The organism is Enterococcus saigonensis (assembly GCF_011397115.1).
GTDB classification, from domain to species: domain Bacteria; phylum Bacillota; class Bacilli; order Lactobacillales; family Enterococcaceae; genus Enterococcus_C; species Enterococcus_C saigonensis.
This window is the reverse complement of the sequence record NZ_AP022822.1, coordinates 2,323,015-2,376,563: the sequence shown is the minus strand read 5'-3', so window position 1 is coordinate 2,376,563 and position 53,549 is coordinate 2,323,015. Positions and strand designations below refer to the sequence as shown.

The window sequence follows — 53,549 nt, the reverse complement described above, 5'->3', positions numbered from 1 at the left end:
TGGAAACTTACGATGATATTTTGGCTGATTTCTCTGATATTAATGAAAAGAACTATGTTGCAGAAGCCTGGAAATTAGGGGAAATTGATGGCAAGCGCTATAGTTTGCCACTAGATATACACAATTGGGGGACCTATTACAACAAAGAATTACTGGAAAAATATGCACCCAATGCTTTAGAAGATAACATTTTAACAATTGATGAAATTAAAGAGGCTGGCGAAAAAGCTAAATCCGATAAAATTCGAGGAGTAGCAGTTACTTGGGTAAAACCAAATGTCTTATCTTTAATGAAACAAGAAGGTGGGCAACTAACTGAAGATGGCACGAATCCAACGTTAGATACTAAAGCGATGGAAGCAGCATTGGGCACATGGGCAGACTTGTATAAAGAAGGTGTCACAACAAAAGACGGAGAAGACCCAACGCAATTATTCCTAGCTGGTAAATTACTTTTCTTCCCTGAAGGTATTTGGATGAAAAATAATATTAAAGATGCAAAATTTGAATGGGGTCTAACAAATTCGCCTCAAATTTCAGATGATCCAACGAAAATTGTAAACTGGGCTTCATCTCATCAATTCGTGATGTTCAAAAATAAAGATCGTTCCGCGGAGAAAACAAAAGGGATCATGGAATTTATTAATTGGTTGCGAACAAATTCGTTAGAATGGGCTAAAGCTGGACAAAATCCTGCAACACTTGCCATTACAGAGGAAGCTGAATACAAAGAGATGCCACAATCTTTCTTTTTAAATACACCTGCAGAACAAGCATCATTGTCTATTTTTGACTACAAATATAATGGTTACGTATCAGAATATCTAGACGCCCACGGTTTTGATACAATTTTTGGCAAAGTATCAATTAAGGATACAACTAGTGGTATGCAAAAAGAGGTCGTTGACAAAATTAAAAAGGATTCGTCAAACAAATAACTTTCGTTTGGAGTAAATAAAGGACTACACCAATGGCTGAGAAAAGGAAATGAATCAGGTCTTATACCACAATTCCCTAAAATAAGACTTGTTTCGCTGAATTTTCTCAGCTTAATACATAATCTAAGGAAAGGATTTGTTTTTTTATGGAAGCAAGTTTGAGAAAGAATAAGACGATGGCAAAAAAACAAGGCAATAACAAAATATTACCTTGGCTCTTTTTAGCTCCACATTTAATTATATTTACAATTTTCTTTTTAATACCTGTAGTTTTTGGGATTTATATCTCTTTTACTGATTGGGATCTTTTTAATTCACCAACTTTTATTGGTTTAGGGAATTATAAAGAATTATTTTTCGATACGGATTCAACTTTTTATGAGCAACTTCGAATTGGTTTAAAAAGTACTTTCTTGTTTGTTTTAATCTCGGTACCGTTTTGTATTATTGTGCCGTTACTACTGGCAGCAGCATTGAATACAAAAACATGGTTAAGTAAAATTTTTCAGTCTATTTTTTATATGCCGTCATTATTTGCTATTTCAGCTGTAGTTATTATTTGGACTTTGATTTTTAATGTTAACTATGGTCCGATAAACACATTGACAGGTTCTGAAACTCCTTGGACAGGCACGCAACCTTATGCTTGGATTGCTTTAGTTGTTGTAACAGTCTGGTGGACAATAGGAGGTAATATGATCATTTACCAAGCCGCATTAAATGGGATTTCAAAAGATTATTACGAAGCAGCTGATATTGATGGTGCTACCTCTTGGCAAAAATTTATTAAAATTACATTACCAGCTATACGTGGGCAGATCTTATATACATTAGTCATGACGACAATTGCACAATTCAATATTTACGGGCAGCCACTAATGTTGACCGGAGGCGGACCTAATAATTCAACCCGCGTACTTTTAATGTATATTCAGCAAAATGCTTTTGGTTCTGGACAATCAATTGCCGGGATGGCTTCGGCTATGGCAGTCATTCTAGGAATTTGTATCATGATCGTTTCAGCAATTCAATTCAAATTCTTACGCAAATAAGGAGGTAATGATGATGAAAAAACGAAATACATCTAAAATAATCGCTTTTGTCTTTTTGATTGCAATGGCGATTATCTGGCTAATTCCACTACTCTATGGCATCTTTACTTCATTTAAGTCTGAATCTGAACTTATGACAGAAGGCTTTAAATTTATGCCAATTGAATGGGTATTAACCAATTACCAAGAATTACTTGTGAACAATACGAGTACACCATTGGTTAAATGGTTTATGAATTCGATGCTTATTTCTGTATCCCATACGTTATTAGTTTTGGTAGTAGTTTCTTTTTCTGCCTATGCCTATAGTCGTCTAAACTTTAAAGGTAAAAATGGCTTGTTTTCTTTCTTATTGGCCACCATGATGTTTCCTAGCGTTGTAAATTTGATTCCTTTGTACAAAATTGTCGATCTCTTAGGTTGGGTTAATACGCCTTTGGCCATGATTGTTCCGGGCGCAGCAGGGGTCTTTAATATTTTTTTAGTAAAACAATTTATGGATAATATTCCCAAAGATTTTGATGAAGCAGCTCGAATTGACGGTGCGGGAGAATTAACTATTTTTACTAAAATAATCTTACCGCTAATTAAGCCGGTTTTACTAGTAGTCGCACTTTTTTCATTTACTGGTTCTTGGAATGACTTCTTATGGCCGTCTATTGTCTTTAATGATATTGAGAAAATGCCAATTACATCTGGTCTGCAACTTTTACAAGGGATGTATCAAGCGCAACCGACTTTACTAATGGCAGGTGCTCTTGTAGCGATTATTCCCACTTTTATCTTGTACCTTTTTGCACAGAAATATTTCTTACAATCAATGTCGTTATCTGCCGGTGTGAAAGGATAAGTTGCTATGAATAGAAAAAAAGAACGATTGCTAATCCGTATTTTAGCTGCTTGGCAAATTACTGATGGACTTATAACTATTATCTATTATGGATTTTATCGCAGTTATATATTGCCCAACCACGGTAGTAAAGACATGCTTGTTTCACCTTACGGCAATATTTTCTTATTAGTAGCGACTTTTGGCATTTTGTTAATTGGTCTTGGCATTGCCAATTTATTAATTGCAAGATGTTCATTAAAAGATAATCAAATTAATGTGAAAATTGGTGTGTGGCTTCTGGCTCAAACAGCGCTATCTTATCTAATGATGGATATTCCAGGTGTAGTCTTGAGTGTTTGTACCGCAGTAATTTTATTAGCTAAAAATAAAACAATTAAATTGAATTTACAAAAAATTTGAGGGAATGAAGAGGAGTTTGTTTCATGAGTAAAAATGTGTATCCGCGCCCACAGTTTGCCAGAGAGCAGTGGCAGAATTTAAATGGTAGCTGGCAATTTGCTTTTGATGATAATAATGTAGGATTGCACGAAAAATGGTACCAAAAGCACGACTTTGATCAAGAAATTCAGGTGCCTTTTGTCTATCAAGCTAAGCTAAGTGGAGTTGCTACAAGAGATATCCATGATGTGGTGTGGTATGAAAAGCTAATTAATTGTCAAAAAAAGGCAGGTAAAAAAACGCTTCTCCATTTTGGAGCAGTTGATTATGAAGCCTTGGTTTATATAAATGGAAATTTTGTTGGTCGACACCAAGGTGGGCATACTTCTTTTAGTTTTGATATTACGAACTATTTAGTAGGTGATTTACAAAAAATTACCTTACGTGTAGAAGATCCGCATCTGGATGAAGAAATTCCACGAGGAAAACAATTTTGGGAAGAAACATCACGAGGAATCTGGTATACCAACAGCACCGGTATTTGGCAAACTGTGTGGATAGAGGAAGTAGACGAAGCTCATCTTGAAAATGTTTTTTTTACACCAGAATTAGATAACGGAAGTGTGACTTGTCGTTTTGTCTTTTCACAAGCTGCGGTGGGAGATAAATTAAGAATCGTTATTTCGTTTAAAGATCAAATTATTATTGAAGATGAAATACACATTATTGCAAAAGAAATGATTCGCAGTTTTGATGTTTATCAACAAAAAATATTTCGCACCAACTTTCATGATGCGGGCTATACTTGGACGCCAGAAAACCCTAATTTATTTGATGTATCTTTACAGTTATTAAAAGAAAATATCGTAGTAGATGAAGTAGTGAGTTATTTTGGGATGCGAAAAGTCCATACCGAAAATGGCATGGTGTATTTAAACAATCAACCTTACTATCAGCGTTTGGTTTTAGATCAAGGGTATTGGCCAGACGGACTAATGACGGCTCCTAGCGATGAAGATTTGATTCAAGATATTACTTTGGCAAAGGAAATGGGATTTAATGGTTGTCGTAAACATCAAAAAGTAGAAGATCCTCGCTTTTTATATTGGGCAGATCAACTAGGTTACCTTGTCTGGGGTGAATGTGCATCAGCACCTGTTTATAGTGAAAAGGCTGTGACACGTTTAACGGTTGAGTGGACTGAGATTGTTGAAAGAGATTATAATCATCCTTCGATTATTACTTGGGTTCCACTAAATGAAAGTTGGGGTGTGCCGGAAATACACGGTAATAAACAACAACAAAGTTTCTCAGTGGGAATTTATCACCTGTTGCATGCTTTAGATAAAACTCGCTTGGTGATTTCAAATGATGGCTGGGAAATGACAACCACAGATATTTGTGCGATTCACAACTACAGTCATGGACAAGCAGATGAAACACAAAAATATGCCCATTTTAAACGGTCCTTAGCTGACGTTGACGGTTTGCTTAATTTGCCGCCAGGAAAGTGGCAAACATTTGCTAGTGGCTTTTATTACGAAGGGCAACCTATTATGTTAACTGAATTTGGCGGTATTGGTTACAAAATTGGTGATCAAGGAGGTTGGGGCTACACAGCGGTAACAAATGAAGAAGATTTTATTACCGACTATGATCGCATTATGTCAGCCGTGTTTTCTTCTACAGCATTATGGGGTTTTTGTTACACGCAACTTTCAGACGTAGAACAAGAGATTAATGGTTTATTAACGTACGATCGCAAAGCTAAAGTTGATTTGGCTAAAATTAAGGCAATTAATTTACAATATTATCCCGCTCAAATTCATTTGGCTGGAAACATTAATTAGTAGTTAGGATGAATGAAAAAATGACAGATAAAAGATATAATCATCCCCGTCCGCAATTTATGCGAAAAAAATGGCAAGATTTAGCTGGACAATGGCAATTTGCTTTTGACGATCATAATCTAGGTGTTAAGGAAGAATGGTTTAAAGGCTTAAATACGACACAAGAAATTACGGTACCATATACTTATGAAACGAAATTAAGTGGTATTCATGATACTACCCACCACCAAGTTGTTTGGTATCAAAAAGAATTCGAAATTGAGTCAGTGAAAGAATTTAGCTTAGTTTTTGAAGGGGTAGATTATTTTGCGCAAATTTGGTTAAATGGGCAACACATAGGATCGCATATGGGAGCTTATGAACGTTTTACCTTTGAAGTTAAAGACTACTTACTTTCTGGCACAAACAAATTAGTAGTACGCGTAGAAGATTCTCTTGCTTGTGAACAACCAAGGGGAAAACAACGCTGGTTAAAAGATAATTTTGGCTGTTGGTATGTCCAAACCACTGGTATTTGGAAAACGGTCTGGTTAGAAGAACATCTTGCAAGTCAGTCTTTGGAATTAGTAAAACTAACGCCAGATTTGGATCGAGATAAAATTATACTTGTACCCAAATTACGAGATCAGTTAAAAGAATTTGGTAATCAGTATCACTTCGAAGTAAAGATTTATTTTGCAGATCAGTTGATTAACACGTATAAAGGGCTATTAAACCATGACTTAACCCCCATTGAATTAGATACTCGGGTAAAAGAAGATGCTTGTTGGGGGACAAAAGAGTGGTCGCCAGAAACACCGAACCTATATGATATCACTTTTTGTTTGTATGATTTGGCAGGGAATTTGTTAGATGAGGTAGAGAGTTATTTTGGAATGCGAAAAATTGCTATTGAAAATGGGCAAATCTTATTAAATAATCGTCAACTTTATCAACGCCTAATTTTAGATCAAGGTTATTGGGCAGAATCTGGCTTAACACCTCCATCTGTAGACGCTTTAGAAGTGGATATTGACCGTATTTTTGAGATGGGATATAACGGGTTGCGAAAACATCAAAAAATTGAAGATGAACGTTTCTTATACTTATGTGATAAAAAAGGGATGTTGGTTTGGTCAGAGATGGCAGCAACGTACACGTTTAACGATGCTGCAGCGCAAAAGATTACCACAGAATGGCAAAAAATTATCGAGCAAAATTACAATCATCCATCAATTATCACATGGGTTCCTTTTAATGAATCGTGGGGAATTAAAGATATTGCTTATGACAAACAGCAACAAGCTTTTACAGAAGGAATTTATCATTTAACAAAAGCTTATGATGCTATGCGCCCGGTCATTACTAATGATGGATGGGTTCATACAATTTCTGATATTATTACTCTACACGATTACGAAGAGTTCGGGGAATTATTTACACAACGTTATCAAGACAAAGATAAGATTTTAAATAATGAAATTCAATTTAATAAAGATTTTCATGCTTTTGCACAAGGTTATAGTTATAAGGGACAACCAGTTATTATTTCCGAATTTGGCGGAATCGCTTTTACGACAACAGATAAGGATGAATGGGGATATGGCCATCAAGTACAAGATGAGTCCGCTTTTATTGAGCGGTTTGATAAAATACATGCTGCCATTCAAAACTTAGATTATATTGTTGGTTTTTGTTACACGCAATTAACTGACGTGGAGCAAGAGGTTAATGGATTGTTAGATGTACAACGTAAAGCAAAAGTTGACTTAACTGCAGTGGCTAAAATTAATCGCCGCCGATTAAAATAACAACAAAATAAAAATGCGACAATACTTTCTTATGAATAAGAAGCGTGTTGTCGCATTTTTATTTCTAAGGTCAGGCTGTCAAAAGAAAATGATAAAGACAGTTGTTAGATTAAATGAGGTATAAAACCTTCTGCTTTTACTTACTCAAGGCATGACGTAATACTTGTTGTTGCCAAGCATTTTCGTAATGAGCCAATTGTTCATGGTAGTTACGACTTCCTTTTTGAATCCGGACTTGCATGAATTTGATCAAGAGTAAAAATGCGGTGATGATACTAAACAATAAAATAAATTGTAACATCTTCCTCACCTCCTGCATTTAGTCTACAGCCTTTTTTGTCTTTTATGTAGGACATATGTCATAATAAAAACGATTGGAGGCGGATACATTGCAAAAAAAAGCTTTAACAGTGAAACAAGAACAAATTTTAACAGAGTGGAATTTAGCAAAGGATAATTTAAGAGGATGTGAAGTATGGCAATTTGAGCAAAGAGAAGTGATCATTACCCAAGGTGCATTATTGGATCGACTACTTTTTGTCATAGTCGGAAAAGCAAAAGTTTGTACATTAGCAGATAACGGGAAAAATTTGGTTTTAGCCTATTACATTTCAGACGGTATTATTGGCGATATGGAGTTTGCAATGAGAAAAGATGAGGCCGCCACGACGATGGTAGCACTCTCTGACTTTCAATGTATTGCAGTCCCTATTTTACCAAATGAAGTGTACTTACGACAAAATAGTCATTTTATCAATACGATGGCAAAAGGCTTAGCAGAAAAACTACAATTAAGTTCAGAAAATTTTTTATCAGCAGCTTTTTATCCTGGTAAACAGCGTTTATGTGATTATATTTTACAGTCGGCATACAAAAATTTCTTCACCGATAATTTAACAGATGTAGCAGCAACTATTGGAATGAGCTACCGTCATATGTTTCGTTTGTTAAATGATTTAATAACGTCCAATGTTTTAAAGAAAATTGGCAATAGCTATGAAATTATACAGCCAGATCAACTAAGGCGTTTTGCTAAGGGATATTTATAGTGGGACATATGTCCTAATTATAAAAGTTTATTAGTCGACATTTCAGTCCCTTTTTGCAGGCGCATTTATTGTTCTGTAATCGTATTGCGGCTAAAATAAAAGCAAAGAAAAACGATGGAGGTGCTATGATGAATTTGGAATTGGTAGTGAAAATCACTGATGAGCTAACAGAGATTGTTTGGGAAAAATGGCAAAGTAAGTTGTATTTTGTGTCAGAAAAAAAACTTGTCCCTAAAATAGAGCGGGGTATTTATTTAACACTAGAAGAAAGACAAATTAAGACCGCGGAATTAACAAAAAGCAAGTCAGCAAATCAGGCGACAATTGGAATTGAAGTACCGTGGGAATTGGAACCTGCTCTTTTATTGCAACAATGTATAAATGCTTGGGAAGAAAATGGACTAAAAGTTACTACTAAAAATCCGACCGAAAAAATTCCAAGTAATCAATATGACAATTTAACAGCTTTTCAAAGCGATCTTTTTGATGTTTTGAAATTTTTAGGTTATCCGATGGAAAAAGTGAAAAAGAAGCCTGCTAAAGCGCAACACCGCTGGAATAAAAATGTCAGCGAGATTACTTTTTACATTGATTATGAAGGAGCGACAGGAAAGGCAATATGGCGCAAACGTAATGAATTGGTTTTATTAAAAGGTGCTAAATTAAAAGCTGAGGCGCCGTTAAATAAAGATGGTAGTATTGGTTTTGCAGTCCGTTTTGCCAACCAATTGCGGGCAGAAAAGGCGGATAAAGTAAAAGATTTTACTACCGTAGAAGATATTGTTTTTAAGAGTGTGAATGAGCTGGGAAACTTTTTATATTTTGCAGGTACCAATAGTTGGTTGGTGCTAAAAGACGATAAAGGGAATACCATTGATAGTTATACCGTGGTGAAATAATCAGGAGGAGAAAAAATGACTGAACGTATTTTTAACATGCCTTTTGCAAAAGTTTATCCGCTGTATCTGAATAAGGCAGAGAAAAAAGGGCGAACAAAGGCTGAAGTCGATCAAATTATCACTTGGTTGACAGGTTTTAGTCATGAGCAATTGTTAGAGGAATTGCAAAAGAAGACAGATTTTGCTACTTTTTTTGCTAATGCACCTCAAATAAATCCAGCTGCTCACTTAATTAAAGGCGTTGTGTGTGGTGTACGGGTTGAAGATATCGAGGATCCATTGATGCAAAAAATTCGTTATTTGGATAAACTGATAGATGAGTTAGCTAAAGGAAAAGCAATGGCGAAGATTTTGCGAAGTAGTTGATTATTGTACAATCTGTTGCAAAATTTGGCGAATGGATTTTTAGAAAATACATTAATTTTTCTGGTAATTAAACGATAGCAAGAAGCGTATTTTCTATGAACAGAAAGTGTGCTTCTTGCTATCGTTTTGAAGGCAAACAATTAGAAAAATGGTCTCCGCAAAGATTGGCTTTATTATAAGTCAGAGAGGGTTCACCTCTTTTTAGTAAGTGAAAAACAATGGCAAAGTAGCAGTACGCTAAAAGTCAGGCTACATTCTTTGTTTAAAACGTGCTTGGCCTTTTAAGTTCGTCTATTTCTCTGGCGGATAGGTAATTCCTGGTAGTTGCCCACTTTGACTTGTGAGAGGGAAAACGTCAACTTTGGTGATTACAGCACTTTTTATTGCGTCATTTCGCAAAATATTTTCTAATTCAAAGGCAGGTAAATATAACGTTACACCATATATTTTGAGGCCGTTTTTATTTACGTCAGCTAAAATATTTTTTAAAGTTGTAGCTTGTATTTTACTTGGATCTTGCGTCAGAAAACGCTCATTTTTGATTAAGTATTGAAGCAATGATTTGAAATGAGTAGTTTGCCGTTTTTCTTCAGTCCACTGATTTTGCTCTGTGTTTGCTAGATAGCTAATCAATAGAGGAAAATCTTCATTCAATTTTTTTTCATTTGTAATACCGACGCTGATACCAGAAAAGCTACCAGCAGGGTTAAAGCCTACGACAACAGGATTATTGGCCGCATCGCTTGTTTTTTGCGAAGGACGCACTGCTTGCCATAAAGTATCTGCACCAGTCGTATTGACGCGTAGCCACTCTTGGTAGGCATCGATACTTTTATCTTCTTTAAAAACAAGGTTTACATTGACGTAAGTGCTTTTTGGCAAAGGTTTGATGTTTTCCCTAAGGTTACTTTTAGCAAGTGCTTCATCAGCTTTGGCTATTTTTTGATCAGATAGTTGGTTTGACGGTGCTGTTTCCTGACTAAATGGTGGTGTAAAGGGATGAAAGTCAGAATTACGCAAGTAAAGTTTATTTCGCTTAATTTCGATTGTGTTAGAACCGACTATCTGATTATCGTATTTGTAACTATAAGTTTCTTTAATTTGATAAGTTCCAACTCCAGTTTGTTCTATCGTTACATCTGTCATATCATAATTTGGAAGCGTCAATTCATTATAAAACTGGCGATCGATGATATACTGATTATTCTCTACATAACTGTTTTGACTAGTCGGATTGTAAAAAAAATGATTCAAAATTTTAGGTACTGCTAAAAATAGTAGTACCGTCACAATTACAGCACTACATATGAGCAGTATTCCTTGTTGGTATTTTTTTTGCTGCACTTTTTGTTGTACTTTTTCAAAGTCAAAATTTTGTTGGTTCATCTTGTAACAGCTCCTTTAATTTTTTGCGGCTGCGATACAGACGCGTCTTTACTTGCCCAATAGATAATTCTGTAAAGGCAGCAATTTCTCTGATAGGCCAGTCAAAAAAGTAAAACAAATAGAGTAGTTCTTGTTCGGCTTGCGGTAAGGTGGCAAGAGCATGGTACAATTGTACTTTTTTCTCGCTATGTAAAAGTTGGTCCAAAGGTGAAAAGTCAGAATCAGAAATTGTTTGTGACGTTGTTTTTGTTAAGGGGATAATTTGCCAACGTTTTTTCTTACGTTGTAAATCAATGTAATGGTTTTTGATTACCCGTAACAGCCAAAACTTTACCTTATCTTCTGTTAAAGTATCCAAAGCATTTAAAAGCTTAAAAAAGGCATCACTGACTAAGTCTTCTGCAAGCATCACATCGTTTGTCAAGCTCAAACTATAAAGCCAGCATTCTTTGGCATAGCGTTGATATAAAATTGCCAACTCTGACTTCATCTTTTCCCCCCTTTACTATAAATACGTTTTTTTCTATCTCTGGTTACAGTCTTTTTTCTAATTTTAACATTTCTTTTAACTTTTGATAAAACCGCTTTTACGAAGCGTGAATAAAGGTATAAAAATTAAATATTTGTTACACTAACTTTAAATAAAAAGAGTTTTTGCAAAACATATTCTTGTGAAAGGGCGTGGAAGTATGACTGGAAAAATTGCAGCAGTAGGGTTTTATGAAGGATTACCACTAAGTAATTCTAATAGTTTTCAAAATGTCGAGGTGCCACGTCTTCAGCCTTTAGATAATGATTTACTTGTAGCAGTTAGAGCGGTTTCTGTGAATCCGGTAGACACCAAGTTGCGACAAAAAGCGCCGAAGACCGCAACACCACAAATTTTGGGTTTTGACGCTGTAGGTGAAGTTGTGGCAACCGGCGCTAACGTTCATGATATTCAAATTGGTGACAGAGTTTATTATGCTGGCACAACCAAACGTGCCGGTAGTAATCAAGCATTTCAATTGGTTGACCGTCGTATTTGTGCTTTGGCTCCTAAAACATTAACTGAAGCAGAAGCTGCGGCAATGCCTTTAACAACGTTGACAGCTTATGAATTATTGTTTGAAAAATTTGGCCTAGTAGCGGCAAAGAAAGCCAATGAAGGAAAAAAACTCCTTATTATTAATAGTGGGGGCGGTGTAGGCTCTGTTATGAGTCAATTAGCGCATTGGGCTGGTTTAACTGTTTATGGTACAAGTAGTCCACATAATTTTGAGTGGTTACGCTATAACAAAGTGGATTTTCCGATTGATTATCATGGGGATTTGCAAACTAATTTAGCGCGTACGAAAGTAGAAAAATTTGATTATATCGCAGTGCTTCATGCGATTACCCCATACTTTGATACCATTAGTAAGCTGATAGCACCATTAGGACACGTCGGTACAATTGTTGAAGTAAAAGATCCATTACCTTTAGTAGCATGGAAAAATCTGTCAGTCAGTTTTGATTGGGAATACATGTTTACAAAAACAGATTTTGATAGAGACGTTGCAAGTCAAGGCAGAATTTTGGCACATGTTGCGCAACTTGTGGATGAAGGCGAACTCCATACAACGTTAACTCAAACCATTAATGGCGGCATTAATGCTACAAATTTAAAAAAAGCAACGGCTTTGGTGGAATCAGGTCATATGAATGGTAAAGTTGTTGTCACAGGACCATTTTAGGAGTAAATAAATGGAATTTAAAACTAATAAAGATATTTCACAAATTGATTTACTCGCCTTATATGAAAGTGTGGGGTGGACAAGCTATACCAAAGATCCCATGAACTTGCAACAAGCTGTTTACAATTCAACTGCTGTTATTAGCGCATGGCAAGATAACGAGTTAATAGGTTTGACTCGAGGAATTAGTGATTGTATTTCTATTTTATATATTCAAGATTTATTGGTGAAGCCTGAATGGCAAACGCGCAAGGTCGGTACGCGTTTGTTAACGAGCTTAATGAATCAATTTCCTAATGTGCGGCAAACTGTTTTATTAACCGATAATACGAAAACGTTGCAATCTTTTTATGAACAAAGTGGCTTTAAAAGAGCAGAAACATCTGTAATGGGCTATTATCATTTTAAATAATTTTTGTCACGCCAATTCGATTAAAAAATAGGAATTTGCATTTTAATTTTTTTGTATAGCTATTTTATAATGATGTTATAGTTCAATCAAATGTAAAGGCTTACCGATGTGATTTATACTTAAGTGTAATAAATTTGTGAGAGGTTGTAGTTATTTATATAGACGACTGTTGTTATATTTTATAGAAAAAGTGAGACAAGTAACATTACAGGTGGCAATTTTTGTTTGGGTATTGGTTTGAAAACGGAGGGCATATCATGGACCAAAGAAAAATAATTGGAAAGATCCTGCAAATTATTGCGGCGATTCTTTTAGGCCTGATTGCTTATTGGGTATTAATACTATTAACAAGTGGAACGACACTTTAAAATGATGAAGTGAGGGGTTAGCGATGGGGAAAGTGCAGTGCTATTTTGGGTTAACATTAATAGGTTTTTTACTTGTATATTTTAATGATTTTCATGATTGGCGTCTCTTTCTACTTTTAGGATTACCTGCTGCCTTAACGGGATACTCTTTAGCTGCTGCACATCAAAATAGAGTTGTTGAGCAGTAAAGCTGGTCTATTTCAAATGAAATAGTAAAAATTTTAATCAAATAAAAAATGGAATGGTTGAAAAGTTAAGGTAAAATGGGATTTTCCTTAACTTTGAGCAATTCCATTTTTTTTATACGTTCTTTCACATATAATGAGCATGAAACTAACTTAAAGGAAGCTGCTTATGAAAACAATTAAAGAATTACTACATCAAGAAGCGGTGCAACCCTATCTTTGGCAAGCCCGTTATGGTGTTGAAAAAGAAAGTCAACGTATTACAACTGCTGGTACTCTTGCAAAAACAGATCATCCTCACGTTTTAGGCAATCGTGCCTACCACCCTTATATTCAAACCGACTTTGCTGAAACGCAATTGGAGTTAGTCACACCTGTGGCAGAAACAGTGACAGAATTAATGCGGTGGCTAGCGGCGCTTCATGATGTTGCTTACCGTTCCATGCCACCAGAAGAATTAATGTGGCCGATGAGTATGCCACCTGATTTGCCGGAAAAAGACGAAGAAATTATTATTGCGAAACTTGATACTTTTGAAGATGTCTTATACCGTCGCTATCTAGCTAAAGCCTATGGTAAAAGAAAGCAAATGGTATCAGGAATTCATTTTAATTTCGAGTTTGGTGCAGATTTACTACAAAATCTATTTGCGAACCAAACGGAATATACAGAATTTGCTGACTTTAAAACAGCAGTATATTTGAAAGTTACGCGGAACTATTTGCGGTATCGTTGGTTTTTAACGTATTTATTTGGGGCTACACCAATGAGTAATGAACGCTATTTTATGGCAGAAGATGCACCGGATGAACCTGTCCGCAGTATTCGTAACAGTCGTTTTGGCTATACTAATCATAATGATGTCCATGTTTCATATGAAAGCTTAGCAAAGTATCTAGCTGATATTGCACAGATGGTGGAAAGTGGCAAACTTTCAGAAGAAAAAGAATTTTATGCTCCGGTTCGTCTACGTGGTGGAAAAAAAGTCTCAGACCTAGCACAAACTGGTATTCGCTATATTGAACTACGCAATATCGATTTGAATCCTTTTACGCCTTTTGGTATTAGTCAAGAGCAAGTGGAATTTTTCCATGCTTTTATGCTGTATATGTTGTATTTGCCTGAAAATGCTGCGGCTGATGAATGGGTAGCAAAAGGAGATACAATTAATAATTTTGTCGCTTTAGAGCGTCCTGATCGCCTGACAGAATATGTAGAAGAAGGAATGGATTTAGTGGCAGGACTAAAAGCAATGGCAAAGGATTTGAGATTACCACTTCCAACCGATTTTTTTGCTTTTGTCGAGAATGCCTTTGTCGATCCGAACCAAACTTTTGCTGCTCGACTATATGAAGCAACAAAAGAAAATGCGATAAAGTGGGGAAGGGACATCGCAAAAGAAAATCAAGAAAAAGCATGGGCTAAACCTTATCAGTTAGCTGGGTTTACGGAGATGGAATTATCAACTCAAATTATGATGTTTGATGCTATTCAAAAAGGCGTACATGTAACAGTTTTGGACGAACAAGATCAATTTTTACAATTACGTTTTGCTGGTCGAACAGAATATGTAAAGAATGCAAATATGACTAGTAAAGACAGTTATGTTGTACCGTTAATCATGGCTAATAAAACTGTAACGAAAAAAGTTTTAGCTAAAGCAGGTTTTCGTGTGCCCGAGGGAATGGAATTTAGCGACATGGAGTCTGCAATGTTAGCTTATCCAAAGTTTGCCAAAACAGGATTTGTGGTAAAGCCTAAATCTACGAATTATGGTTTGGGGATATCTATTTTTAAAAATGGTGCTGATTTAGCAGATTTTAAAGAAGCATTGGCAATCGCTTTTGCTGAAGATACTGCTGTTTTAGTGGAAGAATTTATGGCTGGCACGGAATACCGTTTCTTTGTGTTGGATAACGAGGTTAAAGCTATCATGTTACGCGTGCCTGCGAATATTGTAGGTGATGGCAAACATACAATTGCTGAGTTGGTGGCTGTAAAAAACCAAGATCCATTAAGAGGAACACATCACCGTTCGCCATTAGAATTAATTCAATTAGGTGAGCTTGAAAAATTAATGTTAAAAGAACAAGGATACACGACTCAAAGTGTTCCAAAAGATGGCGAAATTGTGTATTTGCGGGAAAATTCTAATATTAGTACCGGGGGAGATTCTATTGATGTGACAGATGAATTTTCAGCAGATTATAAGAAGGTAGCAGCAGATGCTGTCGCAGCCTTGGGGGCTAAGATTTCTGGTATTGATTTAATTATTCCAGATAAAGAAAAGTCTGCTAATAAACCAAAAGCTTATGGGATTATTGAAGCTAATTTTAATCCAGCGATGCACATGCATGTCTATCCTTTTAGTGGGAAGAGCCGACGTTTAACAATGGACGTGCTACAATTTTTATATCCAGAGATAAATTAAATTTAGTAAAAGCAGATACCCGACTTAAATTGTCCGTAGAGTATCTGCTTTTACTTTTAATATTCAAAACTTTTAATTTCAATTGTTTGCTTGGTTTCTTCAACTTTTAAACCAGTAGTTGCTTCCCACCAGTCTTTCATTTCTTTTTCGTAAGTTGTAGGGAAAGCATCAACTATTTCTAATAGGCTTTTGTTATTGATTTTGGCATAAGGAAAGTTCAAGGTTAGATTGTATTTCAACTCTGTTAGTAAACTATAGTATTGAAACATCAAGTAATTCATTTCATCTGGATCATCACAAGATAGAACTTTTGGAGCACGGTCCAACATAAAGCCAAAGCTGCGCATCATGAACATGATTCCATCCAAGTGATCTGGTTGAATGTAAGAAGCGTCTTTTAAAATATCAATATGTGTATCAAGTGCTTCTAACAATTCGGTTTTTAGATCGGCATATTCTGGTTGTATCATAGCAATCCCTCCTAAATCAGCCGATTATTAACGGCATAATCTATTTTTTATTTTTACATTTCATTTAATGAAACAAACGATCAAAGAACCCAAGTTTCTTTTCAGGTGATTTATTAGAATTTTTCTTGTCATCTTCTTCAGGATACTTTTGCTCCACATCGATTACTGGCTCATTGACGGCTTCTTTGGCCACTAATAATAACCCGAAACTCTCAGGTTTAGCCTCCACAAAATCATTAACTACGGTAAATTTTGCATTATTTTTAGTTGCAAGTTGAATATATTCTCCTTGTAGGCTTTCAGGCATTTGACCATTTAAAAGAATAGTAGCGTCTTCGTGTTTTTTTAGCTCCGTTAAAAAGCTGTCTTTATCAGTAGAATTTTTCATTTGTGCAATTGTCATGCTTAAATAACAACGTTCACGAAAAGTTCCCATATATTTATGTTGTTCATCAGGATTAACTAACGGCGTACCATAGCGCCCTTTATCTAAGTGCTGTTGTAATTCGTCTGTCATATCGTCTCCCCCAATAATTCTGATAGCATAATTATAACATGTTTGAAAGAAAAGGTAAGAAAATGCTTGCATTTACTTGTTTAAAGAGATTGTGGTGAAAATTATCTTTTTTTCTGAAAATGAAAGGGGTATACTATTTACGACTAGTCTATGATCTTAACCTGAAGTTCATGTCATTAATAAGAAAGAAGGGGTCTTTTTTGGAAGAGTTGGGAGAAAAAATGTTGTTGCCGTTAGTTATTGTGTTTTTATTGGTCAGTACATATATCGACAGTCTTTCTCTTGTTCAAATCATCGGTTTAATCCTGTTGGTAGCTCTTATACCAGTTAGTTTTAGATTTTTTAAAATTCGCCAAATGAAACGTTCATAAGTAATAAAAAAACGCCTTATCCAGATAGCTGAAGGTTCATTTATAAATGTGCCTGTAGACAGCGTTAGGATAGCTGGCGTCTTTTTTTTAGTCCTTTTTGAAAGTTCGTTGTACTATAATAAAAAGAAAAGGACAAAGAAGGGATTTTTGTGAAGCGTATTTTATTAAATGGCAAAATTTTTACTGGTGAAAAATTTGTCTCTGCAATGGAAATAACTGACGATCATGTTAGTTGGTTGGGAGATAGTCGCTCGGCACGTTTGCGTCATGCAGATGAAGTGGTTAATTTAAATGGGCGTCTATCCTTGCCAAGCTTTTGGGATGTTCACACACATCCTCTATGGATTTCTGAAACGTTGGGAAGTATTGCTTGTACTCCACCGAATGTTGCGAGTATTGAAGAGATGATTAAAGCTTTAAGAAATTCTTCTCAAGTAGGCAAAAAGGATGCGTGGATCGAAGGTTGGGGGTATGATGAATCAAAACTTGCAGAAGGTCGTACGCCGACACTTGCCGATTTAGATAAAGTGTCTACAACGCAACCTGTCTATGTTTTACGTTCAGATTGTCATTCATGTGTGGTGAATTCGGTAGCTTTGAAGTTAGCCGGTATTACGGCAGATACCCCTAATCCAGTTGGAGGTATGATTGGACATTTTGCAAATGGAGAACCAAATGGTGTGATGTTGGAAAATGGTGCTAGTAAACTAATTAAAGAAGTAAAAGAAAAAGACACTTTTGAAAATCTGGTTAATCAAACGTTAAGACTAACAACGCATTATCGTCAACGTGGAATTGGTGTAATCAGTGATATGATTAGTTTAGTTGAGCCATATGATTATGCAAAAATATATGCTGAAGCGGCTCGTCGGGGTCTCTTACAAGACGTTTATTTGTATTATTCTATTGATGAAATAAAAAGGCTTAAGTTGTCTTGTTTACCGCGCTCTTCCCATCCGCGTATTCATGTAGCAGGCATTAAATTATTTATGGATGGAACAATTTCCAATCAAACCGCGCGGGTTAAAAAACCGTATAAAAATGCCACTACCACGGGTTTTGCAATTAATACAGTGGAAGATTTGAAATTTGCATATGAATTTGCGAAAGCAAATGAATGTCAAATTGCCATTCATGCCATGGGAGATGCCGCTATTCAGTTAATTTTAGATACTTACGGAAATTTAGAGCCGTGGCTAATGAATCGTCCTTCTGTCAGAATTGAACATGCGACGATATTAGATGATAAATTATTAAAACAATTTCATGATGCCAAAATGAACTTTGCTTTTGTCACCCAGATTATTTTCTTATATGCAGAGTACGCTTCTTATTTTCAAAATTTAGATGAAAAGCGTTTGAAGCAGTGTTATCCACTCGCTTCTATGTTACAAAGTGGTGTACCAACAGCCTTATCTTCTGATGCACCTGCAACAGCTTGGATTAAACCTGATGATGTTTTTGCCAGTCTGGCTTGTGCTGTTACACGTGTTGGTGCAAACGGAGAAGATTTAAATCATAATGAGGCAATAGATTTTATCACCGCATTTAGTTTGTATACAAAATCTGCAGCTGGTATGGTACCAACAGATAAAACAGCTATGCTGACAGTTGGTCAAAGTGCAGATTTGATTGTTTTATCCCAAGATCTATTTGTCACATCTCCTGAGAAGTGGCAGGAAACAACGATTGAAAAAATGTATTTGCGAGGAACCGAGATCAAGGAAGAAATAGAGGTGCAAGATGGAAGAAATTATTAATATCCCGTTGTTATTTGCTGAAAATACGGTGTTAGAAACGACGCGCTTACGGCTACGTCCTCTTAGAATGACTGACGCCAAGGATATGTATGAATACGCAAGTGATGAAGAAACAACGCGTTATGTTTTTCAACAACATCGGAATTTAGCAGACACGCAATTTGCTATTGCCAACTATTTTATGGCAGAGCCTCTAGGCAAATATGCTATCGAAGAAAAAAAGAGCAGTAAAATGATTGGTACAATTGATTTGCGCGTAGATGCGACTTATGGTCGTGGTGAACTAGGCTATACTTTAAATAAAGCCTACTGGGGCCAAGGAATAATGCCAGAAGCTGCTTTTGCTTTACTCGTTTTAGGCTTTGATAAGATGAAGTTAGTCTCTATAAATGCTTATCATAATTTGGAGAATGCTAAATCTGGTCGGGTGATGGAAAAGATTGGAATGAAAAAAGTAACGGAAATTAAAAGTAGTCGCTTATGGAAAGGTGAGCTAATCGATGAGGCGTTGTACATGATTACCGCTGCGGATTGGCAAAAACGGACGATGTAGTTAGTGCTCTTTTTAAAGGAATATAATTTTAGAATCGAATGGTTTGAAAGGAAATGATATTATGCAACTTTCAATTGATACTGAAGTGGTAGCATTACTCCGTGCTAAAATGCAACCAGGAGATGTAATTTATTTGGATTTTGAAGATGGGGATGGACCATTTGCCAATACAGGATTGAGCTGTCGGTTGGATTTGAACTTTCGTCTTATCATTACGCCAATAAATTATTTGGCCAGCGGACTTGATGTGTACAATGAAACCTTAGTAACGGCGATTGGACCGCTAAAAATTAAAAAAAGTTCAGAGCGTTATTTGGAAGAAAATACGCGTCTAACAGTAAATAAAGCTCTCCAGACATTGCAACTAAAAGGGGATAGTGGCATTTTAGCAAATAATATTCCTATCTTACGAATTGACAAAGTAATTGCAGGTGGTAGTGATGGGAAAATTAGCGGTTGTTAGTGACCTCCATGCTGATATTAATCGGTTGGCGTCGGAGGATTTAGCACAACTATTGTTCGTTTTAAAAGAAAAGAAAGCAGATCGGCTCCACTTTGCCGGTGATTTAGCCAATAAAGTAGAAAAAGCGCAAGCAATTGTAGCGTATTTTGAACAGTATTTACCGACTACATTTAATTGGGGCAATCACGAAATGGCTGATTTATCAGGTGAGGAAATAGAAGATTATTCAAATCCAGCTTTTTTAAATCAAAAAACTTTGGCTTTAAACCATAAAACGGTCTTAGTGGGCTACAATGGATGGTATGATTATCGCTTTTCAACATTACAAGATAAAAAGAAAATTGCGGCTGTGAAACGACTCTATTGGTATGATCGCGTCATTAAACGAGACGGCAGTGATCCGGAGGTAGAGGAGCACTTGCGAAGTCGGTTAAAAATTCTCTTGGATGGCTTAAAAAAAAACGATAAAGAAGTAATTTTAGCAACCCATTTTGTACCGAAAAAAGAATTTATTGTGTACCAAACTGATCCGAAATTACAACGTTGGAATGAATTAAATGCGTTTTTAGGTTCGGCAAAATTAGGAACGTTTTTGGACCGATATGATAATATTAAACAAGTGGTTTTTGGTCATACCCATCGTCGTTTTGAGGATAAAAAAATAAACGGGACGCGCTATAGTTGTCGTCCTTTTGGCTATTTTTTTGAATGGCAGCTAACCCGGGAATTTGTTTTGGAAAATAAATTTGTGAATGAATATAACCCTATGAAATTACGGGGAGTATTAAAAACACACGAAGCTCAGTTTAAAGAATATCAAAAGCTATATTTGAAAAGCGAATTTGAGCAAGCCGTTACGATTATTGATTATTAAAAAAGTTGTGCCAAAACTCTAAAAGGATTTGGCACAACTTTTTAGCGTGTAGCACTGGTTCATCAAATTGCTGTCTTAATCTTAAAAAGAACAACAAGGTTGTCAAATTTTGATTATAAAAATAACCCTTTATATAGTAAAATTGCGACAATACTGGCTAAAATTGGCGCTAAAACTGGTACAAAAGCATAGTCCCATTGAGAAGAACCTTTATGCTTTAAAGGTAAAATACTGTGAAGAATTCGAGGTCCTAAATCACGGGCAGGATTTAAACCAGGTCCAGTTGGTCCGCCCAGTGACGCTACCAATGTCCAAACTAGAAATCCTAAAGCAAAATGCGCAGTTCCTAAATTGTTTTGGAAAAATGGCGCTTTGGTAATGCCAATGGCACCAAAGAATAAAATGAATGAACCGAAAAACTCATTTACAAAACCATTTAATTTTGAACCGACACTGTTAATCGTAGAAAATGTTCCAAGTACATGATTTGTATCTTCTGTTTGATCGTAGTAAGGTTTGTAACACGCTACAACGATTAATTGTCCCATAATGGCACCAAGCAATTGCGCTACGATATAAGGCAAAACTTCACTCCAAGGGAACATACCTGCAACAGCTAAACCAATTGAAAAAGCTGGATTAATATGGTTGCCGCTGATTGAACCAAACATCATGGCTGGAATCATGACACCACAACCATAACCCACAGCGATCAACATCCAGTCACTGCCGTATCCTTTTGTTCCTTTCAAGTCGACGTTTGCTACCGCGCCGTTACCTAGCATAATTAAAAAAGCTGTACCGACAAATTCGGCTGCTAGGCGTGTCATTAGTGAATAATCCAAATAAAAAACCTCCTCAAATTTTTGTCTGAGTTTAAAATAAGTGCAATAAAGGAAGCAAAAAAACTCAAACATTACTATAAAAACAGATTTTATTTAAAAAGACAAATGATAACCCTTGTGATATTTTCTGAAAAAATGCTGTTACATTATTATTAAGATTGTTACAATTATTTTAATAGTAATCATAGAAAGTGTTTTCTATTGCGCCATATCAAGGGTTTTGCTAGAATGAAAGACAAGGATTAGATAAAATCCTAATTATTTTATTCCGAGTAGGAGGAATTATTAATGAACAAAGCAGATTTAATTTCAGCTGTTGCTGAAAAATCAGGGGTTACTAAAAAAGACGCAACTGCTGTCTTGGCTGCCATCATCGATACTGTTGAATCAACATTGAAGTCTGAAGAAAGCGTACAAATTATGGGCTTTGGTACTTTTGAAACACGTAAACGTGCTGCACGTAAAGGACGTAACCCTCAAACTGGTGAAGAAATCGAAATCCCAGCATCTGTTACACCAGCTTTCAAACCTGGTAAACAATTAAAAGACGCTGTGAAATAAAACAGCTTTAGGAAGCCTGTAATATCGGGCTTCCTTCTTTATTTATCATCAATACATAATCTAAAAGGGGCACGAAAGGGGCAACTTGTCAAAGTCCTATCTCTGTCAACTTGGATGTAATGTCTGCTTTCATCTGTTTGGTGACGTGAGTATAGATTTTAGTCGTGATGTCAGAATCCTCATGGCCGACGCGTTCCATGATAGCTGTTAGTTGTATGCCGTTTTCAGCTAATAGCGATACATGCGTGTGGCGGAAGATGTGCGAAGTTAGCGTTTTGTGTGCAAGACCTACACGCTCCCCAGCTCTTACTAGCGCACGATTAAATGATGAGTATATCATTGGTGTACCGTTTTTGGTGACAAATACATACTCACCTGGCAAGTAGCCGTTGCGTGTCAGACTGTCTAATTTATTTTCGTCGATAGATCTCTCTACTAGTTTAATACATCTTGGTGTCAGGTTGATTGTCCGATTACTCATCAGTGTTTTTGGAGGGCCTTTCCTAGCTGCACGAAATCCGTTTCCGTAATCTATTGTTCCGGTGATAGATGCGCTAGTCAAATTGTTATTAAAATCGGTGGGTGTAAGTATAACTGCTTCGCCAATGCGGCATCCTGTTAAATACATAAATTCTGCAAGCCTACCCACACGATAGGTAGAGGGCCTGCGGTAGAGTTCTTTAATTAGTTTTTCAGCCTCGTCTTTTTCGAGATATTTGTTGCTGATTTTTTCTCGTGTCGCCTCATCCTTCTTAGCATAGGATATCTGGACTTTTTCCAATGGGTTTTCTGATATGTATCCCATGCGATAGGCGTATTTAAATATATTGTTTAACTGCGATTTGATGCTTGCAGTATAGTCGTTTGAGTATTCTAAGCCATCAAAAAATGTTTGGAAGAGCTTCGTGTCTGCATTTTTAGCCAGTGTATTCTTATCGATTTTATCAAAAATAACTTTCTGCTGTGCCTTATACGCACGGATTGTGGAAGGCCGTATCCGATGCACTTTTTGATGGTGACTAAACCACTCTTCCACAAGATTGTGGAGGTTGATATCGGACAAGGTGGCCGTCTCTTCGGCTTTGCCAATTTTCTCATCCAATAATTTCTGTGCCTTCTTCTGCGCTTGTTTGCTGTCGCTGGTCAAGATTATCGACTTGCGTTTATACTTTTCTGTATACGGGTCTTTATAGCGCTCAATATATTTAAATCTGCCGTCTGGCAATGTCTCCATCCACATTGTAATCAACTCCTATTATTTGTTATAATAGGCATAGCTAAATAAGCCTAGCCGTTTATTTATGTTAGACACGTCGCTTGTGAGAGGGGGACGTGTTTTTTATTGTTTCTTTTGCAGTTCTTTTGCTTTTGATAACCTTGTTTTAAATTTTGCTAACTTTGGTGCTACATCTTGCCGACCTGAGTTAATGTTTTTAAAAACATCGATTGCGGTTTCTAATACTCTTACTTCATTGTCATAGTCTTTTCTTTTACGATATATAATAGCTAGTCTATCGTATGGACGATTCCCCTCGAAGCGGTTAGTTACATTTCTTTCATAATACATAATAGCCTTGTCTATGTTCCCTGATTTTTCGCAACTCATACCTCTATGGTTGTTATCGACAGCTTGCTCCAAAGCGTTTTTACTACTATTTGTACTCTTTTTAGGTTGGCTGCTAGTAAATAAATTAAATATCCCCATAATTACCACCTAATCCTTATAAACATCAGCAAACAATGTATCGCCATTGTATTCAAAGTTAAATACATAACCATTTGATGTAAAAGATGTTTCTTCTTTGCTTTCCAAAATATTATTATATGCCTCAGCCACACGCTTGTTTTCAGCCTCATAAACGCCTTGGAAGGCTGCTAAAATCGTAGGTAATTCTTGATTGGCGTCGCCTTCCGTACGCATTTCCAAGCCAATGATATTTCCGTCATAAACATTAACAGTGGTAGTCACGCCATTTTCGCTTGCTACATCCATAAAGCCGTCATCGACAGACTCTGGAAAAGAAGTCTTAGCATTATCGTTGATAGAAGATATAACGGAATTCATCATATACGCAAAGTTTTCGTAGTCGTCGATTTTTTCTTTTGCATCAATCGTTACGTCTTTGTCCAGTGAGCTATCATCGTTTTTAAAAGTTACAGTAACGTTTTGATCAACACCTAAAAAAGGAATAGCAATCTGAAAATCATCTCCATTTTTTTCACCTTTAAAAATAGAGCCATCACTTGTTTTTGCTTCCAGAGAATCAATGTTTTTGCCAGAGCCTCCAACGTAAGCGTAGATTGCTTCATCGTTGTCCACAGATATGTTTCCCTCAATTTCGTTGGAAGAGCACCCGGTTAGTAAAACTGTCCCCAAAAATAGTCCCAACATTACTTTTTTCATTCATTTCCCTCTTTTCTGGTATAATTGACATTACATAAGCATATACCTTAAAAGGGTAACCCTAGCCGGAGCTGGAACTCCGACTGGGGTATTTTTTTACATAATCACACGGCCGATAACAAATAGGTTGTCACATTCATCAGCGTAAAAATCAGGGTAGAGGCGACTGCCATCAGCTTTGATATCCGTATTGAGTGATACTAACCTCATCCGTTTATCTTCCAAATAAATCTTTTTGATAAACGCTTCGTTGTTGATTTCTATCGCTGCGATTTGTCCGTTAAATATATCTTGTGTTTCATTGACAAAGACCACTTCGCCATCTTCAAACATCGGTTCCATTGAATCTCCCGACACCACAAACGCCATATCATACTTAGGTGGGGCGCTATCAACTTCCACAGTCTCAATGACCGATTTATCATTATAGGCACCGCCACCGGCTGATAACCGTCCGTAGATGTCTACTAGTTTCGGTTCGCGTCGTTTAAGTGGCACTATCTTACCAGCGTCAGCGACACCGTATTTTTGCTCTCTTAATTGACGATCAGCAAAGTTGTAAACTTTTGCTTGGCGTTTTTGATCGAGCTGGTTGTAGATGGTTTCGATGGAAGGAACATCATTTTCCTTATCTTCTTTTGGAACATCGTAACCAAGTAACCACGCCTCGCTCACATTTAAAGTTTTAGCCAGTAAATAAAGTTTGTATTGGTCGGGCGAGGATTTACCATTGACATATTGCGATAGATGACTTTTTGACATTTTTATTCCAGTTTCTTTTTGTAAAGGTAAAGACATATTCAGAATATCAACTTGCTTTAAATTTCTTTCAGACATTAACTGATTAAGTCGTTGTTGAGTCGTTTGCTTCATCTTATACCTCCTTTCTGATACTCATTATATACCTTGTTGAACATAAGTTCAATAAAAAAGTTAAATCAATTTGAACTTTTATGTTGACAAAGTTTTATACAGGGGTTATACTTTGGGTACAAAGTTCAAAACATTTGAACTAGAAAGGAGCGGACTAATATGAGTTTTGATTATTCTAAGTTGTCAGGAAGAATTGTTGAAAAATATGGAACGCAATATAATTTTTCAATCGCTTTAGGTTTGTCGGAAAGAAGTTTGTCATTAAAGCTGAATAACCGAGTACCATGGAAAAGCACCGAACTTCAAAAAGCTATTGAATTGCTAGACATTCCAAGAGAAGAAATTGGCGAATATTTTTTTAATTTAGAAGTTCAAAAAGTTTGAACTAAAGAAAAAAAGGAGGTTAAACAGTGAACGAAATAACTTTAGATGATGGCTTCTTTAACCCTTATCCAAAAATGAAGTTTTCTACAAAAGAAGAAGCAAAAACATTTTGGAGGATAATGTTTGATTGTGAAGGTGGAATGATGGAACTCACATTTTCACTTTTTGATTTTGCGGGAAACAAACCTAAAACAAGTTTTACTAAACACGAAAACGCGTTTCATCTGATATATCCGTATTTAGAAAGACAAGTGACGTTCGGTCTCGGAAAGGGAGCTTATAAAAAGTATGGAGTTTTGAAATACACGGCTGATTTTTATGACAGAAAGAACAACGTTGTTTACGAGATAGATGGTGACGGTCATAACTGGGAGCTTCAAAAACTTAAAGATGAAAAACGAGACTTAATCTTAGAATTGGAATTTGGGATAAAAACAATAAGATTTAGCAACTACGACGTTGAAAAAATGATGTTAAAAAGAATTAGGGAGGTTGGGCTAGTTGGCGAATTTTTCCCTGGAACAAAATGAAACTTCTAATTTTGCGAGTTTTGACTATTCAAAGCTAACAGACAAAGAACGTCTATCTACTTTAGAAAACGAAAAAAAATTAGATGAACTATACAAAAAATACCAGCCAGAAATTGGAGAGATTTTGTACAAACAACAACAAATACTAGCTAACCACAATGAAGGTGTCTTTCAACAATGGTATGAGTCGAAAGGGTTTAAACGCTGGAAAGTATACGACTATATAAATAAATATAATTATGTTCTCCGAAATTCGGAAGACCCTCAAAAAATAGATATATTTGAAAATATGTCAAATACACTACAAAGTGAAATTTCAAAGCCATCTACTAAACCAGAAGTTGCCGAAGCAATCCTGAACGGTGATGTAAAAACAAAAAAAGAAATTGAAGCTTACAAACGCCAACTCAAAGCCAAAGACGAACAAATCGCCACACAAGCGAAGATGATTGACGACTTGCAGGAACAAGAACCGCAAGTTATCGAGAAAAAAGTTGTCGTGGAAAAGATTCCTGCTGATTATGAAAATCTGAAAACGACTAACGAGCAACTAGAAAAACAGCTCTCATCAGTCCGTAGCGACTTGAAAATGAAAAAAATGCAGTATGACTTGCTGGAGCAGAACACCGAAAGCGCTAAAACGCTTGAAGCTAATATCAAAGCCTTGCAACAAAAAGAAAAATCGATTGACCAGCGTGTGAAAGCGACGATCGAATTTAACGATTTAATGCGAGAAATTGAAACGTTCTTTGACACGAAAATGGCAAGTCTCAGATTTAAACCACTTATCAATGATTTGTACGATACGGAAGCCTCAAACAAGCTTTCCGAAGTCGTAAACAGCGTTGAATTTTGGGTAAGCGAAATGCGGAAAATCATCCCGAATGAAAAAACAAAAATTATAGAAGGAGAGATTATCGATGGATAACACGCCAGTTTTAAGAAAAGAGAATAAAGGCTTGGAAGTCTTGCAATTTACACTTCAACGTCAAGATGACCAAAGCAAAGTAATGCAAGAAGTCATTACAGCAGTTATCGAAGTAAGAGACGAAATGGTTGAAATGAGAGATGAAACGAAAAAGCAATTTGAAATGATGAAAGACGAAAACAAAATCACACGTCGCCAAGCAGGAAAATTAAAAAGTGCAGTCGGTAAAAAGTCTGCAAAGTTGGTTAATGACCTTTTCGGTAAAAGAGTATCTAACGAATTGTTTTCCAAAAAGACGGGTCATTTAACACGAGGCATTTATACGAAATTAGGCATTGAATATGATGTTTCAAGTTATTTAGATATCCGCAGCATTGACTTCGAAAAGGCTAAATCTTTTGTTCAAGGCTTAGAATTATCGGATTTTGAAAGCTATCAACTGAGAATAACTGACAAACAAGCTGAAACGGCAGAAAAACACGGAGATGATATTTCGTTCTTGTTGGAGGAATCAAAATGATTGAACATGACAACATAATTGATGTTCTAAAATATTTGTTTGAATTGAGTGATGCTAAAAACATTACAATCGACGGAAAAGTCGCAACTGTTGAAGACTTACAAGAATCGTACAAAGAAGCCCTTGTTAATCTTGCTGATTTATTAGGTGTGAGCGAGTTGTATTTAAAATAAAGGAGGCCTAACCATGGAACTAATCATCAAAGGAACACCAGAAGAAATAAAAAAAGTGCTCCAAGCTATTGCGAGTAGCAAGGAACAACCAAGAAGAAAACATCCAGAAGCAAAAATAGAATATGATCCACAGACGGGTGAAGGAAAGCTTATTCCTCAAAAGAAATAATTACTTTCTTACTTCTGACTGGAATTGTCTGGTTGAATTTACGGTTTGAATAGATGCTCAAAAATTCATCGTCACGAGTAACGCATATTACAGTATCATCTTCAAACTCTTGAAGAACCATATCATGATTAACGGTAAATACTGTACGAGTCTTAGCTGGCAACTCAACTTTGAATTCATTTGCAAACTCAACAGGCAATTCAGATTTAAAATCTAACTTATAGTCTTTCATAAATTTTCACCCCCCTTATCAATTATTTCAGCCGACCACTGACTGATAAGGAAATTATACCAAAAACAATCTATAAAGGAGGACTAACCATGCAACCAACACTAAAAGAACTCATCCATAGCGTTGAGACAAAAGAAGTAGCCGCAGAGTGGGATCGTCCAGAAGAGCTGATGATACGGTTCAACGGGCTGAAAAAGTCCACACTCTACGACTATCTAAAAGAGATGGACAGCATTCCGGAATTTAAACAAGGAATCATGCGCCCAGGTGTGACGTTCATCCACATTGGCACGTTTATCTGGTATCTGCGGTGGAAGGACGCTAGCCGGTATCGGTCGAAAAAACCGACACCAAGTGAGGTGAAAACATGACAAAACATAAATGCTCAATGCTAATGCTATTTACCATCATTGTAGCAACCGTTACAGCACTGTTCGCTTGGATGGGAAGTATCAGTTTAAGCGTAACACTAATTGTGATTGCAGTTATTTCAGCTTTAATTATAGCCACGTTGCTTGGCTATCGCATGCATATTGTTGATGTTGAGAAGGGGATTTATTAGTAGAGGAGGTTCCAGGATGAATGAAGAAAAACTAAAAGTAAAAGTTGATGTAATCGGTGTAGAAGAAGCGGTGTCAAAAGCAGAAAGATATGTCGAACTATTGAAAGAAGCCAAAACGTTGGCAGACGAATTGGCTTCAATGGAGTTTGAAATTGGAATTAAACAGGATTAAACAGTGCCTTTAAAATCAATCAAGGAGAATTTGTATGAATGTATTAGAAAAAACAATTACAAGTTTAGAAGTTGCTGAAATGGTTGGCAGACGACATGACCAAGTTTTAAGAGATATTACTAAAATTAAGGAACATCTTACTGACCACAAAAGTGTGGCGAGTGAATTATTTATTGAGTCAACCTATGAAGATGCTTCTGGTCGGGAACTACCTTGCTATCTTTTAACAAAAAGAGGTTGTGAATTATATTCAACCCGAATGACAGGAGCTAAAGGTACGCAATTCGCCTTAGCCTACATTGAACGATTTAATGAGATGGAAACAGTTATTAAAGAGCAATCACTAAAAATTCCGCAGTCTCCTCAAGAAGCACTACGATTAATGTTTCAATATCAAGAAAACACAAGTGAAAAAGTAGAAAAAGTTGAAGAACGTGTAACAGACCTTGAAGAAAATATAGTTTTGAGTGCAGGCGATTATGGTTATGTCACACGCCGAATTAATCAACGGGTCGCAGAAGTAGGTCGTAGCTTTGGAAAGTTGACGAATAAACAACGTGGGGAGCTTCATAGAGACATTAATAGTGGCGTCAAAAAGATTACTGGGGTTAGCACTCGAACACAACTAAGACAAAAACATTTTCAAACAGTATTAGACTATATCACCGACTGGGAACCATCAACAGCCACTAAAACCGTTGTACGTCAAATGAGTTTAGAACTAGGTGAAGATAATGAATAGAGCCGAAGCTTTAAAAATCGGAAAAATTATCGCAGATCGATGGTGGCGAGCAAACTACTTAACGATTAAAACGCGTCAAAATATCGAGCGCATGAAAAAAGCGACTCCGCCGGGAAGCAATGAGTCGCAAACAAAAATACCTATAAGGAGATTATAGCATGGATGATGTCAAAAACGAAGTAAGTAAAAATAGCGTCACGAAAAATCTAATACAAAAGTTAGCAGAAATTACAAATGAAATTGAAAGAATTCCCAAAAATGGGCATAACGATTTCCATAATTATGACTACGCTTTGGAAAGTGATATTAAGGATGTTGTTCGACCTTTACTAGTTGCACAGAATCTTTTTATGTTGTCTGATGAAAAATCGCGATCTGTAACAGAAATCAAGACACAAAAAGGTACACAGCAATTAGTAACACTTGAAATCGAATATACGATATTTGATGGTGACACTGGGGAGACAATAAAATTTACTGGATTTGGCGATGGTCAAGATGCTGGCGATAAAGCAGTTTACAAAGCTAAAACTGGTGCACTTAAGTACGCATTGACTTCTCTGTTTCTAATTCCGACGGGAGATGATCCAGAAACCGAAGGAAAGAAACCATTACAACCGCCTAAAACTATTAATGAAGAACAAGTAAAAACATTGGAAGATTTAATTCATACAGTAGCATCAATGTCTAATTCAAATCCAGCGCAAGTTTTAGGTCAATTAAAAACTGAATCTGGATTTAATAAGACTATTAACAAAATGACGGAAGCTGATTTTGGGATAGCATTACAAATTTTACAAAAATGGAAAAAGGCTTATGCCAAACATCTTCAAAATAAAACTCAACCAAAACAAGAAAATATAAACTCAATTCCATGGGGGCAAAAACAATGACAGAAAATCCATTAACGGTACCAGATATGCAATTTGAGGTAAGTTACACACCATCAACTATCAAGATAGAAAATGAAGAACTACTAGAAAGTTTAATTGAACAGACGACAGAACACTATAGCAATCAAGTCTTTAAATTTGATGCAGAAAATGTTGCAGAGGCAAAACAAGCCAAAATAGATTTGAATAAAATTGCCAAAATGATTGATGATCGCAGAAAAGAAATTAAAGCTGATTATTCTCAGCCGTTGAATACTTTTGAAGAGAAAATGAAGCGATATGTTGAACGTATCAAGAAGGTATCTGACGATATTAATTCTGGAATTAAGCTTTTTGATGAATCAGAAAAAGCCATTCGTATAGAAAAAATAAAAATTGAGATGGAAAAAATTGCTGAACCGTTAAATATTGAATCGGAAGCTATTGAAATTAGTACTAGTTGGATAAATAAAACGGCTTTTACGACAAAAGGTGAAGTTAAAGGGAAAATACTTGATGAAATTCACGACAAAATGAAAATTGTAGCAATGCAAAAAAGTCAGATAGCGGCTGATAAGGCGACTATTACGGATTATGCAGAAATCGCCGGACTAGATCCATATGCATGGTCAGGTTTAATTGATCAAGGGTGGTCGGTAGCCGATATCCGGGAAAAAATTAAACAGGCAGTGGAAGATAAACGCCGTCGAGAACAGGCAGAAAAAGAAGCGGAGGCTGAACGGCAGCGGAAAAAAGCTGAATATGATGCAGCTATCGCCGAAATGGAAAGAGAAAAAGCAGTTGAGACGAATCAAGGAACTTTGGTTGACCCTGAAACTGGTGAATTAATCCAAGCAGCAAACAATGAACCGTCGGTACCGATAACAGAAGTGGATGATAATCCGACGATGACGGTAACTCTACAATTAACCGCAAGCCGCCAAAAATTGGCAAACTTAAATGAGTACCTCGTAGAAAATGGTATTAGTGTGGTGCCGGTGCAATGATGGGGAAATTGCTATCCGCGGATGGCAGAAAAATAACAATTGAACTTGAAGAAGCATTCAATCAAGAATACTTACATCTACTAGCCAACGGAGAGGATAACTATTTGGAAGTAGCTGCATTAGATAATCGTGGAATATCTGCTAAACAAAATGCGTTATCACACGCTTTAATTGCTGATGTGGCGCGTTGGCAAGGTGAGTATCCTTATTGGTCGAAGATAGATTTGAAATACTACTATGAGGCATTAAGCGGCGTATGGTTTGAACATCATAAAGCAACTAAATCTGATGCAAAAAAATGGATTGATTTTCTAATCGAGTTTGTTATTTCAAATAACGTTCCACTTCCTAAAGTATATAACTATTTACTGGATGAAAATTCATGGTTTTATCAATGCTTAAAATATCGACGTTGCTGCATTTGTATGGAACAAGCAGATATAGCACATGTTGATGCAGTCGGTATGGGTAGAAACAGGAGAAAAATTAACCATTCTGATTTTAGATTTATGGCGTTATGCCGATTTCATCATACAGAACAGCACACCGTAGGGTTAACTGAATTCTTTAAAAAATATCGAATTATTCTCGTAAAATTGAATGATGAAGAACGAAGAAAACTAAGGATAGGAGGGTAGAAATTGGCAGAACGTAGAATGTTCGCAAAAACAATAATAGATAGTGACGCTTTTCTGGATATGCCACTATCTTCGCAAGCCTTATACTTTCATCTTTCGATGAGAGCTGATGATGAAGGATTTATTAATAATCCCAAAAAAATACAGCGCATGATTGGTTCGTCAGATGACGATTTGCGAATTTTGATGGCAAAAAATTTTATTTTAGCGTTCGAGAGTGGCGTGATTGTAATAAAGCACTGGAAAATTCATAACTATATTCGCAATGACAGATTTAAACCTACGATGTATCAAGACGAAAAGGCGCTGTTAAGCGAAAAAGATAACAAATCATACTCTCTAGATGGTGTTGGTATACCAAACGACAACCAACTGACATACCAAATGGATACACAGGTTAGGTTAGGTAAGGATAGGTTAGGTAAGGATAGAGATAGAAAAGATATTACGCCTTCGGAGGAACCTCCGAAAGCTAAACCTGTTCGTCACAAATATGGCGAATATAAAAATGTCCTTTTAACAGATCAAGACATGGAGAAACTGCAAACTGAGTTCCCAAGCGACTGGCAAGACCGTATTGAACGACTGTCGAGTTATATCGCATCAACTGGCAAGACCTATAAAAATCATCTTGCAACAATTAGAAATTGGGCGAGAAAAGATAAGGCGCAGCAAGCCTATGGACAACCAGTCAAACGTGAGGAAATGCCGAATTGGGACGCGCAAACGACCGCAAGTAGTCCATCTCGAAAAGCGGAAATAGAAAAAATGATGGAAGAATTCTTCATAGATAACGTGGAGGAAAACAGATGATTAATAATACAGTTTGGAAGCCTGTTAAAGACTATGAATCCTTATATGAAGTATCTAATACTGGGAAAGTTAAGTCGCTTAGAAACAAAAAAATATTGGCACTGTCAATTACGACTACAGGTTATAAGAAAGTTGAATTATACAAAAGTAAAAAGAAAAGAAGCTTTAAAGTCCACAGGTTAGTAGCTACCGCTTTTATTGAAAATCCTAAAAAACTGCCTATCGTTAATCATTTGGACGGAAATCCATTTAATAATTGTGTCGAAAATTTAGAGTGGTGCAATCAAAAAAGAAACATGCAACATGCATATGATATCGGACTTATACCTAGCAAGTTACACAAGTACAAGAAGAATTTGCTTGATGAATACAAAAATACAGATATTTCACTTAGAGCATTAGCTAAAAAATATGAAGTTTCTCCCAAATCTCTAAGTCGTTTGTTGAGGGAGAATAATGTAATTGTAAGAAGCATTTCGGATTCTAAAGATTTTTATAAAATAGATAAAATGAAAATGGTTTCTATGTTTGATAACGGTAAAGGTAATAAGGAGATAGCAGATTTTTTTAACGTTAATAAAGGATTGATAGCAACATACAGATGTAAATATAAAAAGGGAGTTTTAAATTTATGATAAACCAAGTTGTACTTATTGGCAGACTTACTAAAGACCCCGGCCTCAAATATACCGCAAACGGTCAAGCAGCAGCAAGTTTTACTTTAGCGGTAAATCGTAATTTCACGAACCAAAATGGTGAGCGTGAAGCAGATTTTATCAATTGCGTAATCTGGCGTAAACCAGCTGAAACCTTAGCAAATTATGCCCGTAAAGGAACGCTGCTAGGTGTTACCGGCCGTATTCAAACGCGAAATTATGAAAATCAACAAGGACAGCGAGTGTACGTGACAGAAGTAGTAGTTGAAAATTTTCAACTACTGGAGAGCAAGAATAGCAATTCTAGCCAAAATACACGCGATACAGGCGTTTCGAATAATCAAACGAATAATTACGCTCCTGACAATCAAAACGCAACACAGACGAATTTAGGCGTGAACCCGATAAATGACTTTGAAGCTACGACAATCGATATTAATGATGACGATTTGCCGTTTTGAGGTGAATGAATATGACAATTAAGGAACAGAAACATCAAATCGTTTTGAGGCAATGTGAAATCTTAGATAGCGATTTATCAGAAGAGGAAAGAAACGAAAAGCTTAAGCCGCTGTTTAAAGAATTTTGCCGTTTGAAACAGTTACAAATGAAACAGAATAAGCCTAAAACTAAAAAGACAATAGATATGTCTGTACGTCTAACAGATATCGATACAGGAGAAGAACGATTCTTTGAATCAATGATTGCGGCAGCTATGTTTTTAGATAAAAGTGCCAGTGTTTTTAATAAAGAAGTACGAAAAAATAATGGAATAATACAAGGCTATAAATATGAGCGTAGAAACAAGAAATATCGCTATCAAAAAGGCAACCGCAGAATTGAAGGCTCTATACCTGAGATTGCCAGACGTTTAGAAGTCGGAGAAGTGTACATTCGAGCTTTAAATTCGCAACCTACTAAAAATATATCTGTGGTTGAAATTGATCGATGGAAGGATTAGGGAGATTGAGTGATGATACTGCGATTGAAGATTCGGACTACGTATTGAACTGTGGAGAAGATTAAAGTGGAGGTATTTTAATGCAATTAAAAGTAAAACGACTAACCGAAACGGCGGTGCTGCCGGTTAGGGCACATCAATCTGATGCGGGATTTGATATTTGTGCGGATGAGAATATCACGATTAATGCAGGAGAGACGGTCACGGTCAGTACAGGGCTGTCTATCGCAATCCCAGAAGGCTATTACGGGCGTTTAAAAGGTCGTAGCGGTCTTACATCTAAGACAGCTCTACGCGTGCAGGAAGGCACAATAGATAGCGATTATCGCGGAGAAATTAAAGTCATTTGCGATGTGCGAGATGCAATGCTATCCGGTGACGTGTGGAATGATGAGTATTACTTGGAAATTACCAAGGGTGCGAAAATTGCCCAGCTAATCATCCAGCCTCTCCCAACCGTGGATGTGGTAGAGGTTGACGAACTAGACGATACAGACCGTGGCGACGGTGGCTTTGGGAGTACGGGGGTGTAGGTGATGAACGCCAGCCTAGTAAATTTCCTACGCCAGCTACTTTTCTGGCTGAACGAACACTATCGCAGTGGGCCGAGCTGTGGAACTATATTTTGAATTATCTAGCTAATTATGGTTAATCCGCTAAGGACGAAATTAACAAACTGGTTTTGTAATCATCAAAAATGAAGATTTCAAACTACAAAAGTTGAGGAGTAGAAAATATGAAAAAATACAATGTACTGATTGACACGCAGGAGGGGCAACTATTTCTGTTCCCAATCAAAGCAGAAAGCTATAAACATGCAAATGCTCTTGTTATGAGAGAAAGTTCCCGTCATGATTTTTTGGACGGACTTGAAATTTCTACTATTGGAGTTTTCGAGGAAGGAAATTCGGTGAATCTGCTTGAAAATACTACTTTTTGAATTACTTGGCTAATTTTGGGTAGGGGGAGAGAAGATGCTACAAATTCTGGAGCTTTTCGGCGGAATCGGAAGCCCGAGAGTAGCGCTACGGAACATGGGAGTGCCTACGAAATCAATTGACTATGTGGAGATTGACCAAAAAGCAGTTGACAGTTATAACGCCATTTTCGCTAGCGAACTAACGAATCAAACGCAATCGGTGGTCAACTGGAATCTAAAGCCGGATATCTTAATCCACGGAAGTCCATGCCAAGATATTTCAGTTGCTGGCAAAAAACGAGGCGCGGATAAAGGTTCTGGTACACGCTCCTCACTCATGTGGGAGACGCTCCGTATCATCCGAGACATGGGCATCTGGCGTCCGAAGATTGTGATATGGGAAAACGTTAAGGGCGTTCTCCATAAGCGCATGAGGGCTAATTTTAATCAGTATCTCGAGGAAATGGAAAGCCTAGGATATGTCAATAGTTTTGAGACACTGGACGCCAGGGATTTTGGATTGCCACAGAACCGGCAACGAGTTTTTACAATCTCGATGCTCCAAAACGAGGCGTTTAATTTTAACATCCTACGGCGATCTGCAATGCGAGATATTCGAGAGCTTTTAGAGACTGATGTAAGTGACGAGTACACGATTAGCAGTCCGTCTATGCTGTCTAAAATAAATAGCAACGACAGTGGCTTTGGAGGACGGTTAAAGCCGATAGATGAGTATTGCTGGACGATTACAACTAAACAAAACAGATGCCCAAACAGCGGTATTGTGCCAATCGGGGAAGATAAGTTTAGATTGCTAACCGAGCGAGAATGCTGGAGACTGCAAGGCTACTCTGACGAGGATTACGATGCGGCCGCTAGCGTTAACGGTAAAACTGCCTTGTATATGCAGTCTGGCAATAGCATACCGGTGACGATATTCGAGGCGCTGTTTGAAGCAATGATTTAAGACGAGGAGGACCAAAAATGAAAGTAAGCGAAGCGATCAAGATTTTAGAAAGCAAAGTATTGAAATCAGAAGAAAACTTGAAGCATTTTCATAAAGAAAGCCAAGGTTACGCTGCTAACGAAGCAAGAATTATCGCATACAACATCGCCATCAATAAATTGGAGCAGATTGACGAACCGCAATGCGAGAAGGTTGAAGTGACAGAGAAGCAAGCGGAGCTGTTGAGAGCTTTTAGAGATGAGTCGCTTTACGAATTGCTTGCTAATTGCCTTAGAGAAGACGAAGAGCTAATGGCTAAAGCCAGACTTTTCGGCTACACCGTCAATCCGAAGCGGTGGGTGGTTACGACCGCAGATTCAGACACTTGCTATCTCAAGCGTTTTAGGGTGGGAAAAGAATACGTTGAAGAAGGTATCAGTAAAGTCTGGGTTGGAGATCTTAAACAGGCGTTTACTTTTGACGACCGCGCCAAAGCCGAGGCGGTCGCTACGTTGGTTGAGGGGACGGTGGAGGAGGTATGAAAATATACGCAATCTACTACCACATCTCGAATGACTATAGTTGGAAGTTTTATGGAGCATTTGCATCAATGGAACTAGCAAAAGATTTACAAGAGCATCTTTGGCGAAGAATTAGCAAGCCGGAGAGAGAAGTCGTTGCTACAAAAATTATTGAGTTTGTTGAGGGCGATTTGATTGAGGAGGTAGCGGAATGAGCGGACGACGACAAGTGATTAAAATCGGCGAATATTACTATGTAGAAGATTACAACGCCGGAACAAGTTTAGCTTTGAATAGGAACATTCAAAATGCAACTTGGTTTGATTCCTCTATCCCGCATCATAAAACCAAAATGGAAGGTATTTGTTTAAATTATGGCGGTGTGATTTGCGATTTGATTGACGAATTACAGTCCGATTTAACGGAGGTAGAGGAATGAGAAAAGAAAAATACACTGATATGTCTTTAACCGATGAACAAGCCGCTCTTTTGGGATTCAAGAGCTTTTCCGAACCCGAGCAGTACATCCAAGTCAAGGACGTGCGCTACACACTGGATGAATTTAATCGTATCGGTGACTATCTACTTGGGCGTAAGCTCACCGACGATCAGCAGGTCGTGTTGGAGTGGTTGAAAGGAATAGCCGGTAATGATGGTTCGTTGATTAAAGCCGTGTACAATCTCTATCACCTAAATCTTGCAAGAAGTGAAATTTTCAAAGGAAATGAAAAACTAGCAAAAGTTAGAACTGCATTGAGAAGACTAACTCGGCAACAAGAAGTGGAAGTCCTCGCAGCCTTTGCGGAGTGGGGAAGCAAGGAGGAACAGTCATGAGAGAAATTATTGTGTGGTTAAGCGCTGATGGCGGTAATGACATCTACGAGACAATTACTGTTCCAAACGACTTTACCGAAGAACAAGTTGAAAAGGTTGCTAAGCAAGCAATTTTTAATAATATCGATTGGGGCTGGTATGAGAAGGAGGATACCCTTGCCAGCAACTAAGGCAATTAAATTAATCGTGAATTTGCAGAAAAAGACTAGTCTAACTAGTCTTTTTTCCTGCGAAGGTTGCATTATGAGCGCCGATTAAAAAGTTTTGAATAAAAGGCACGCTGTTTTTTGGAGTTAATGCTGTCATCTCGCCAAAAGCTTTTATGTTATACGCGATACAAAGTTTAAAGTAATCTTCTAAGAAGTCATCAAGTGAATCACCTTCCTGCTTTGGACTATCTCTTAATAGTTTTTGAAGATGGATTTTACTGTTTTTGCGATCGCCGCCGGCAGATAGTGCTTTTCCAAATTTGTAACCTGCATCTAAAAATGATTTTAATTTAACACTTTCTTCTTTATCAATCATATGTTCCCCTTCTTTCGTTTGATTTAATTTAGCTAACTCATTTTCAAGTTCGTATTGTGCTAATTTATTACGAATGTCAGACATTGACATTTCAGCAAAGTAAGAAAATTCATCAAGAATTTGGATTGGTAGGGAAGTAACGGGCTTATCACGCTGCTTCCATGTGGACAGGGTTTGCTGACTGATTGAGCTTTGTTTCGCGAATGCATAAACCGACATTTTTAAATCAGTTTCAATAAATTTAGTTACAGGGTAGGTCATATTATCGCTCCTTTTCTAAGCAAGATTTTTTAATTCTTCAATAATTTGTGAATCAACAGAAAATTTAATGTTTTTAGATTTTAAGTCATCTATCAGTGCTTTTGTTTCCAAATCATTCAAATTTGCATATCCAGTATAGATATCAAACTTGCGACCAGCAGGGGCCCAAAAACCGCCGTTTTCCCACGGATTGTCCCAAGAGTAATATTCTGTAAGAACCACCGCATGATTGTGATACTCGCTAAGTTCAAAACCAACTTGATTTTCTCCCACGTTTTGATAAAAAGAGGATTGCTTAGTGATTAGAATAGTTTCTACTTTTTTTGTTTTCATGATGATCTCTCCTTATTATTAATATTTTTTAACCAATTTTTCTATATGTTTCTTTCAATTGATTCAACTTATCGTTTTCTTTTCTAATGAAAAAATCTGCAATAATAAAAGATTCTGAATCATAATTACTAAATAATTGTTCAGCGCGTTTGATATTTTTTTTAGTTTTTATGAATGTTACATCGTCAACAATAACCGCTTTGTCTTCTTTAACAGAAACAAGTGAATAGAATTCTGTGTTTTCAACATAACCTTCAAATTCGCCAATTTCGTGAGTGTCAATGATTAATTCATAAACATCGTCGTCAGTAAGTTCGTCGTAGCATAATTGTAAGTCGATGTAGTGACTGTTAATTCGTTTTCCTTCTACATAATATTCAGTATCATTTTTTGTAATTTCAAACTGACTATTTTTTTCAGTTGAGTAACGGTCGTGTTTCACAACGTATTTAGCAACAACGGCTTTGATAACTTTTTCGATTTCTTTAACTTCAGTATTTTTGTTGAATTTAATAATTGTTCTCATATTAATCGTCTCCTTTTTTTATATCTCCCTCATCTACATTTATATTATATAACGTATGAATAGTAATTGTCAACAATAAATGAGTAGTATTTTAAATTTTTTTGTATGTTTTATGTATTGGCGTTTTGGCATTTTTACAAATTATATTTTTTTAAAAGCAAAGATATAATTGAATTAGTTACAACGATTTCAAGTTGGGAGGCATACAGTTGAAAAAAGGAACATTCAAAATGCTAGAAGGATTAATTGAAGATTATCCAACAATGGAAAGATATATTAAGCAAGTTGAATTAGAAATAGAATATCCGTGGCAGCAATCAGATGATAATGTTGGAGGTTCTCGCTCTACTTCTGCTACTTCTGCCACGGAGCGTGCAGGGCTAAAGTTAGCGACTGACAAACACTTGCGATTGCTTAGAGAACGCAAGAAAGCTTTAGATAAAACTGTACAGTCAGCTAAGCCAGAGACGATTAAAATCATCCGATTGTGGTATTGGACTAAGCCTCGAACAAAAACGTGGGATGGCATAGCAGAAGAAGTAGGCTATTCAAAACGCATGTGTCATCTATTGCGGAATGAATTCATTGAAAGCCTAGGCAAAGAGCTAGGAGAAATTAATTAATTATTGCACTATCATTGCACTTTTGAGGTCTGTCAAGGTGTTAAACTAGTATTATCAAAAGAAGCGGGAAACAGACAGAACAGCTATGACATGAGATTTCCTCCTGAAATCAACTCTTGAATGATGGTGTCTGGTTTCCCGTTTAAAATTAACTGTTTAGATCACTCATGCGAGTGGTCTTTTTATTTTGGAGGTGTGCCATGATTGATGTATCAACGAAGCAATCACGAGCAAGGTTCTATACTTCAAATGAATGGCGACGACTGAGGCAATCAATATTAGAACGCGATCACTTTGAGTGTCAGTGGTGTAAGGCGGAAGGTCGAGTGACAACCGATGCAGTGCTTGAAGTAGACCACATCAAAGAGCTGGCACAGTATCCAGAGTTATCAATGGAACCAAGCAACCTAAGAACACTGTGCAAAGATTGTCATAACAAACGACACAATCGTATGAATTACCGTGGTGTAGCTAAAAAAAGAAAATGGCAAGACGAATGGTGGGGTTGAAAGTACCCCCCATGAAAAGTTTTCATAAAAATTACAGAAAATCTAACCGGTGGATGGGGTCAACTACGCAGATGTTCTTACTAAAAGTGCGTAACCCCTACCCCCCTAACGAAACTAATACAAAGAAGGTGAGATTATTGTGGCGATTAGCGAACGAGATAAATTAGTGAACAAAGAAAAAAATAGATTAACGCAACTATTCAAAGATATTCCTGACGGAAAGAAAAAAGTAGTTGAAGGTTTGATTGTTCAGGCTGCACGCTTGCGGGTATCGCTAGATGAACTGTGGCAAGACTTGACGAATAATGGTGATTATGAAGAGTTCACCCAATCGGAAAAAACACCGTCATATGAACGAGAGCGGCCGGCAGCCAAATTATATAATGCTCGTGATCTTGCCTATCAGCGTATTATTAAGCAATTATCCGATTTACTTCCTGAAGGAGTGCCAAAACCAAACGATGGGCCTTCTGCTGATGGAAGTGATTTATTGTGACGCCTTATTTTTTTGAAGAGTATGTGAGTTTATATGAGCAAGGTATTATCCCTTTTAATAAAGAACGTATTCAACTTATTAACTATTTAAAAAACGAAGTCCTTATTCGAGATGATATCTATTTTGATGAAGACATGATTCAAAACTTTATTAGATATGCCGAGAAGAATTTCTTCCCATTAGCCAAATATCAAAAATTTATCACACCTTTCATTTTTCTTTATCGCAAAGAAGATGATGAGGTGTTTTTTGATGAGTTTTTAAACTCGATAGCGCGTGGAGGTGGCAAGAACGGTTTTATGTCTGCCAGAGATTCTTTCTTTATTAGCCCCCTACATGGGATAGAAAATTATGACGTCACCATAACAGCAAATTCCGAAAAGCAAGGAAAAGTGAGTTTTAAAGAAGTATACGAAACGGTTCAACGAAAAAGATTAGAGCAACAGTTTTACCTCACAAAAATGGCAATTACCAATCGTGTGACAAATTCAATATTTAGCTATCGCACTAATAATCCAAAAACTATGGATAGTGCCCGTGATGGCTGCTTGGAATTTGACGAAATCCACATGTTTGAGAATTCAGATATTGTCGATATTCAGCGGAGTGGGTTAGGCAAGATTAAACACCCCCGCACTTTTTACAACGGGACAAACGGCCATGTGAGAGAGGGATTCTATGACCGAATCTTGGAAAGAGCACAAAAAATATTTTCTGGCGAAGCGAAGAACGATCGCTTGTTTCCCTTCATTTGTAAATTAGACACCATCGATGAAATGGATAATCCGAAAATGTGGTCTAAAGCTAATCCGATGTTTGAAGAAGATTCACCCTATGCTAAACGATTGTACAGCACAGTGATGAAAGAATACTTGAAATTAGAGGAAGAGCCGTCGGGACGCAAGGAATTTGTTGTAAAACGAATGAATTTCACCGAAGGAGATGCCGAACGAGACATAGCGACACATGAACAGTTGCTGGCGACAAAACAAAACATTGAAGTTCCAATGGGAACACATTGTGTTGCAGGGTTCGACTATGCAAGTATTCGGGATTTTGTCAGCGTGGGTTTATTGTTCAAAGTTGATGACAAATTTTATTGGCATCAGCACAGTTTTGCTAGAAAAAAATTCTTGGATTCCTTTAAATTGAAAGCACCAATTCGTGAATGGGAAGATGCCGGCTTGGTCACAATCGTTGATGAACCGTCTATTGATCCACAGCACCTCATCGACTGGCTAAATGAGCAGCGGACAAAATACTCAATTGATTTAGTCTGTGCGGATGGATTTCGAATGGACCTCTTAAAGCCGTTATTAGAAAAAGAAGGCTATACTTATGAATTTTTAAGAAATCCACGTGGTGTGCAAGCGAAGGTGGCACCGATTATCGAAGATGGCTTTGCTAATGAACGTTTCATTTTTGGTGATGATCCGATGATGCGTTGGTATGTGAATAATTCGTATATTAAAGAAGATTCGCTTGGAAATCGTACTTTTTTAAAAAAAGAATCGGTCAGACGGAAAACGGATGGCTTCCACGCCTTTATAGCTGCGCTTTATAAACGTGAATCTATTGAAGAAACAGCAAGCTTTTCTGAATTCATGGATTTGATGGATGATTTGGATTTTTAGGAGGGAAAATATGTACAAACCACAATATCTAAATGTTGACCGTCAAGAAAAAACGGTGATGGCCGGTAACACAGTTTATTTTTGCAAAGTTACCACTACGCCTCTGGGTTATCAAAAAAAGCCGCCTGAAAAAATCGCAAACAAATCGGGGCGAAGATTTGCCCGTTAATTGATAAGAGCAGAAAGGGGGTGGAGGAGTGGCAAAAGCATTGAGTTTTGCAGATATTTTCAAGCGAAACAAAGAATTAGAGTGGATGTGGGATTTAGAATTCGTAAACGAAACGTCTCAACGAGTGTATTTAAAAAAGATGGCGGTTGATTCAGTTTTAAACTTTGTCGGGCGAACAATGTCTACAGTTCAATTCAAATTTACTAAAGACAAAAAAGCGATTCATTCGCCCTGGGATTATATTTTGAATGTACGACCGAACAAGGATATGTCCGCTACACTATTTTGGCAGAAATTTATTTACAAGCTGATGTTTGATAACGAAGTTTTGGTCATATTAAGCGACGACAATCAGTTGTTAATCGCCGATGATTTTTATCGAGAAGAATATGCTCTTTATGATGATCAATTTAAAAATGTTATTGTTAAAGATTATGAATTTAAACGCTCGTTTTTGATGGAAGATGTGATTTATCTACAGTACAACAACGAGCAACTCGAAAAATTCACTGATGGTCTGTTTAATGACTACGGGGAATTATTCGGTAGAATGATTGAAATTTCGATGCGAAACAATCAGATTCGCGGGAGCGTATCTGTTGATACAACGGGTTCTTTTAACGATGACGAGAAAGATTCACGTAAGCAAAGACTTCAAAGCTTTATTGACAAAATCTATAAAAGCTTCCGAACGTCGTCGGTGGCAATTGTCCCAAAAATGAAGGGGTTCGAATACGAGGAGTATACTAACAAGCAAGGTGTAACTAATCAATCGCTGGATGAATTAGATCGTATGAAAAAATCATTGATTAATGATGTTGCCAGAATGATTGGTGTGCCTTCTGCTTTGATTATGGCAGAAAACGCTGAATTAGATAGCAATTTGGAAGCATACCGCAAATTATGTTTAGCACCGCTGATTCGTAAATTAGTAGATGAATTATCTGCAAAACTTATTTCGAAGTCTGAATATGAAGCAGGTCAGCGAATTGAAGTGCTAAATGTGTTATCACCGAATCTTTTTGATTTGGCCGAAGCAATCGACAAAATCGTGTCAAGTGGCGCATTTTATGTTGATGAGGTTCGAAACGAAGCGGGTTATGACGATTTGCCTGATAACGAAGGCAAACAAAGATTACGCACTAAAAACTATGAAGATGTGAAGGGTGGTGAAAGCGAGAATGACACTTAAAATCAAAGTAAATGGGCCTATTATTAGCAACGGCGACAAGTGGTTTTATGATTGGTTTGAAGAAGAAGCTACGTGCCCAAACGACGTGTTAGGTGCTCTAACCGATAATAATGAAGATGTTGAGCTATCAATTAATTCCTATGGCGGCTTACTTGATTCGGGTAATGAAATCTATACAGCGTTGCGAAACTATCCTGGTAAAGTTACCGCTAACGTTATTATGGCCGGTAGTGCAGCAAGTATTATTGCCATGAGTGCCGATGTGGTTAAGATGTCGCCTGTTGGGCAAATTATGATTCATAATGTTCAAATGGGAGCAGGTGGCGATTATCACGATATGGATAAAGCTAGCGAAATTTTACAAAAATCTAATAAATCTATTGCCTCAGCCTATGAAGCAAAGACAGGTAAAAGTCACGAAGAAATATTAGCTTTAATGGATCGTGAAACGTGGATGACTGCTCAAGAAGCAGTTGAATTGGGCTTTGCTGATGATGTTATGTTCGAAAGTCAAGAGAAACCATTGTTGGTTGCCAGTGGGGCAAATAACATGATTAATCCAAAAATTATTGCAAAAGTTCGCGAACTCAAAAATCAACAGGAAAAACCTGTTGCAGAAATAAAAGTTAATCTTGATGAAATTCACGGTTATATCGATGAAAAACTAAATGAAATTAAAAACAAAAAAGATGAACCAGTTAACGAATCACCGTTCACTAGGTTCTTTTTTTAATACAAAAAAATGGAGGAAAGATAATGAAATTGAACAATATGGAAAAGTTTAACGAAGCAAAAATGGCTTTTGTCAACTTAGTAAAATCTACTGATGACAAAGACAAGCAAGGAGAAGCCTATAACGACATGTTAAGCGCACTTGCTGAAGATGTGATGGCAGAAGCACGGAAAGAGGCGCGTAAAGAAGCTGAAAGTTATGCGATTGGTTCAGCCGCAGATGGTAAATTATCTGCTACTCAACGTAAATTTTTTAATGCTATCAATACAGAAGTTGGCTACAAAGACGAAACATTGCTGCCTGAAGAAACAATTGATCAAATTTTTGAAGATTTGACAACACAACATCCTTTATTAGCAGCAATTGGTTTAAAAAATGCGGGTCTGCGCTTGAAATTCTTGAAATCTGAAACAAGCGGTGTTGCTGTTTGGGGTAAAATTTTCGGTGAGATTAAAGGTCAATTGGATGCGACATTTAGCGATGAAGAAGCCATCTCTAATAAATTAACTGCTTTTGTTGTCATTCCGAAAGATTTAACTGATTTCGGTCCGGCGTGGGTTGAGCGATTTGTACGTTTGCAAATTACCGAAGTTTTCTCTTTGGCATTAGAAATTGCGTTTTTAGATGGCGACGGGCAAGATAAACCAATCGGTTTAAATCGTGACATCAAAAATGGTACCACTTCAAATGGCGTCACAACATATCCTAAAAAAGCTGCACAAGGCGAGATTACATTTGCTGATCCTAAGGCTACTGTTAAGGAATTGACTAAACTGTTTAAATTCCACAGTACAAAAGAAAATGGTCAGCCTTTAACGATTTCTGGCTTAGTAACAATGGTAGTGAATCCAGAAGATGCATGGGAAGTTCGTGCGCAATACACTCATTTGAGCGCTGCAGGTGTCTATGTTACAGCTTTACCATTTAATCTTAATATTGTTGAATCGATTGCTCAAACTGCGGGTGAAGTTACAAGTTTTGTCAAAGGCCGTTACGATGCATATGTAGCTGGTGGTGTTAAAATTTCTAAATTTGATCAAACGTTGGCTTTAGAAGACTTAGAATTGTATGCTGCTAAGCAATTTGCATTTGGTATGGCCAAAGATATTAAAGCAACGGCAGTGTGGACGTTAAAATTAACTACCGAAGGTGAAACAGAAACACCCTAATCCAGCCACGCTAAAAGTGGCATTACCAAATGAAAATTGGACCATCGCTGAAATCAAAAAATATCTTGATGACAAGGGAATCGTATACAAATCATCAGATACAAAACCAATGCTTTTAAGCAAAGTAGGTGGTTAGATGGATGAAGATTTATTAAAAGAATTCAAAGCTAGAATGAAAATTTATCATTCATCAGAAGATGATAATCTTAAAATGATTCTGGCTGCTTCCAAAGAGGAAATTCATACTTTGGTAGGAAGCTTTGACCCGAAAGAATATCCACGTGGAAAAGAGTTGATTTTTGAACGCGGTCGTTATGCATACAATGACCAGTTGGAATATTTTTATCCCAACTTTCAAGAATCGATTCTGAATATTAGTTTTGATTTGATGGCAGGTGATGATGTTGGCGATTAGTCAAAATTACAAACGACCTAAGACTGGCGGTGCAGAACTTCGCACGCCGGTCTTTTTCTATGCTTACGTTCCGAATAATGGGCCTTTCCCTGGTGAATCACAAGAAAAGATTCTGCACAAAGCGATGGCTGAGGTCTATAACCCCTCGATGAAAGATTGGGAGTTACTAAATACGAAAAATACGAAACGTGCAGTCACAATTAATATTCGTGATCCGTTAAATGAATATCAGCCATCAAACAAACATATTGTTGAGTTGCAAGACTTTCATTTTCTTGATGAGAAAGAAAAATTTATTCGTTGGAATATCATCGACGTACAGCCAAATCCTAAAGATAGCCGATTTATCAAGATAATTTTAGGAGTGACATCATGAGTGTGTCTGTTAAGGGAACTGATGAAATTATCCGGAATATTGAAGCGAAACTTGGTAAAAATCGCGCAAATCGTGTGATAAATAAGGCGTTACGAAAAACAGGTGAAAAAAATAAGCAAATTGTGAAGCAACAAGTATCGAGCTATATCGATACTGGGAAAACACATGATTTAGTTATTACCAGCGGGGTCAAGAACAATCCCAAGCGAGTGGAAACAGGATGGGCAAGTAAAGAACGAGCTCCGCTTGTTCACTTGAGTGAATTTGGTTACACCCGCAATGGTCGTTATATTCGCCCGCGTGGTTTTGGCAAATTACAGGGTGCTGTAGATAAAATACAAGATTCTGCATTTAATGAAATGCGCGCAGAGTTAGAGGAGTTGGGTCGATGAAATATATGATGATGGAAGTTTACGAAGCTATAAAAAATGATACTACTATAGCAAGTCTAGTGGATAGCGATAGGATTAAATTTTTTGAAGCGCCTGAAACGTTGGATACATCTAAACCGTTTATCATTATTGATTCGACTTTAGGTCCCTCTACTTCTGCTTACTTTGCGGCAAATAAGGAAATGTCGAAGCAATTTAGTTATCAGATAAATGTAGAATCTACTAATTATTTAACGACTAAAAAAATTGCAAAGGCAGTACAAGATGTGATGCGAAAAATGGAATTTGGGCAGCTTACGGGCGGCTTAGATACGTACTTTGCAGAAACAAAACGATACGTTGATGCACGGCGATATCGAAAAAATACAAAAATACACGATACAGATTATTAGGGGGAATTAATAAATGGAAACTTATGGTTTTGATAAACTTTCAATTCGAGTTTTAAAAAATGACTTAACACCGGACACTACGAAAAAAATTCATGTGCTGGACGGAACACCTAAAGAGGGTGGGCCAACTGCAATGGAATTAACCGGACTTTCAAAAGAAGCTCAAAAAGTTTTTGCCGGCGATCGCGAATACTACATTGTACGAAAAGGTACGGGTAATGTAGCATCAAACTTCGGCTTGCTGGATGTTCCGTTTGCAATTGAACAAGAATTGTTAGGGTTGGTGACATTTGGAACTGACGGTGGTATTGATGGATTTGGTAAAAATACTGAAGCGCCTTATTGTGCTGCAGTAGCAGAATCAGAGGACTTATATGGCGAACCTGTCGCATTTGCGTTTTTAGCGGGTTCTTTTAATCGCGATGGGTTCTCACTTGCCACTAAAAACGATGAGGATTTTAACCCAGAAGCTGGTGAATATGTGTACAATGCGATGTCACGTGATATCACTATTGACGCAAAAACTGAATCAATGACAGTGATGCGAGCTTTCGGGGAAGAAAACGTGGAATCGTTAAAAACAGCGGTTTTGGGAACTGAAACACCAAGCGGAGAATAATAAATTATGAGGCTAATCAGAAATGATTAGTCTCTCTTTTTTTGGAGGAAAATTTATGGACAAGACAATTAAATTGAAATTGCGCATGAAAAACGGTGACGTTAAAACCTTTATGACAGATTTTGTTCCTTTTTCAAAACGACAAGAATATATCCGAAAAGAAGCAGAATTGGAAGAACGAAAAGACAAAGATGGGAACCCAACTGTTCCAACGCAAAGCGATTATTCGGAACTTCAAGCAGAATTTGTAGCCGGTTTATTTGATGATAAAGAAGTTACTGGAAAAACAATTTTAAATGGGATTGATACTCTGGAAAGCAATCAGATTATGGAAATTATTCGCTATCGGGTTCTTGGGTTCTCCAAAGAAGAGGAAGAAGCCGCAAAAAAAGCACTGGCGGAGGAACTCTTACTTGGCGAGAATTCTACGATCTAAATCTGGAGTTTGTCCGCGAAGTAATTGGAAGTACGAATATGGGAATTCGAGATTTGATGGAAACGGATTGTATAGATGTGGATGAAATCTTACTCGTATCTTCAAATAAAAAGAAGAAGAAAAAAGAAATCAAACCATTATCAGAACTAGTTAAAGGAGGTGCCTGAATATGTCTGGTGGAACACCATTAGGTAATATGGTCATTAAATTAGGTTTAGATGATGCCGATTTTGGCAGAGGCGTTGCGAATTCAAAAAAGCAAATTAGCTATTTAGCGAAAGAAATGCAAGCAAATATGAAAATAGCTGATATGGCGGGTAATTCGCTTGGCAAATTGCAATCTAAATTCAGCTCTTTAACCAACATTGTTCAGGCCCAAGAAAAGCAAGTTAACGCTTTAAAGACAGCGTATGATAAGTCATTTGATGAAAATGGCAAGGCTACAGAAGCAACAAAAAGATATGCGGCACAATTGCAAGCTGCAAACGGAAAATTAGCAGACTATAAACAACAGTTAATTCAATCTGCTGGAGCCTTAGCTGAATATAAGGTAAAAAATGAGGGTTTAACTGGAGCAATTTATAAAGGCTCTGAAAAAATGATTTCTGCTGGAAGCAAAATGGCTTCTGTGGGATCTAAGTTAACAGCAGGTTTAACCTTGCCGATTGCTGGCGCAGCAGTAGCTGTCGGAAAAGCCGCAATCTCGTGGGAATCAGCCTTTGCTGGGGTCAAAAAGACAAATGATGAAGTTGTTAACTCCACAGGTCAAGTCGTTTATTCTTACAAAGATTTGGAAAATGGATTAAGAGGGTTGGCGAAAGAACTTCCAGCTAGTCATGCTGAAATTGCAAACGTCGCAGAAGCTGCAGGGCAGTTAGGTATTCAAACTCCTAACGTTGTAGGATTCACAAAAACAATGATTGACTTAGGTGAATCAACGAACATGAGTGCAGAAACCGCCGCTACTTCTTTGGCGCGATTTGCTAACATCACTCAGATGTCGCAAAAAGATTTTGACCGTTTAGGGTCTGTAATTGTTGATTTGGGGAATAATTTTGCCACTACGGAATCAGAAATCACGGAAATGGGACTACGTTTAGCCGGGGCTGGTAAACAGGTTGGTATGTCGCAAGGTGAAATTATGGGTCTTGCTACGGCACTTAGCTCTGTAGGTATTGAAGCAGAAGCGGGTGGTTCTGCATTTTCAAAAGTAATGGTAAATATGCAGTTAGCTGTAGAAAACGGTGTAGGTGCATTTGATGAATTATCCGCAATGGGGTCAAAAGCTGGTATCTCTTTATCTGATATTTCAAAAGCGGTTCAAGATGGCGGAAAAAATCTTAAGTCTACTGCTAGTCAAATGGGATTGACAAATACACAACTTCGCTCGATGTACAAAGAAGCTGATAAGTCTGCAATTGCTTTAGAGAATTTTTCTAAAGTGGCGGGATTAACAAATGCGGAATTTGCAGACCTGTTTAAAAAGGACCCTTCAAAAGCAATTATGAAATTTGTTGAAGGTTTGTCCCACGCGGAAGAAAAAGGAACTTCTGCCATTAAAGTTTTAAATGACATGGATATTAAAGAAGTTCGTCTACGTGATAGCTTGCTTCGCGCTGCGAATGCGAGCGGTGTATTCGGTGATGCAATCGCTACTGGTAACAAAGCTTGGAAAGAAAATACTGCGTTGACAGAGGAAGCGAGCAAGCGTTACGAGACTACCGAATCAAAATTAAAAATGCTAAAAAACGAAGCTGTGGATGCTGCGATTGAATTGGGTGGCCCACTTATCGATGCATTACGTGATGGACTGCAAGCTAGCAAGCCTCTAATAAAAGGTCTGGGAGATTTAGCTAAATCATTTAGCTCGTTAGATAAAGAGCAACAGCAAAATATTATTAAATGGGTTGGTATAGCTGCCGCAGCAGGTCCGGTTTTATCAATCGCGGGAAAATTAACTGGGGGCATTGGTAAGCTAGGTAAATCATTTATTGATTTAACAGCTAGTATGGCGAAGAAAAAAGCTATGACAGCTATGGCTGCTGAAATGGCTTCGGGTGCTGTATCTGCCACATCAATGGGTACTGCTGTAGCTGGCGCAGGAACGAAAGTTGGTTTATTCGGCAAATTAGCTGGATTAGCCGGTGGAAAAGCCGGTGTGGGGGCATTGACAGCCGGACTATCTGGCGTCGCGGTTCCCGCAGCGATTGCTGTTGGCGGTGTAGCTGCTGTAGGTGTTGCCCTTTATGCAGCGAATAAAGCGTACGAATCAAATCAATTAGCTGGTGCACGTTGGGGTACGAAAGTTACTAAAGAACAGGATAAAGTAATTAAAAAAGCTTACGAATTAAACGAAAAAGCTTCTACGTATGTTAATGAATACGCTGATGGAATTGTTAGTTCTGCTGAAAAGGCTAAAAAGGCCAATCAAGAAATTGTTGATTCTATTCAAAAAGTTTTAGATAAAGAAATCGAACGCAAGAAAAAAGCTGCTGAAAATATAGCAGACGATGCGGAAAAGAAAAAAGCTGAAAATTATATTAAATGGCAAGAAACAGTTAATAAAGCAGAAGTACAGCAAGCACAAAAGAAAGTTGATGCAATCAATCAGGTACTAACAAATGCATCAAAAAATAATCGCAATCTATCAAATGAAGAACGACAATTCATTGCGAATAACTATAAGTTATTAAGTCAAGATCAGTTGAAGGCAGCAGGTTTTAGTAAAAAACAACGTTTAGCGATTGAAACTGCCTATCAAGCGGATATGTCTAAGCTAAACTACAAGGATTTGTCAAAACGGCAAGAAACATTGCAAAATGCGTTAAAAGACGAAAAATCAGCGTACGAGAAGCAAGTAGAAAGTTTAAAAACAATCTATGCTAAAAATCCACAGGCGCTTAAAGCGTCGATGGATAAATTAAACAAAGAATATAAGCAATCTACTGATACTTTAGTGACAGGATTAGCCAAAGTATTTCAAGCGCAAGGCAAAGATATTTCTCAACTGTCAGAAGTTTGGAAAGCGTATGGCTATACCACCGATGAAGTGTTATCTCTAGTCAATACGTCCGTTAAAGCATCGTCAGATAACTTAGATTTACTTGCTAAAGGTACCAGTGAAGCAGATATGGCATGGAATGCACTGGCGCTAGACCCCAAAACAGGCGAAGTCAAAACGAACATGGCTGAAACCTTAGTGGATATGGCAAAAACTGACGAAGGTTGGCAGCAACTGAAATTTATGTTGAAAAATGCCGATATTGAATCTAATGCCAAAGAAGAAGTTGCGGTTGCAATGGGTCTTGCTGGCAAGTGGAACCTCATGTATATGTCAGACAAACTTTTAACAGTTAATGGAGACGAAGCAAAAGTAGCATTATACGACACTATTGATGAGTTAAAAGCTTGGAACGAGTATGAAGCTGATCGCAAAATTCTTGGTGCAGATAACGCGGATGTCATATGGAAACTAATAGATTCAGAAGATAAGCTCAATGTTTGGAACACTATTCCAGCTTCTGATAAGAAATTACTTGCAGACAATACGGACTTTCTTTCTAAACTGCTCAATTCTGAAGAAGCTTTAAATCAATGGAAATCATTACCAGATTCTCAAAAGAAAATGCTTGCTGATAATTCTGATTTATTGGGCAAAGTATTTGCTTCCACAGAATCCTTTAATGCGTGGGGGAAATTACCTGAGCCAATAAAACAAATGTTGGGGAATAACCAAGATATTTTGGCGAAAGTTAAAGACGGAACTATATCTTTGCGAGATTATCAAAAAATAGAGCCAAACATTAAAAAACTTTTAGGTGATAGTAGTAGCGTTGTGAATGCTTCGAAATCTGGTGAAAAATCATTAAGGAGTTATCACGCGAATAACCCAGCAAAGAAAATTTTGCAAGGAACATCAGCTAGCACACAAAATGCTGCTAAAACAGGTGAAGGGGCGTTAAATCGATACAAAGGTAACAATCCAGCTCTTAAAAAATTACTAGGGAATTCTAGTAGTGTAATAAATGCTGCGAATACAGGTGGAGGAGCGTTAAATCGCTTTAGAAATAATAATCCTAGTTCTAAAAGTTTAAGAGCAGTTGATAATGCATCTGGTCCCGCAAGATCAGCGATAGGTGCGGTTAATGATTTCAAGTCAGGGCCTTCTGTTATTACTAAAACATTAAATGTAGTTGCCAATTTAGGTAAAGGCGTAGCGAAGATTTTAGGATTTGAAAAAGGCACAAATTACCATTTGGGCGGTCCAGCAATTGTAAACGACCAAAAAGGTTTGACTTACAAAGAGTTAGTTATACCAAAGGGCGGCGTTCCATTCATTCCGGAAGGGCGTAACGTATTCTTACCAAATTTGAGACGAGGATCCAAAATTGTTCCGGCACGACAAACTAAAAAATTAGTCCCGCGGTATAAAGACGGCGTGGGTGTGCCTAAAAATTCTACACTGGTTCGTAATTTGGAGAATGTTAGCAATGAGCGCATGAATGAATTAAATACAAAAATAATTGTAGATAATAGCAATTTAGAAGTGAAATTTGACAAAATGATTCGACTGTTGGAATTGCTTGTTAAAAAGCCCAATATTGCCAAGGCTATTCTAGATAGTGAAATGATCTCTGAAATTGCGGATGCAAATCTGGGTAATCAGTTTATGAAACTAAACTATATGGGAGGTAACTAAGAATGTTTTACAAAGTACAATTAAATCAAAATGGCGAATGGTTTGACCCGCAACAACATATGAGAATTGTCTTTAAAAATATTATTAGACAATCTCCCGTGTATGAAG

Annotated in this window: 75 protein-coding genes (2 of these 75 only partly in view); 61 read left to right on the top strand and 14 right to left on the bottom strand. The window is 37.2% G+C overall.

Annotation, left to right across the window (positions count from 1 at the left end):
• The 6 genes from EsVE80_RS11400 to EsVE80_RS11375 all read left to right on the top strand — a co-directional run.
• Positions 1–938, top strand: partial view of an extracellular solute-binding protein gene (locus EsVE80_RS11400; RefSeq protein WP_173103825.1) — the 3' portion only. It extends 340 nt beyond the left edge of the window; 938 of the gene's 1,278 nt are visible here — the last part of the coding sequence; the start codon falls outside the window, past its left edge; its stop codon occupies positions 936–938.
• A gap of 176 nt (positions 939–1,114) precedes the next feature.
• Positions 1,115–1,990: a carbohydrate ABC transporter permease gene (locus tag EsVE80_RS11395; RefSeq protein WP_173104201.1), complete on the top strand. Its 876-nt coding sequence runs from the start codon at positions 1,115–1,117 to the stop codon at positions 1,988–1,990.
• A gap of 13 nt (positions 1,991–2,003) precedes the next feature.
• Complete coding sequence (locus EsVE80_RS11390; protein ID WP_173103824.1) at positions 2,004–2,840, top strand: carbohydrate ABC transporter permease; 837 nt, start codon at positions 2,004–2,006, stop codon at positions 2,838–2,840.
• A gap of 6 nt (positions 2,841–2,846) precedes the next feature.
• Positions 2,847–3,242, top strand: coding sequence for a hypothetical protein (locus EsVE80_RS11385; protein ID WP_173103823.1), 396 nt, complete (start codon positions 2,847–2,849; stop codon positions 3,240–3,242).
• A gap of 23 nt (positions 3,243–3,265) precedes the next feature.
• A complete protein-coding gene (locus EsVE80_RS11380) occupies positions 3,266–5,071 on the top strand; it encodes a glycoside hydrolase family 2 protein (protein WP_173103822.1) in 1,806 nt (601 codons plus the stop codon).
• Between the two features lie 20 nt (positions 5,072–5,091).
• Positions 5,092–6,861, top strand: a complete 1,770-nt coding sequence (locus EsVE80_RS11375; protein ID WP_197745896.1) for a glycoside hydrolase family 2 protein — start codon at positions 5,092–5,094, stop codon at positions 6,859–6,861.
• Positions 6,862–6,997: 136 nt separating this feature from the next.
• Here the strand turns inward: EsVE80_RS11375 and EsVE80_RS11370 are convergent, their stop codons facing one another.
• Positions 6,998–7,162: a hypothetical protein gene (locus EsVE80_RS11370; RefSeq protein ID WP_173103820.1), complete on the bottom strand. Its 165-nt coding sequence runs from the start codon at positions 7,160–7,162 to the stop codon at positions 6,998–7,000.
• Between the two features lie 88 nt (positions 7,163–7,250).
• On the opposite strand from EsVE80_RS11370, the gene EsVE80_RS11365 reads away from it, so the two are divergent.
• The 3 genes from EsVE80_RS11365 to EsVE80_RS11355 all read left to right on the top strand — a co-directional run bounded on the left by EsVE80_RS11365 (position 7,251) and on the right by EsVE80_RS11355 (position 9,175).
• Positions 7,251–7,910, top strand: coding sequence for a cyclic nucleotide-binding domain-containing protein (locus EsVE80_RS11365; protein ID WP_173103819.1), 660 nt, complete (start codon positions 7,251–7,253; stop codon positions 7,908–7,910).
• 125 nt (positions 7,911–8,035) lie between these two features.
• The gene (locus EsVE80_RS11360) at positions 8,036–8,809 is read left to right on the top strand and encodes a hypothetical protein (RefSeq protein ID WP_232061199.1); all 774 of its coding nucleotides are present in this window, start codon (positions 8,036–8,038) and stop codon (positions 8,807–8,809) included.
• Positions 8,810–8,824: 15 nt separating this feature from the next.
• Positions 8,825–9,175 (top strand): DUF2200 domain-containing protein, encoded by a 351-nt coding sequence (locus EsVE80_RS11355; protein ID WP_173103818.1) that lies wholly within the window; start codon positions 8,825–8,827, stop codon positions 9,173–9,175.
• A 291-nt stretch (positions 9,176–9,466) separates the two neighbouring features.
• On the opposite strand, the gene EsVE80_RS11350 is transcribed toward EsVE80_RS11355, so the two are convergent.
• Positions 9,467–10,561, bottom strand: coding sequence for an anti sigma factor C-terminal domain-containing protein (locus tag EsVE80_RS11350; RefSeq protein ID WP_173103817.1), 1,095 nt, complete (start codon positions 10,559–10,561; stop codon positions 9,467–9,469).
• Positions 10,542–11,051: an RNA polymerase sigma factor gene (locus EsVE80_RS11345; protein ID WP_173103816.1), complete on the bottom strand. Its 510-nt coding sequence runs from the start codon at positions 11,049–11,051 to the stop codon at positions 10,542–10,544. Before EsVE80_RS11345 ends, EsVE80_RS11350 begins: the two co-directional genes overlap by 20 nt.
• Positions 11,052–11,250: 199 nt before the next feature.
• Here EsVE80_RS11345 and EsVE80_RS11340 point away from each other — a divergent pair, with 199 nt between their 5' ends.
• From EsVE80_RS11340 to gshAB, 4 genes are all read left to right on the top strand, one after another.
• Positions 11,251–12,276, top strand: a complete 1,026-nt coding sequence (locus EsVE80_RS11340) for a zinc-binding alcohol dehydrogenase family protein (RefSeq protein WP_173103815.1) — start codon at positions 11,251–11,253, stop codon at positions 12,274–12,276.
• 10 nt (positions 12,277–12,286) lie between these two features.
• A complete protein-coding gene (locus EsVE80_RS11335; RefSeq protein ID WP_173103814.1) occupies positions 12,287–12,688 on the top strand; it encodes a GNAT family N-acetyltransferase in 402 nt (133 codons plus the stop codon).
• 391 nt (positions 12,689–13,079) lie between these two features.
• Positions 13,080–13,244: a hypothetical protein gene (locus EsVE80_RS11330; protein ID WP_173103813.1), complete on the top strand. Its 165-nt coding sequence runs from the start codon at positions 13,080–13,082 to the stop codon at positions 13,242–13,244.
• Positions 13,245–13,410: 166 nt separating this feature from the next.
• Positions 13,411–15,672 (top strand): bifunctional glutamate--cysteine ligase GshA/glutathione synthetase GshB, encoded by a 2,262-nt coding sequence (gshAB, locus tag EsVE80_RS11325; protein ID WP_173103812.1) that lies wholly within the window; start codon positions 13,411–13,413, stop codon positions 15,670–15,672.
• A gap of 56 nt (positions 15,673–15,728) precedes the next feature.
• On the opposite strand, the gene EsVE80_RS11320 is transcribed toward gshAB, so the two are convergent.
• Both EsVE80_RS11320 and EsVE80_RS11315 read right to left on the bottom strand, forming a co-directional pair.
• Positions 15,729–16,142: a hypothetical protein gene (locus EsVE80_RS11320; RefSeq protein WP_173103811.1), complete on the bottom strand. Its 414-nt coding sequence runs from the start codon at positions 16,140–16,142 to the stop codon at positions 15,729–15,731.
• Between the two features lie 64 nt (positions 16,143–16,206).
• Positions 16,207–16,659: a YueI family protein gene (locus EsVE80_RS11315; protein WP_173103810.1), complete on the bottom strand. Its 453-nt coding sequence runs from the start codon at positions 16,657–16,659 to the stop codon at positions 16,207–16,209.
• A gap of 200 nt (positions 16,660–16,859) precedes the next feature.
• On the opposite strand from EsVE80_RS11315, the gene EsVE80_RS11310 reads away from it, so the two are divergent.
• The 5 genes from EsVE80_RS11310 (at position 16,860) to EsVE80_RS11290 (ending at position 20,680) form a co-directional block, all read left to right on the top strand.
• On the top strand, positions 16,860–17,030 hold the full coding sequence (locus tag EsVE80_RS11310) for a hypothetical protein (protein ID WP_173103809.1): 171 nt from the start codon (positions 16,860–16,862) through the stop codon (positions 17,028–17,030).
• A gap of 149 nt (positions 17,031–17,179) precedes the next feature.
• Complete coding sequence (locus EsVE80_RS11305) at positions 17,180–18,790, top strand: amidohydrolase (RefSeq protein WP_173103808.1); 1,611 nt, start codon at positions 17,180–17,182, stop codon at positions 18,788–18,790.
• Complete coding sequence (locus EsVE80_RS11300) at positions 18,774–19,343, top strand: GNAT family N-acetyltransferase (RefSeq protein WP_173103807.1); 570 nt, start codon at positions 18,774–18,776, stop codon at positions 19,341–19,343. Before EsVE80_RS11305 ends, EsVE80_RS11300 begins: the two co-directional genes overlap by 17 nt.
• A gap of 61 nt (positions 19,344–19,404) precedes the next feature.
• Positions 19,405–19,806, top strand: a complete 402-nt coding sequence (locus EsVE80_RS11295; RefSeq protein WP_173103806.1) for an iron-sulfur cluster biosynthesis family protein — start codon at positions 19,405–19,407, stop codon at positions 19,804–19,806.
• The gene (locus tag EsVE80_RS11290) at positions 19,784–20,680 is read left to right on the top strand and encodes a metallophosphoesterase (RefSeq protein ID WP_173103805.1); all 897 of its coding nucleotides are present in this window, start codon (positions 19,784–19,786) and stop codon (positions 20,678–20,680) included. Before EsVE80_RS11295 ends, EsVE80_RS11290 begins: the two co-directional genes overlap by 23 nt.
• A gap of 113 nt (positions 20,681–20,793) precedes the next feature.
• On the opposite strand, the gene EsVE80_RS11285 is transcribed toward EsVE80_RS11290, so the two are convergent.
• Entirely contained in the window at positions 20,794–21,525 is a 732-nt protein-coding gene (locus EsVE80_RS11285) for an MIP/aquaporin family protein (protein ID WP_173103804.1), read from the bottom strand.
• Between the two features lie 288 nt (positions 21,526–21,813).
• On the opposite strand from EsVE80_RS11285, the gene EsVE80_RS11280 reads away from it, so the two are divergent.
• Positions 21,814–22,086, top strand: coding sequence for an HU family DNA-binding protein (locus tag EsVE80_RS11280; protein WP_173103803.1), 273 nt, complete (start codon positions 21,814–21,816; stop codon positions 22,084–22,086).
• A gap of 88 nt (positions 22,087–22,174) precedes the next feature.
• Here EsVE80_RS11280 and EsVE80_RS11275 read toward each other — a convergent pair whose 3' ends face one another.
• The 4 genes from EsVE80_RS11275 to EsVE80_RS11260 form a co-directional block, all read right to left on the bottom strand.
• A complete protein-coding gene (locus EsVE80_RS11275) occupies positions 22,175–23,326 on the bottom strand; it encodes a tyrosine-type recombinase/integrase (protein ID WP_173103802.1) in 1,152 nt (383 codons plus the stop codon).
• A gap of 99 nt (positions 23,327–23,425) precedes the next feature.
• The gene (locus EsVE80_RS11270) at positions 23,426–23,791 is read right to left on the bottom strand and encodes a tetratricopeptide repeat protein (RefSeq protein ID WP_197745895.1); all 366 of its coding nucleotides are present in this window, start codon (positions 23,789–23,791) and stop codon (positions 23,426–23,428) included.
• Positions 23,792–23,800: 9 nt separating this feature from the next.
• Entirely contained in the window at positions 23,801–24,490 is a 690-nt protein-coding gene (locus EsVE80_RS11265) for a putative periplasmic lipoprotein (protein WP_173103801.1), read from the bottom strand.
• Between the two features lie 96 nt (positions 24,491–24,586).
• Positions 24,587–25,363: a S24 family peptidase gene (locus EsVE80_RS11260; protein WP_173103800.1), complete on the bottom strand. Its 777-nt coding sequence runs from the start codon at positions 25,361–25,363 to the stop codon at positions 24,587–24,589.
• Between the two features lie 159 nt (positions 25,364–25,522).
• On the opposite strand from EsVE80_RS11260, the gene EsVE80_RS11255 reads away from it, so the two are divergent.
• The 6 genes from EsVE80_RS11255 to EsVE80_RS11230 are packed head-to-tail and all read left to right on the top strand — an operon-like array spanning position 25,523 to position 28,067.
• Positions 25,523–25,747, top strand: coding sequence for a DUF739 family protein (locus EsVE80_RS11255; protein WP_086314903.1), 225 nt, complete (start codon positions 25,523–25,525; stop codon positions 25,745–25,747).
• Positions 25,748–25,773: 26 nt separating this feature from the next.
• Complete coding sequence (locus EsVE80_RS11250; RefSeq protein WP_173103799.1) at positions 25,774–26,277, top strand: endonuclease domain-containing protein; 504 nt, start codon at positions 25,774–25,776, stop codon at positions 26,275–26,277.
• Positions 26,249–27,205 carry a hypothetical protein gene (locus EsVE80_RS11245; RefSeq protein ID WP_173103798.1) on the top strand — a complete coding sequence of 319 codons (957 nt, stop codon included), beginning with the start codon at positions 26,249–26,251 and terminating at the stop codon, positions 27,203–27,205. The genes EsVE80_RS11250 and EsVE80_RS11245 overlap by 29 nt, the downstream gene beginning before the upstream one ends.
• The gene (locus EsVE80_RS11240) at positions 27,198–27,725 is read left to right on the top strand and encodes an ORF6C domain-containing protein (RefSeq protein ID WP_173103797.1); all 528 of its coding nucleotides are present in this window, start codon (positions 27,198–27,200) and stop codon (positions 27,723–27,725) included. Before EsVE80_RS11245 ends, EsVE80_RS11240 begins: the two co-directional genes overlap by 8 nt.
• Positions 27,722–27,898 carry a hypothetical protein gene (locus EsVE80_RS11235; RefSeq protein ID WP_173101895.1) on the top strand — a complete coding sequence of 59 codons (177 nt, stop codon included), beginning with the start codon at positions 27,722–27,724 and terminating at the stop codon, positions 27,896–27,898. Before EsVE80_RS11240 ends, EsVE80_RS11235 begins: the two co-directional genes overlap by 4 nt.
• Positions 27,899–27,911: 13 nt before the next feature.
• A complete protein-coding gene (locus EsVE80_RS11230) occupies positions 27,912–28,067 on the top strand; it encodes a hypothetical protein (RefSeq protein ID WP_173103796.1) in 156 nt (51 codons plus the stop codon).
• On the opposite strand, the gene EsVE80_RS11225 is transcribed toward EsVE80_RS11230, so the two are convergent.
• On the bottom strand, positions 28,048–28,299 hold the full coding sequence (locus tag EsVE80_RS11225; protein ID WP_173103795.1) for a hypothetical protein: 252 nt from the start codon (positions 28,297–28,299) through the stop codon (positions 28,048–28,050). The two genes, EsVE80_RS11230 and EsVE80_RS11225, sit on opposite strands and share 20 nt — an antisense overlap.
• A gap of 89 nt (positions 28,300–28,388) precedes the next feature.
• On the opposite strand from EsVE80_RS11225, the gene EsVE80_RS11220 reads away from it, so the two are divergent.
• The 19 genes from EsVE80_RS11220 to EsVE80_RS11130 all read left to right on the top strand — a co-directional run bounded on the left by EsVE80_RS11220 (position 28,389) and on the right by EsVE80_RS11130 (position 38,112).
• Entirely contained in the window at positions 28,389–28,670 is a 282-nt protein-coding gene (locus EsVE80_RS11220; RefSeq protein WP_173103794.1) for a hypothetical protein, read from the top strand.
• Positions 28,667–28,861 carry a hypothetical protein gene (locus EsVE80_RS11215; protein WP_016173614.1) on the top strand — a complete coding sequence of 65 codons (195 nt, stop codon included), beginning with the start codon at positions 28,667–28,669 and terminating at the stop codon, positions 28,859–28,861. The genes EsVE80_RS11220 and EsVE80_RS11215 overlap by 4 nt, the downstream gene beginning before the upstream one ends.
• A 16-nt stretch (positions 28,862–28,877) precedes the next feature.
• On the top strand, positions 28,878–29,033 hold the full coding sequence (locus EsVE80_RS11210) for a hypothetical protein (protein ID WP_173103793.1): 156 nt from the start codon (positions 28,878–28,880) through the stop codon (positions 29,031–29,033).
• A 34-nt stretch (positions 29,034–29,067) separates the two neighbouring features.
• Positions 29,068–29,775 (top strand): Rha family transcriptional regulator, encoded by a 708-nt coding sequence (locus tag EsVE80_RS11205; protein WP_173103792.1) that lies wholly within the window; start codon positions 29,068–29,070, stop codon positions 29,773–29,775.
• Positions 29,776–29,933: 158 nt separating this feature from the next.
• The gene (locus tag EsVE80_RS11200) at positions 29,934–30,668 is read left to right on the top strand and encodes an ERF family protein (protein WP_016173616.1); all 735 of its coding nucleotides are present in this window, start codon (positions 29,934–29,936) and stop codon (positions 30,666–30,668) included.
• On the top strand, positions 30,665–31,654 hold the full coding sequence (locus EsVE80_RS11195; RefSeq protein WP_173103791.1) for a DUF1351 domain-containing protein: 990 nt from the start codon (positions 30,665–30,667) through the stop codon (positions 31,652–31,654). Before EsVE80_RS11200 ends, EsVE80_RS11195 begins: the two co-directional genes overlap by 4 nt.
• Positions 31,651–32,292 carry a putative HNHc nuclease gene (locus tag EsVE80_RS11190; protein ID WP_173103790.1) on the top strand — a complete coding sequence of 214 codons (642 nt, stop codon included), beginning with the start codon at positions 31,651–31,653 and terminating at the stop codon, positions 32,290–32,292. The genes EsVE80_RS11195 and EsVE80_RS11190 overlap by 4 nt, the downstream gene beginning before the upstream one ends.
• 3 nt (positions 32,293–32,295) lie before the next feature.
• Positions 32,296–33,105, top strand: coding sequence for a FliH/SctL family protein (locus tag EsVE80_RS11185; RefSeq protein WP_173103789.1), 810 nt, complete (start codon positions 32,296–32,298; stop codon positions 33,103–33,105).
• On the top strand, positions 33,102–33,740 hold the full coding sequence (locus tag EsVE80_RS11180; RefSeq protein ID WP_173103788.1) for an NUMOD4 domain-containing protein: 639 nt from the start codon (positions 33,102–33,104) through the stop codon (positions 33,738–33,740). Before EsVE80_RS11185 ends, EsVE80_RS11180 begins: the two co-directional genes overlap by 4 nt.
• On the top strand, positions 33,737–34,222 hold the full coding sequence (gene ssb, locus EsVE80_RS11175) for a single-stranded DNA-binding protein (RefSeq protein ID WP_173103787.1): 486 nt from the start codon (positions 33,737–33,739) through the stop codon (positions 34,220–34,222). Before EsVE80_RS11180 ends, ssb begins: the two co-directional genes overlap by 4 nt.
• An 11-nt stretch (positions 34,223–34,233) precedes the next feature.
• A complete protein-coding gene (locus EsVE80_RS11170) occupies positions 34,234–34,722 on the top strand; it encodes a hypothetical protein (protein ID WP_173103786.1) in 489 nt (162 codons plus the stop codon).
• Between the two features lie 116 nt (positions 34,723–34,838).
• Entirely contained in the window at positions 34,839–35,255 is a 417-nt protein-coding gene (gene dut, locus EsVE80_RS11165) for a dUTP diphosphatase (protein ID WP_232061197.1), read from the top strand.
• A gap of 203 nt (positions 35,256–35,458) precedes the next feature.
• Positions 35,459–35,662: a hypothetical protein gene (locus tag EsVE80_RS11160; RefSeq protein WP_173103784.1), complete on the top strand. Its 204-nt coding sequence runs from the start codon at positions 35,459–35,461 to the stop codon at positions 35,660–35,662.
• 34 nt (positions 35,663–35,696) lie between these two features.
• Entirely contained in the window at positions 35,697–36,608 is a 912-nt protein-coding gene (locus EsVE80_RS11155) for a DNA cytosine methyltransferase (protein ID WP_173103783.1), read from the top strand.
• Between the two features lie 17 nt (positions 36,609–36,625).
• Positions 36,626–37,129, top strand: coding sequence for a hypothetical protein (locus tag EsVE80_RS11150; protein WP_173103782.1), 504 nt, complete (start codon positions 36,626–36,628; stop codon positions 37,127–37,129).
• Positions 37,126–37,323, top strand: coding sequence for a hypothetical protein (locus EsVE80_RS11145; protein WP_173103781.1), 198 nt, complete (start codon positions 37,126–37,128; stop codon positions 37,321–37,323). Before EsVE80_RS11150 ends, EsVE80_RS11145 begins: the two co-directional genes overlap by 4 nt.
• Complete coding sequence (locus tag EsVE80_RS11140) at positions 37,320–37,547, top strand: hypothetical protein (protein ID WP_173103780.1); 228 nt, start codon at positions 37,320–37,322, stop codon at positions 37,545–37,547. Before EsVE80_RS11145 ends, EsVE80_RS11140 begins: the two co-directional genes overlap by 4 nt.
• Positions 37,544–37,942: a hypothetical protein gene (locus EsVE80_RS11135; RefSeq protein WP_173103779.1), complete on the top strand. Its 399-nt coding sequence runs from the start codon at positions 37,544–37,546 to the stop codon at positions 37,940–37,942. Before EsVE80_RS11140 ends, EsVE80_RS11135 begins: the two co-directional genes overlap by 4 nt.
• Positions 37,939–38,112, top strand: a complete 174-nt coding sequence (locus EsVE80_RS11130) for a hypothetical protein (protein ID WP_173103778.1) — start codon at positions 37,939–37,941, stop codon at positions 38,110–38,112. The genes EsVE80_RS11135 and EsVE80_RS11130 overlap by 4 nt, the downstream gene beginning before the upstream one ends.
• 40 nt (positions 38,113–38,152) lie before the next feature.
• Here the strand turns inward: EsVE80_RS11130 and EsVE80_RS11125 are convergent, their stop codons facing one another.
• Genes EsVE80_RS11125 through EsVE80_RS11115 form a run of 3 tightly spaced genes read right to left on the bottom strand, consistent with a single transcriptional unit; the run spans position 38,153 to position 39,587 of the window.
• Positions 38,153–38,728: a hypothetical protein gene (locus tag EsVE80_RS11125; protein ID WP_173103777.1), complete on the bottom strand. Its 576-nt coding sequence runs from the start codon at positions 38,726–38,728 to the stop codon at positions 38,153–38,155.
• Between the two features lie 15 nt (positions 38,729–38,743).
• Positions 38,744–39,061 (bottom strand): hypothetical protein, encoded by a 318-nt coding sequence (locus EsVE80_RS11120; protein WP_173103776.1) that lies wholly within the window; start codon positions 39,059–39,061, stop codon positions 38,744–38,746.
• A gap of 28 nt (positions 39,062–39,089) precedes the next feature.
• Positions 39,090–39,587 carry a hypothetical protein gene (locus EsVE80_RS11115; protein WP_173103775.1) on the bottom strand — a complete coding sequence of 166 codons (498 nt, stop codon included), beginning with the start codon at positions 39,585–39,587 and terminating at the stop codon, positions 39,090–39,092.
• A 209-nt stretch (positions 39,588–39,796) separates the two neighbouring features.
• Here EsVE80_RS11115 and EsVE80_RS11110 point away from each other — a divergent pair, with 209 nt between their 5' ends.
• From EsVE80_RS11110 to EsVE80_RS11035, 17 genes are all read left to right on the top strand, one after another.
• The gene (locus EsVE80_RS11110) at positions 39,797–40,210 is read left to right on the top strand and encodes a hypothetical protein (RefSeq protein ID WP_173103774.1); all 414 of its coding nucleotides are present in this window, start codon (positions 39,797–39,799) and stop codon (positions 40,208–40,210) included.
• A gap of 200 nt (positions 40,211–40,410) precedes the next feature.
• Positions 40,411–40,719: an HNH endonuclease gene (locus tag EsVE80_RS11105; RefSeq protein ID WP_173103773.1), complete on the top strand. Its 309-nt coding sequence runs from the start codon at positions 40,411–40,413 to the stop codon at positions 40,717–40,719.
• Between the two features lie 136 nt (positions 40,720–40,855).
• Positions 40,856–41,215 carry a hypothetical protein gene (locus EsVE80_RS11100; protein WP_173104198.1) on the top strand — a complete coding sequence of 120 codons (360 nt, stop codon included), beginning with the start codon at positions 40,856–40,858 and terminating at the stop codon, positions 41,213–41,215.
• Positions 41,209–42,849, top strand: a complete 1,641-nt coding sequence (locus tag EsVE80_RS11095) for a terminase TerL endonuclease subunit (RefSeq protein ID WP_408639880.1) — start codon at positions 41,209–41,211, stop codon at positions 42,847–42,849. The genes EsVE80_RS11100 and EsVE80_RS11095 overlap by 7 nt, the downstream gene beginning before the upstream one ends.
• 10 nt (positions 42,850–42,859) lie before the next feature.
• Entirely contained in the window at positions 42,860–43,018 is a 159-nt protein-coding gene (locus EsVE80_RS11090) for a hypothetical protein (RefSeq protein WP_173103771.1), read from the top strand.
• Between the two features lie 40 nt (positions 43,019–43,058).
• A complete protein-coding gene (locus EsVE80_RS11085) occupies positions 43,059–44,210 on the top strand; it encodes a phage portal protein (protein ID WP_173104197.1) in 1,152 nt (383 codons plus the stop codon).
• On the top strand, positions 44,200–44,943 hold the full coding sequence (locus EsVE80_RS11080; RefSeq protein ID WP_173103770.1) for a head maturation protease, ClpP-related: 744 nt from the start codon (positions 44,200–44,202) through the stop codon (positions 44,941–44,943). Before EsVE80_RS11085 ends, EsVE80_RS11080 begins: the two co-directional genes overlap by 11 nt.
• A 23-nt stretch (positions 44,944–44,966) precedes the next feature.
• Positions 44,967–46,112, top strand: a complete 1,146-nt coding sequence (locus tag EsVE80_RS11075; RefSeq protein ID WP_173103769.1) for a phage major capsid protein — start codon at positions 44,967–44,969, stop codon at positions 46,110–46,112.
• Positions 46,113–46,248: 136 nt separating this feature from the next.
• Positions 46,249–46,527, top strand: coding sequence for a phage gp6-like head-tail connector protein (locus EsVE80_RS11070; RefSeq protein WP_173103768.1), 279 nt, complete (start codon positions 46,249–46,251; stop codon positions 46,525–46,527).
• A complete protein-coding gene (locus EsVE80_RS11065) occupies positions 46,511–46,903 on the top strand; it encodes a phage head-tail adapter protein (protein ID WP_232061195.1) in 393 nt (130 codons plus the stop codon). The genes EsVE80_RS11070 and EsVE80_RS11065 overlap by 17 nt, the downstream gene beginning before the upstream one ends.
• Positions 46,900–47,295 (top strand): hypothetical protein, encoded by a 396-nt coding sequence (locus EsVE80_RS11060; protein ID WP_173103767.1) that lies wholly within the window; start codon positions 46,900–46,902, stop codon positions 47,293–47,295. Before EsVE80_RS11065 ends, EsVE80_RS11060 begins: the two co-directional genes overlap by 4 nt.
• Entirely contained in the window at positions 47,292–47,687 is a 396-nt protein-coding gene (locus EsVE80_RS11055; protein ID WP_173103766.1) for a hypothetical protein, read from the top strand. The genes EsVE80_RS11060 and EsVE80_RS11055 overlap by 4 nt, the downstream gene beginning before the upstream one ends.
• A 13-nt stretch (positions 47,688–47,700) precedes the next feature.
• Positions 47,701–48,306, top strand: a complete 606-nt coding sequence (locus EsVE80_RS11050) for a phage tail protein (protein WP_173103765.1) — start codon at positions 47,701–47,703, stop codon at positions 48,304–48,306.
• Between the two features lie 55 nt (positions 48,307–48,361).
• Positions 48,362–48,742, top strand: a complete 381-nt coding sequence (gene gpG / locus EsVE80_RS11045) for a phage tail assembly chaperone G (RefSeq protein WP_173103764.1) — start codon at positions 48,362–48,364, stop codon at positions 48,740–48,742.
• 38 nt (positions 48,743–48,780) lie between these two features.
• On the top strand, positions 48,781–48,909 hold the full coding sequence (locus tag EsVE80_RS14010; RefSeq protein ID WP_269474238.1) for a hypothetical protein: 129 nt from the start codon (positions 48,781–48,783) through the stop codon (positions 48,907–48,909).
• 2 nt (positions 48,910–48,911) lie between these two features.
• Positions 48,912–53,441, top strand: a complete 4,530-nt coding sequence (locus EsVE80_RS11040; RefSeq protein WP_232061194.1) for a phage tail tape measure protein — start codon at positions 48,912–48,914, stop codon at positions 53,439–53,441.
• A 2-nt stretch (positions 53,442–53,443) separates the two neighbouring features.
• Positions 53,444–53,549 carry the beginning of a phage tail domain-containing protein gene (locus tag EsVE80_RS11035; protein ID WP_173103763.1) on the top strand. 722 nt of this gene lie beyond the right edge of the window, so 106 of the gene's 828 nt are visible here — the first part of the coding sequence; the start codon lies at positions 53,444–53,446; the stop codon falls past the right edge of the window.

What these genes read in the sequence shown, in the direction of transcription:
- EsVE80_RS11395 (WP_173104201.1), top strand. Translation starts at nt 1,115, where the DNA reads ATGGCAAAAAAACAAGGCAATAACAAAATATTACCTTGGCTCTTTTTA.
- EsVE80_RS11390 (WP_173103824.1), top strand. Translation starts at nt 2,004, where the DNA reads ATGAAAAAACGAAATACATCTAAAATAATCGCTTTTGTCTTTTTGATT.
- EsVE80_RS11385 (WP_173103823.1), top strand. Translation starts at nt 2,847, where the DNA reads ATGAATAGAAAAAAAGAACGATTGCTAATCCGTATTTTAGCTGCTTGG.
- EsVE80_RS11380 (WP_173103822.1), top strand. Translation starts at nt 3,266, where the DNA reads ATGAGTAAAAATGTGTATCCGCGCCCACAGTTTGCCAGAGAGCAGTGG.
- EsVE80_RS11375 (WP_197745896.1), top strand. Translation starts at nt 5,092, where the DNA reads ATGACAGATAAAAGATATAATCATCCCCGTCCGCAATTTATGCGAAAA.
- EsVE80_RS11370 (WP_173103820.1), bottom strand. Translation starts at nt 7,162, where the DNA reads ATGTTACAATTTATTTTATTGTTTAGTATCATCACCGCATTTTTACTC.
- EsVE80_RS11360 (WP_232061199.1), top strand. Translation starts at nt 8,036, where the DNA reads ATGATGAATTTGGAATTGGTAGTGAAAATCACTGATGAGCTAACAGAG.
- EsVE80_RS11355 (WP_173103818.1), top strand. Translation starts at nt 8,825, where the DNA reads ATGACTGAACGTATTTTTAACATGCCTTTTGCAAAAGTTTATCCGCTG.
- EsVE80_RS11350 (WP_173103817.1), bottom strand. Translation starts at nt 10,561, where the DNA reads ATGAACCAACAAAATTTTGACTTTGAAAAAGTACAACAAAAAGTGCAG.
- EsVE80_RS11345 (WP_173103816.1), bottom strand. Translation starts at nt 11,051, where the DNA reads ATGAAGTCAGAGTTGGCAATTTTATATCAACGCTATGCCAAAGAATGC.
- EsVE80_RS11340 (WP_173103815.1), top strand. Translation starts at nt 11,251, where the DNA reads ATGACTGGAAAAATTGCAGCAGTAGGGTTTTATGAAGGATTACCACTA.
- EsVE80_RS11335 (WP_173103814.1), top strand. Translation starts at nt 12,287, where the DNA reads ATGGAATTTAAAACTAATAAAGATATTTCACAAATTGATTTACTCGCC.
- EsVE80_RS11330 (WP_173103813.1), top strand. Translation starts at nt 13,080, where the DNA reads ATGGGGAAAGTGCAGTGCTATTTTGGGTTAACATTAATAGGTTTTTTA.
- gshAB (WP_173103812.1), top strand. Translation starts at nt 13,411, where the DNA reads ATGAAAACAATTAAAGAATTACTACATCAAGAAGCGGTGCAACCCTAT.
- EsVE80_RS11320 (WP_173103811.1), bottom strand. Translation starts at nt 16,142, where the DNA reads ATGATACAACCAGAATATGCCGATCTAAAAACCGAATTGTTAGAAGCA.
- EsVE80_RS11315 (WP_173103810.1), bottom strand. Translation starts at nt 16,659, where the DNA reads ATGACAGACGAATTACAACAGCACTTAGATAAAGGGCGCTATGGTACG.
- EsVE80_RS11300 (WP_173103807.1), top strand. Translation starts at nt 18,774, where the DNA reads ATGGAAGAAATTATTAATATCCCGTTGTTATTTGCTGAAAATACGGTG.
- EsVE80_RS11295 (WP_173103806.1), top strand. Translation starts at nt 19,405, where the DNA reads ATGCAACTTTCAATTGATACTGAAGTGGTAGCATTACTCCGTGCTAAA.
- EsVE80_RS11290 (WP_173103805.1), top strand. Translation starts at nt 19,784, where the DNA reads ATGGGAAAATTAGCGGTTGTTAGTGACCTCCATGCTGATATTAATCGG.
- EsVE80_RS11280 (WP_173103803.1), top strand. Translation starts at nt 21,814, where the DNA reads ATGAACAAAGCAGATTTAATTTCAGCTGTTGCTGAAAAATCAGGGGTT.
- EsVE80_RS11275 (WP_173103802.1), bottom strand. Translation starts at nt 23,326, where the DNA reads ATGTGGATGGAGACATTGCCAGACGGCAGATTTAAATATATTGAGCGC.
- EsVE80_RS11270 (WP_197745895.1), bottom strand. Translation starts at nt 23,791, where the DNA reads ATGGGGATATTTAATTTATTTACTAGCAGCCAACCTAAAAAGAGTACA.
- EsVE80_RS11265 (WP_173103801.1), bottom strand. Translation starts at nt 24,490, where the DNA reads ATGAAAAAAGTAATGTTGGGACTATTTTTGGGGACAGTTTTACTAACC.
- EsVE80_RS11260 (WP_173103800.1), bottom strand. Translation starts at nt 25,363, where the DNA reads ATGAAGCAAACGACTCAACAACGACTTAATCAGTTAATGTCTGAAAGA.
- EsVE80_RS11255 (WP_086314903.1), top strand. Translation starts at nt 25,523, where the DNA reads ATGAGTTTTGATTATTCTAAGTTGTCAGGAAGAATTGTTGAAAAATAT.
- EsVE80_RS11240 (WP_173103797.1), top strand. Translation starts at nt 27,198, where the DNA reads ATGGATAACACGCCAGTTTTAAGAAAAGAGAATAAAGGCTTGGAAGTC.
- EsVE80_RS11235 (WP_173101895.1), top strand. Translation starts at nt 27,722, where the DNA reads ATGATTGAACATGACAACATAATTGATGTTCTAAAATATTTGTTTGAA.
- EsVE80_RS11230 (WP_173103796.1), top strand. Translation starts at nt 27,912, where the DNA reads ATGGAACTAATCATCAAAGGAACACCAGAAGAAATAAAAAAAGTGCTC.
- EsVE80_RS11225 (WP_173103795.1), bottom strand. Translation starts at nt 28,299, where the DNA reads ATGAAAGACTATAAGTTAGATTTTAAATCTGAATTGCCTGTTGAGTTT.
- EsVE80_RS11220 (WP_173103794.1), top strand. Translation starts at nt 28,389, where the DNA reads ATGCAACCAACACTAAAAGAACTCATCCATAGCGTTGAGACAAAAGAA.
- EsVE80_RS11215 (WP_016173614.1), top strand. Translation starts at nt 28,667, where the DNA reads ATGACAAAACATAAATGCTCAATGCTAATGCTATTTACCATCATTGTA.
- EsVE80_RS11210 (WP_173103793.1), top strand. Translation starts at nt 28,878, where the DNA reads ATGAATGAAGAAAAACTAAAAGTAAAAGTTGATGTAATCGGTGTAGAA.
- EsVE80_RS11205 (WP_173103792.1), top strand. Translation starts at nt 29,068, where the DNA reads ATGAATGTATTAGAAAAAACAATTACAAGTTTAGAAGTTGCTGAAATG.
- EsVE80_RS11200 (WP_016173616.1), top strand. Translation starts at nt 29,934, where the DNA reads ATGGATGATGTCAAAAACGAAGTAAGTAAAAATAGCGTCACGAAAAAT.
- EsVE80_RS11195 (WP_173103791.1), top strand. Translation starts at nt 30,665, where the DNA reads ATGACAGAAAATCCATTAACGGTACCAGATATGCAATTTGAGGTAAGT.
- EsVE80_RS11190 (WP_173103790.1), top strand. Translation starts at nt 31,651, where the DNA reads ATGATGGGGAAATTGCTATCCGCGGATGGCAGAAAAATAACAATTGAA.
- EsVE80_RS11180 (WP_173103788.1), top strand. Translation starts at nt 33,102, where the DNA reads ATGATTAATAATACAGTTTGGAAGCCTGTTAAAGACTATGAATCCTTA.
- ssb (WP_173103787.1), top strand. Translation starts at nt 33,737, where the DNA reads ATGATAAACCAAGTTGTACTTATTGGCAGACTTACTAAAGACCCCGGC.
- EsVE80_RS11170 (WP_173103786.1), top strand. Translation starts at nt 34,234, where the DNA reads ATGACAATTAAGGAACAGAAACATCAAATCGTTTTGAGGCAATGTGAA.
- EsVE80_RS11160 (WP_173103784.1), top strand. Translation starts at nt 35,459, where the DNA reads ATGAAAAAATACAATGTACTGATTGACACGCAGGAGGGGCAACTATTT.
- EsVE80_RS11155 (WP_173103783.1), top strand. Translation starts at nt 35,697, where the DNA reads ATGCTACAAATTCTGGAGCTTTTCGGCGGAATCGGAAGCCCGAGAGTA.
- EsVE80_RS11150 (WP_173103782.1), top strand. Translation starts at nt 36,626, where the DNA reads ATGAAAGTAAGCGAAGCGATCAAGATTTTAGAAAGCAAAGTATTGAAA.
- EsVE80_RS11145 (WP_173103781.1), top strand. Translation starts at nt 37,126, where the DNA reads ATGAAAATATACGCAATCTACTACCACATCTCGAATGACTATAGTTGG.
- EsVE80_RS11140 (WP_173103780.1), top strand. Translation starts at nt 37,320, where the DNA reads ATGAGCGGACGACGACAAGTGATTAAAATCGGCGAATATTACTATGTA.
- EsVE80_RS11135 (WP_173103779.1), top strand. Translation starts at nt 37,544, where the DNA reads ATGAGAAAAGAAAAATACACTGATATGTCTTTAACCGATGAACAAGCC.
- EsVE80_RS11130 (WP_173103778.1), top strand. Translation starts at nt 37,939, where the DNA reads ATGAGAGAAATTATTGTGTGGTTAAGCGCTGATGGCGGTAATGACATC.
- EsVE80_RS11125 (WP_173103777.1), bottom strand. Translation starts at nt 38,728, where the DNA reads ATGACCTACCCTGTAACTAAATTTATTGAAACTGATTTAAAAATGTCG.
- EsVE80_RS11120 (WP_173103776.1), bottom strand. Translation starts at nt 39,061, where the DNA reads ATGAAAACAAAAAAAGTAGAAACTATTCTAATCACTAAGCAATCCTCT.
- EsVE80_RS11115 (WP_173103775.1), bottom strand. Translation starts at nt 39,587, where the DNA reads ATGAGAACAATTATTAAATTCAACAAAAATACTGAAGTTAAAGAAATC.
- EsVE80_RS11105 (WP_173103773.1), top strand. Translation starts at nt 40,411, where the DNA reads ATGATTGATGTATCAACGAAGCAATCACGAGCAAGGTTCTATACTTCA.
- EsVE80_RS11090 (WP_173103771.1), top strand. Translation starts at nt 42,860, where the DNA reads ATGTACAAACCACAATATCTAAATGTTGACCGTCAAGAAAAAACGGTG.
- EsVE80_RS11080 (WP_173103770.1), top strand. Translation starts at nt 44,200, where the DNA reads ATGACACTTAAAATCAAAGTAAATGGGCCTATTATTAGCAACGGCGAC.
- EsVE80_RS11075 (WP_173103769.1), top strand. Translation starts at nt 44,967, where the DNA reads ATGAAATTGAACAATATGGAAAAGTTTAACGAAGCAAAAATGGCTTTT.
- EsVE80_RS11070 (WP_173103768.1), top strand. Translation starts at nt 46,249, where the DNA reads ATGGATGAAGATTTATTAAAAGAATTCAAAGCTAGAATGAAAATTTAT.
- EsVE80_RS11065 (WP_232061195.1), top strand. Translation starts at nt 46,511, where the DNA reads ATGATGTTGGCGATTAGTCAAAATTACAAACGACCTAAGACTGGCGGT.
- EsVE80_RS11060 (WP_173103767.1), top strand. Translation starts at nt 46,900, where the DNA reads ATGAGTGTGTCTGTTAAGGGAACTGATGAAATTATCCGGAATATTGAA.
- EsVE80_RS11055 (WP_173103766.1), top strand. Translation starts at nt 47,292, where the DNA reads ATGAAATATATGATGATGGAAGTTTACGAAGCTATAAAAAATGATACT.
- EsVE80_RS11050 (WP_173103765.1), top strand. Translation starts at nt 47,701, where the DNA reads ATGGAAACTTATGGTTTTGATAAACTTTCAATTCGAGTTTTAAAAAAT.
- gpG (WP_173103764.1), top strand. Translation starts at nt 48,362, where the DNA reads ATGGACAAGACAATTAAATTGAAATTGCGCATGAAAAACGGTGACGTT.
- EsVE80_RS14010 (WP_269474238.1), top strand. Translation starts at nt 48,781, where the DNA reads ATGGGAATTCGAGATTTGATGGAAACGGATTGTATAGATGTGGATGAA.
- EsVE80_RS11040 (WP_232061194.1), top strand. Translation starts at nt 48,912, where the DNA reads ATGTCTGGTGGAACACCATTAGGTAATATGGTCATTAAATTAGGTTTA.